Source organism: Acinetobacter sp. ANC 5045 (assembly GCF_004331005.1).
Lineage (GTDB): Bacteria > Pseudomonadota > Gammaproteobacteria > Pseudomonadales > Moraxellaceae > Acinetobacter > Acinetobacter towneri.
In genome coordinates this window covers 1-56,536 of the sequence record NZ_SJNS01000003.1, presented here as the reverse complement: position 1 = coordinate 56,536, position 56,536 = coordinate 1, and the positions used below count along the sequence as shown (strand labels likewise).

At 39.9% G+C, this 56,536-nt stretch carries 62 protein-coding genes and 1 pseudogene (1 of these 63 cut by a window edge); 33 read left to right on the top strand and 30 right to left on the bottom strand.

Annotation, left to right across the window (positions count from 1 at the left end):
- Positions 1–793 carry the 3' portion of a YheT family hydrolase gene (locus E0H79_RS04195; protein WP_026438425.1) on the top strand. 314 nt of this gene lie to the left of the window's left edge, so only the last 793 of its 1,107 coding nucleotides appear in the window; its start codon lies beyond the left edge, outside the window; the stop codon is at positions 791–793.
- Positions 794–990: 197 nt separating this feature from the next.
- Here E0H79_RS04195 and E0H79_RS04190 read toward each other — a convergent pair whose 3' ends face one another.
- Positions 991–1,410, bottom strand: coding sequence for a hypothetical protein (locus E0H79_RS04190; protein WP_004973341.1), 420 nt, complete (start codon positions 1,408–1,410; stop codon positions 991–993).
- 226 nt (positions 1,411–1,636) lie between these two features.
- On the opposite strand from E0H79_RS04190, the gene E0H79_RS04185 reads away from it, so the two are divergent.
- The 7 genes from E0H79_RS04185 to E0H79_RS04155 all read left to right on the top strand — a co-directional run bounded on the left by E0H79_RS04185 (position 1,637) and on the right by E0H79_RS04155 (position 8,998).
- Complete coding sequence (locus tag E0H79_RS04185) at positions 1,637–3,277, top strand: CTP synthase (RefSeq protein ID WP_131260889.1); 1,641 nt, start codon at positions 1,637–1,639, stop codon at positions 3,275–3,277.
- A 31-nt stretch (positions 3,278–3,308) separates the two neighbouring features.
- Positions 3,309–4,166, top strand: coding sequence for a 3-deoxy-8-phosphooctulonate synthase (gene kdsA, locus E0H79_RS04180; RefSeq protein WP_004973345.1), 858 nt, complete (start codon positions 3,309–3,311; stop codon positions 4,164–4,166).
- Between the two features lie 73 nt (positions 4,167–4,239).
- Positions 4,240–5,529, top strand: a complete 1,290-nt coding sequence (eno, locus tag E0H79_RS04175; protein WP_004973347.1) for a phosphopyruvate hydratase — start codon at positions 4,240–4,242, stop codon at positions 5,527–5,529.
- A gap of 13 nt (positions 5,530–5,542) precedes the next feature.
- Entirely contained in the window at positions 5,543–5,947 is a 405-nt protein-coding gene (locus E0H79_RS04170) for a septum formation initiator family protein (protein ID WP_004973349.1), read from the top strand.
- Positions 5,904–6,635 carry a 2-C-methyl-D-erythritol 4-phosphate cytidylyltransferase gene (gene ispD, locus E0H79_RS04165; RefSeq protein WP_131260888.1) on the top strand — a complete coding sequence of 244 codons (732 nt, stop codon included), beginning with the start codon at positions 5,904–5,906 and terminating at the stop codon, positions 6,633–6,635. The genes E0H79_RS04170 and ispD overlap by 44 nt, the downstream gene beginning before the upstream one ends.
- Before the next feature lie 128 nt (positions 6,636–6,763).
- Complete coding sequence (gene rodA / locus E0H79_RS04160) at positions 6,764–7,900, top strand: rod shape-determining protein RodA (protein WP_131260886.1); 1,137 nt, start codon at positions 6,764–6,766, stop codon at positions 7,898–7,900.
- A gap of 189 nt (positions 7,901–8,089) precedes the next feature.
- Positions 8,090–8,998, top strand: coding sequence for an AEC family transporter (locus E0H79_RS04155; RefSeq protein WP_131260885.1), 909 nt, complete (start codon positions 8,090–8,092; stop codon positions 8,996–8,998).
- A 28-nt stretch (positions 8,999–9,026) separates the two neighbouring features.
- Here E0H79_RS04155 and E0H79_RS04150 read toward each other — a convergent pair whose 3' ends face one another.
- Positions 9,027–9,677 carry a hypothetical protein gene (locus tag E0H79_RS04150; protein WP_131260884.1) on the bottom strand — a complete coding sequence of 217 codons (651 nt, stop codon included), beginning with the start codon at positions 9,675–9,677 and terminating at the stop codon, positions 9,027–9,029.
- 98 nt (positions 9,678–9,775) lie between these two features.
- Between E0H79_RS04150 and ispF the strand changes: the two genes are divergently transcribed.
- Positions 9,776–10,264: a 2-C-methyl-D-erythritol 2,4-cyclodiphosphate synthase gene (ispF, locus tag E0H79_RS04145; protein WP_004973369.1), complete on the top strand. Its 489-nt coding sequence runs from the start codon at positions 9,776–9,778 to the stop codon at positions 10,262–10,264.
- Positions 10,265–10,298: 34 nt separating this feature from the next.
- Here ispF and E0H79_RS04140 read toward each other — a convergent pair whose 3' ends face one another.
- From E0H79_RS04140 to E0H79_RS04130, 3 genes are all read right to left on the bottom strand, one after another.
- Positions 10,299–10,820, bottom strand: coding sequence for a protein tyrosine phosphatase family protein (locus tag E0H79_RS04140; protein ID WP_131260883.1), 522 nt, complete (start codon positions 10,818–10,820; stop codon positions 10,299–10,301).
- A gap of 61 nt (positions 10,821–10,881) precedes the next feature.
- Positions 10,882–11,973, bottom strand: a complete 1,092-nt coding sequence (locus tag E0H79_RS04135; RefSeq protein ID WP_042068745.1) for a 3-deoxy-7-phosphoheptulonate synthase — start codon at positions 11,971–11,973, stop codon at positions 10,882–10,884.
- 170 nt (positions 11,974–12,143) lie between these two features.
- Positions 12,144–13,031 carry a sulfite exporter TauE/SafE family protein gene (locus E0H79_RS04130; protein ID WP_104852074.1) on the bottom strand — a complete coding sequence of 296 codons (888 nt, stop codon included), beginning with the start codon at positions 13,029–13,031 and terminating at the stop codon, positions 12,144–12,146.
- Positions 13,032–13,257: 226 nt separating this feature from the next.
- Here E0H79_RS04130 and lpxB point away from each other — a divergent pair, with 226 nt between their 5' ends.
- Complete coding sequence (lpxB, locus tag E0H79_RS04125; RefSeq protein ID WP_131260882.1) at positions 13,258–14,433, top strand: lipid-A-disaccharide synthase; 1,176 nt, start codon at positions 13,258–13,260, stop codon at positions 14,431–14,433.
- Between the two features lie 5 nt (positions 14,434–14,438).
- Here the strand turns inward: lpxB and E0H79_RS04120 are convergent, their stop codons facing one another.
- Positions 14,439–15,392 carry an AraC family transcriptional regulator gene (locus E0H79_RS04120; RefSeq protein WP_096900855.1) on the bottom strand — a complete coding sequence of 318 codons (954 nt, stop codon included), beginning with the start codon at positions 15,390–15,392 and terminating at the stop codon, positions 14,439–14,441.
- A gap of 196 nt (positions 15,393–15,588) precedes the next feature.
- Here E0H79_RS04120 and E0H79_RS04115 point away from each other — a divergent pair, with 196 nt between their 5' ends.
- The 3 genes from E0H79_RS04115 to E0H79_RS04105 all read left to right on the top strand — a co-directional run bounded on the left by E0H79_RS04115 (position 15,589) and on the right by E0H79_RS04105 (position 17,524).
- Positions 15,589–16,764 (top strand): alkane 1-monooxygenase, encoded by a 1,176-nt coding sequence (locus E0H79_RS04115; RefSeq protein ID WP_416224535.1) that lies wholly within the window; start codon positions 15,589–15,591, stop codon positions 16,762–16,764.
- A gap of 176 nt (positions 16,765–16,940) precedes the next feature.
- On the top strand, positions 16,941–17,189 hold the full coding sequence (locus E0H79_RS04110) for an AbrB/MazE/SpoVT family DNA-binding domain-containing protein (RefSeq protein ID WP_004973383.1): 249 nt from the start codon (positions 16,941–16,943) through the stop codon (positions 17,187–17,189).
- Positions 17,189–17,524: a type II toxin-antitoxin system PemK/MazF family toxin gene (locus tag E0H79_RS04105; RefSeq protein ID WP_096900853.1), complete on the top strand. Its 336-nt coding sequence runs from the start codon at positions 17,189–17,191 to the stop codon at positions 17,522–17,524. The genes E0H79_RS04110 and E0H79_RS04105 overlap by 1 nt, the downstream gene beginning before the upstream one ends.
- Positions 17,525–17,613: 89 nt before the next feature.
- Here the strand turns inward: E0H79_RS04105 and E0H79_RS04100 are convergent, their stop codons facing one another.
- From E0H79_RS04100 to E0H79_RS04085, 4 genes are all read right to left on the bottom strand, one after another.
- Positions 17,614–18,813: an acyl-CoA dehydrogenase family protein gene (locus E0H79_RS04100; protein ID WP_004973386.1), complete on the bottom strand. Its 1,200-nt coding sequence runs from the start codon at positions 18,811–18,813 to the stop codon at positions 17,614–17,616.
- A 51-nt stretch (positions 18,814–18,864) separates the two neighbouring features.
- Positions 18,865–20,175 carry an acyl-CoA dehydrogenase family protein gene (locus E0H79_RS04095; RefSeq protein ID WP_004973388.1) on the bottom strand — a complete coding sequence of 437 codons (1,311 nt, stop codon included), beginning with the start codon at positions 20,173–20,175 and terminating at the stop codon, positions 18,865–18,867.
- A gap of 269 nt (positions 20,176–20,444) precedes the next feature.
- Complete coding sequence (locus E0H79_RS04090; RefSeq protein WP_004973390.1) at positions 20,445–21,818, bottom strand: ABC1 kinase family protein; 1,374 nt, start codon at positions 21,816–21,818, stop codon at positions 20,445–20,447.
- A 143-nt stretch (positions 21,819–21,961) separates the two neighbouring features.
- The gene (locus tag E0H79_RS04085; RefSeq protein WP_096900850.1) at positions 21,962–22,267 is read right to left on the bottom strand and encodes a hypothetical protein; all 306 of its coding nucleotides are present in this window, start codon (positions 22,265–22,267) and stop codon (positions 21,962–21,964) included.
- Between the two features lie 230 nt (positions 22,268–22,497).
- On the opposite strand from E0H79_RS04085, the gene E0H79_RS04080 reads away from it, so the two are divergent.
- From E0H79_RS04080 to aroC, 3 genes are all read left to right on the top strand, one after another.
- The gene (locus tag E0H79_RS04080; RefSeq protein WP_004973395.1) at positions 22,498–22,878 is read left to right on the top strand and encodes a DUF1311 domain-containing protein; all 381 of its coding nucleotides are present in this window, start codon (positions 22,498–22,500) and stop codon (positions 22,876–22,878) included.
- 106 nt (positions 22,879–22,984) lie between these two features.
- Entirely contained in the window at positions 22,985–23,995 is a 1,011-nt protein-coding gene (gene prmB / locus E0H79_RS04075) for a 50S ribosomal protein L3 N(5)-glutamine methyltransferase (RefSeq protein ID WP_004973398.1), read from the top strand.
- Positions 23,996–24,008: 13 nt separating this feature from the next.
- The gene (gene aroC, locus E0H79_RS04070) at positions 24,009–25,103 is read left to right on the top strand and encodes a chorismate synthase (RefSeq protein ID WP_004973401.1); all 1,095 of its coding nucleotides are present in this window, start codon (positions 24,009–24,011) and stop codon (positions 25,101–25,103) included.
- A 253-nt stretch (positions 25,104–25,356) separates the two neighbouring features.
- On the opposite strand, the gene E0H79_RS04065 is transcribed toward aroC, so the two are convergent.
- The 8 genes from E0H79_RS04065 to E0H79_RS04030 form a co-directional block, all read right to left on the bottom strand.
- Complete coding sequence (locus E0H79_RS04065) at positions 25,357–25,656, bottom strand: cyd operon YbgE family protein (protein ID WP_004973403.1); 300 nt, start codon at positions 25,654–25,656, stop codon at positions 25,357–25,359.
- 4 nt (positions 25,657–25,660) lie between these two features.
- On the bottom strand, positions 25,661–25,762 hold the full coding sequence (gene cydX / locus E0H79_RS04060) for a cytochrome bd-I oxidase subunit CydX (RefSeq protein ID WP_004860610.1): 102 nt from the start codon (positions 25,760–25,762) through the stop codon (positions 25,661–25,663).
- A gap of 24 nt (positions 25,763–25,786) precedes the next feature.
- Positions 25,787–26,932, bottom strand: a complete 1,146-nt coding sequence (cydB, locus tag E0H79_RS04055) for a cytochrome d ubiquinol oxidase subunit II (protein WP_131260880.1) — start codon at positions 26,930–26,932, stop codon at positions 25,787–25,789.
- Between the two features lie 2 nt (positions 26,933–26,934).
- Positions 26,935–28,515, bottom strand: a complete 1,581-nt coding sequence (locus E0H79_RS04050) for a cytochrome ubiquinol oxidase subunit I (RefSeq protein WP_096900849.1) — start codon at positions 28,513–28,515, stop codon at positions 26,935–26,937.
- Positions 28,515–28,706, bottom strand: a complete 192-nt coding sequence (cydP, locus tag E0H79_RS04045; RefSeq protein ID WP_004973408.1) for a cytochrome oxidase putative small subunit CydP — start codon at positions 28,704–28,706, stop codon at positions 28,515–28,517. The genes E0H79_RS04050 and cydP overlap by 1 nt, the downstream gene beginning before the upstream one ends.
- Positions 28,707–29,259: 553 nt before the next feature.
- Complete coding sequence (locus E0H79_RS04040) at positions 29,260–29,868, bottom strand: OB-fold-containig protein (RefSeq protein WP_096900848.1); 609 nt, start codon at positions 29,866–29,868, stop codon at positions 29,260–29,262.
- A 152-nt stretch (positions 29,869–30,020) separates the two neighbouring features.
- A complete protein-coding gene (locus E0H79_RS04035; RefSeq protein WP_171287411.1) occupies positions 30,021–30,332 on the bottom strand; it encodes a Rieske (2Fe-2S) protein in 312 nt (103 codons plus the stop codon).
- Between the two features lie 14 nt (positions 30,333–30,346).
- Complete coding sequence (locus tag E0H79_RS04030; RefSeq protein ID WP_131260879.1) at positions 30,347–31,351, bottom strand: adenosine kinase; 1,005 nt, start codon at positions 31,349–31,351, stop codon at positions 30,347–30,349.
- A gap of 139 nt (positions 31,352–31,490) precedes the next feature.
- On the opposite strand from E0H79_RS04030, the gene E0H79_RS04025 reads away from it, so the two are divergent.
- From E0H79_RS04025 to E0H79_RS04015, 3 genes are all read left to right on the top strand, one after another.
- Positions 31,491–31,940: a GNAT family N-acetyltransferase gene (locus E0H79_RS04025; RefSeq protein WP_131260878.1), complete on the top strand. Its 450-nt coding sequence runs from the start codon at positions 31,491–31,493 to the stop codon at positions 31,938–31,940.
- Positions 31,941–32,090: 150 nt separating this feature from the next.
- On the top strand, positions 32,091–35,030 hold the full coding sequence (locus E0H79_RS04020) for an insulinase family protein (protein ID WP_131260877.1): 2,940 nt from the start codon (positions 32,091–32,093) through the stop codon (positions 35,028–35,030).
- 34 nt (positions 35,031–35,064) lie between these two features.
- Positions 35,065–36,213: a phospholipase A gene (locus E0H79_RS04015; RefSeq protein WP_131260876.1), complete on the top strand. Its 1,149-nt coding sequence runs from the start codon at positions 35,065–35,067 to the stop codon at positions 36,211–36,213.
- A gap of 96 nt (positions 36,214–36,309) precedes the next feature.
- On the opposite strand, the gene E0H79_RS04010 is transcribed toward E0H79_RS04015, so the two are convergent.
- From E0H79_RS04010 to ilvA, 3 genes are all read right to left on the bottom strand, one after another.
- On the bottom strand, positions 36,310–37,650 hold the full coding sequence (locus E0H79_RS04010) for a TrkH family potassium uptake protein (protein WP_131260875.1): 1,341 nt from the start codon (positions 37,648–37,650) through the stop codon (positions 36,310–36,312).
- Positions 37,647–38,303, bottom strand: a complete 657-nt coding sequence (locus tag E0H79_RS04005; protein WP_004973425.1) for a potassium channel family protein — start codon at positions 38,301–38,303, stop codon at positions 37,647–37,649. Before E0H79_RS04005 ends, E0H79_RS04010 begins: the two co-directional genes overlap by 4 nt.
- A gap of 129 nt (positions 38,304–38,432) precedes the next feature.
- Entirely contained in the window at positions 38,433–39,971 is a 1,539-nt protein-coding gene (gene ilvA, locus E0H79_RS04000; protein WP_019837302.1) for a threonine ammonia-lyase, biosynthetic, read from the bottom strand.
- 106 nt (positions 39,972–40,077) lie between these two features.
- Between ilvA and rpiA the strand changes: the two genes are divergently transcribed.
- The 7 genes from rpiA (at position 40,078) to E0H79_RS03965 (ending at position 46,807) form a co-directional block, all read left to right on the top strand.
- Complete coding sequence (gene rpiA / locus E0H79_RS03995) at positions 40,078–40,749, top strand: ribose-5-phosphate isomerase RpiA (protein WP_004973429.1); 672 nt, start codon at positions 40,078–40,080, stop codon at positions 40,747–40,749.
- 90 nt (positions 40,750–40,839) lie between these two features.
- A complete protein-coding gene (locus E0H79_RS03990) occupies positions 40,840–41,520 on the top strand; it encodes a M48 family metallopeptidase (protein WP_004973431.1) in 681 nt (226 codons plus the stop codon).
- Between the two features lie 187 nt (positions 41,521–41,707).
- Positions 41,708–42,763, top strand: coding sequence for an N-acetyl-gamma-glutamyl-phosphate reductase (argC, locus tag E0H79_RS03985; protein WP_171458206.1), 1,056 nt, complete (start codon positions 41,708–41,710; stop codon positions 42,761–42,763).
- Between the two features lie 79 nt (positions 42,764–42,842).
- Positions 42,843–43,616, top strand: a complete 774-nt coding sequence (locus tag E0H79_RS03980; protein ID WP_096901621.1) for a DUF6776 family protein — start codon at positions 42,843–42,845, stop codon at positions 43,614–43,616.
- 19 nt (positions 43,617–43,635) lie between these two features.
- A complete protein-coding gene (clpS, locus tag E0H79_RS03975; RefSeq protein ID WP_004973438.1) occupies positions 43,636–44,052 on the top strand; it encodes an ATP-dependent Clp protease adapter ClpS in 417 nt (138 codons plus the stop codon).
- Positions 44,053–44,061: 9 nt separating this feature from the next.
- A complete protein-coding gene (gene clpA, locus E0H79_RS03970; RefSeq protein WP_004973441.1) occupies positions 44,062–46,338 on the top strand; it encodes an ATP-dependent Clp protease ATP-binding subunit ClpA in 2,277 nt (758 codons plus the stop codon).
- A gap of 115 nt (positions 46,339–46,453) precedes the next feature.
- Positions 46,454–46,807, top strand: a complete 354-nt coding sequence (locus tag E0H79_RS03965; protein ID WP_004973443.1) for a YnfA family protein — start codon at positions 46,454–46,456, stop codon at positions 46,805–46,807.
- A 75-nt stretch (positions 46,808–46,882) separates the two neighbouring features.
- Here the strand turns inward: E0H79_RS03965 and E0H79_RS03960 are convergent, their stop codons facing one another.
- From E0H79_RS03960 to E0H79_RS03950, 3 genes are all read right to left on the bottom strand, one after another.
- Entirely contained in the window at positions 46,883–47,371 is a 489-nt protein-coding gene (locus E0H79_RS03960; RefSeq protein ID WP_004973445.1) for a hypothetical protein, read from the bottom strand.
- A gap of 148 nt (positions 47,372–47,519) precedes the next feature.
- On the bottom strand, positions 47,520–48,440 hold the full coding sequence (gene argF, locus E0H79_RS03955; protein ID WP_004973455.1) for an ornithine carbamoyltransferase: 921 nt from the start codon (positions 48,438–48,440) through the stop codon (positions 47,520–47,522).
- Positions 48,441–48,552: 112 nt separating this feature from the next.
- On the bottom strand, positions 48,553–49,203 hold the full coding sequence (locus tag E0H79_RS03950; RefSeq protein WP_096901590.1) for a TetR/AcrR family transcriptional regulator: 651 nt from the start codon (positions 49,201–49,203) through the stop codon (positions 48,553–48,555).
- Positions 49,204–49,540: 337 nt separating this feature from the next.
- On the opposite strand from E0H79_RS03950, the gene prpB reads away from it, so the two are divergent.
- The 4 genes from prpB (at position 49,541) to E0H79_RS03930 (ending at position 52,367) form a co-directional block, all read left to right on the top strand.
- On the top strand, positions 49,541–50,425 hold the full coding sequence (gene prpB / locus E0H79_RS03945) for a methylisocitrate lyase (protein ID WP_004973459.1): 885 nt from the start codon (positions 49,541–49,543) through the stop codon (positions 50,423–50,425).
- Between the two features lie 4 nt (positions 50,426–50,429).
- On the top strand, positions 50,430–51,566 hold the full coding sequence (prpC, locus tag E0H79_RS03940; RefSeq protein WP_004973461.1) for a 2-methylcitrate synthase: 1,137 nt from the start codon (positions 50,430–50,432) through the stop codon (positions 51,564–51,566).
- Positions 51,567–51,864: 298 nt separating this feature from the next.
- Positions 51,865–52,086 carry a TA system antitoxin ParD family protein gene (locus E0H79_RS03935; RefSeq protein WP_004973462.1) on the top strand — a complete coding sequence of 74 codons (222 nt, stop codon included), beginning with the start codon at positions 51,865–51,867 and terminating at the stop codon, positions 52,084–52,086.
- A gap of 5 nt (positions 52,087–52,091) precedes the next feature.
- On the top strand, positions 52,092–52,367 hold the full coding sequence (locus E0H79_RS03930) for a type II toxin-antitoxin system RelE/ParE family toxin (RefSeq protein ID WP_004973465.1): 276 nt from the start codon (positions 52,092–52,094) through the stop codon (positions 52,365–52,367).
- 7 nt (positions 52,368–52,374) lie between these two features.
- Here E0H79_RS03930 and E0H79_RS03925 read toward each other — a convergent pair whose 3' ends face one another.
- Complete coding sequence (locus E0H79_RS03925) at positions 52,375–52,869, bottom strand: CinA family protein (RefSeq protein ID WP_096901591.1); 495 nt, start codon at positions 52,867–52,869, stop codon at positions 52,375–52,377.
- A gap of 212 nt (positions 52,870–53,081) precedes the next feature.
- Between E0H79_RS03925 and E0H79_RS03920 the strand changes: the two genes are divergently transcribed.
- Together E0H79_RS03920 and E0H79_RS15215 are read left to right on the top strand one after the other, a co-directional pair.
- Entirely contained in the window at positions 53,082–53,312 is a 231-nt protein-coding gene (locus E0H79_RS03920; RefSeq protein ID WP_026438431.1) for a hypothetical protein, read from the top strand.
- A 531-nt stretch (positions 53,313–53,843) separates the two neighbouring features.
- The gene (locus E0H79_RS15215) at positions 53,844–54,005 is read left to right on the top strand and encodes a hypothetical protein (RefSeq protein ID WP_004973471.1); all 162 of its coding nucleotides are present in this window, start codon (positions 53,844–53,846) and stop codon (positions 54,003–54,005) included.
- Positions 54,006–54,494: 489 nt separating this feature from the next.
- Here the strand turns inward: E0H79_RS15215 and E0H79_RS15210 are convergent, their stop codons facing one another.
- The 4 genes from E0H79_RS15210 to E0H79_RS03905 are packed head-to-tail and all read right to left on the bottom strand — an operon-like array spanning position 54,495 to position 55,900.
- Positions 54,495–54,632 carry a hypothetical protein gene (locus tag E0H79_RS15210; RefSeq protein WP_158660382.1) on the bottom strand — a complete coding sequence of 46 codons (138 nt, stop codon included), beginning with the start codon at positions 54,630–54,632 and terminating at the stop codon, positions 54,495–54,497.
- A 43-nt stretch (positions 54,633–54,675) separates the two neighbouring features.
- Positions 54,676–55,125 carry a hypothetical protein gene (locus E0H79_RS03915; RefSeq protein WP_096901592.1) on the bottom strand — a complete coding sequence of 150 codons (450 nt, stop codon included), beginning with the start codon at positions 55,123–55,125 and terminating at the stop codon, positions 54,676–54,678.
- A complete protein-coding gene (locus E0H79_RS03910; RefSeq protein WP_131260874.1) occupies positions 55,122–55,541 on the bottom strand; it encodes a hypothetical protein in 420 nt (139 codons plus the stop codon). The genes E0H79_RS03915 and E0H79_RS03910 overlap by 4 nt, the downstream gene beginning before the upstream one ends.
- Positions 55,542–55,546: 5 nt before the next feature.
- Positions 55,547–55,900, bottom strand: coding sequence for a hypothetical protein (locus E0H79_RS03905; RefSeq protein ID WP_004973479.1), 354 nt, complete (start codon positions 55,898–55,900; stop codon positions 55,547–55,549).
- A 265-nt stretch (positions 55,901–56,165) separates the two neighbouring features.
- Between E0H79_RS03905 and E0H79_RS03900 the strand changes: the two genes are divergently transcribed.
- The gene (locus tag E0H79_RS03900; RefSeq protein WP_228258768.1) at positions 56,166–56,408 is read left to right on the top strand and encodes a DUF4298 domain-containing protein; all 243 of its coding nucleotides are present in this window, start codon (positions 56,166–56,168) and stop codon (positions 56,406–56,408) included.
- Here E0H79_RS03900 and E0H79_RS03895 read toward each other — a convergent pair.
- Positions 56,405–56,536: pseudogene (locus tag E0H79_RS03895) on the bottom strand (transposase); the annotation flags it as partial. The gene E0H79_RS03900 and the pseudogene E0H79_RS03895 sit on opposite strands and share 4 nt — an antisense overlap.

The window sequence follows — 56,536 nt, the reverse complement described above, 5'->3', positions numbered from 1 at the left end:
CACAATTGTTTTAATGCATACCATTACAGGTTCTTTGGAAAGTATGCGTGAGTTGGTGCGCGATTTACATCAACAGACACAGTGGCGTATTGCCTTATGTTTACGTCGTGGGCATGGCAATTTACCTATGCCTGTACCACAAATGAATCTGTTTGGTTCGACGCATGATTTGCGTGAACAAATAGTGTTTATTCAGCAACAATTTCCACAATCTGAATTATATGCTGTTGGTTCTTCCGCAGGGACAGGATTATTGGTGCGCTATTTGGGCGAAGAAGGCGAGCAAACCCCAATTAAAGCCGCGTTTGCACTGTGCCCAGGATATAACACTGAACTAGGCTTTCAGCATGTGCATCCTTTTTACAGTAAAGTGATGACCAAAAAATTATTCCAGTTTTTTATTCAGCCCCATCAGGACATTTGGCAAAACGTAAAATCTTTATCGCAAGTGTTAAGTGCGACTACATTGGCAGAGTTTGAAAAGGCGTATTTTGAATTGGCGGGTTTTGAAGATTATGACAGCTACACACAAGCCATTAACCCAATTTATGTGTTTGAGAATGTCAAAATTCCGCTTATGGTTTTAAATGCAGAAGATGACCCAGTGTGCCACATCAAAAACTTTGATCCTTATAAAGAAACCATACGGAAAATGCCAAATATTATGGTAGTGACGACCCGTAAAGGCAGTCATTGTGGTTTTTATGAAGGTGTCGGTTTTACTAAATCTTGGGCATCGCGTTTAATTTCTAATTATTTTAAAGTGCAATCGCAGTTGCTGCAGGCAAGTTAAAGTGAAGCGCACAAACCTATATAGAAATAGGTAGCTGTATTGCAAATGTATTCACGAGTTATCTCAGCGAAGACTCATCCAAATGAATAAAAAACCCAGTACACAATGACTGGGTTTTTTAACGTCAATTCAAATCTAAGATAAGAACTTACACCTTAAAACTGACTTTAACTTAAAGCTTAGTTTTAAGTGAGCACTTAGTTCTCAAGTGCTGGGGTTGCAGCAGCAATCGCAGCGGCAACAGCATCATCTTCAGATTGAGCACCTGTGTTATTGCTTGGACGTGCTTGAGTTGGTTTATCTTCTGCTACAGGAGCTGCCGCTTTCGGCGCAGGCGCAGGTGCAGCAGCAGGTTGTGCAGGTGTTTCACGACGGATTTCAGTTGTGGTGTTCGCTGTTTCAGTGCGCTCCACTTCTACCTGTGCAGGCGCTTCTGGTTCAGCATCTTGAATGTTTTCAACAGGTTCTAGTGGTTCAAATTGAGCAGTTTCAGTAGTTTGTTCAGTTTGAACCTCTACTTGTTCTTGCTCATCTTGCTTTGGCTGTTCTTTTTTTACACATGCAGTTAATAACAACGCCGTTGCAATTGCACCACAAATTAAAAGTTTCTTATTCATAATTGCACAAAATAAAAGATCGGATAGACGGACGTATTATAGCAATAAAATGACAGATGAAAATCCTCTCAAGAAGTTCTAATTTTTTATAGGAAATGCTGATAGAATAACCAATTGTTTATTGTTCTATGAATTGATGCGGAATGACTTTGCTTTATTGGTGCAGAGTAAAGTAAAATTGCGCAACATTGCAGGCCGATTTAGGCTCGATTGTACGAGAAACCCAATGACCCATTTTATTTTCGTGACTGGTGGTGTAGTTTCATCACTAGGTAAAGGTATTTCAGCTGCTTCAGTTGCTGCACTTTTAGAAGCCCGTGGTTTAAAAGTAACCATGGTCAAAATGGATCCATACATTAATGTCGATCCAGGGACAATGAGTCCTTTCCAACATGGTGAAGTTTTTGTCACAGAGGATGGTGCCGAAACTGACTTAGATTTGGGTTATTACGAACGTTTCTTGCGTCGTGCGAAAATGACCAAGTTAAATAACTTTACATCTGGTCGCGTGTATCAAGACGTTCTAAATAAAGAGCGCCGTGGTGATTACTTGGGCGGTACAGTTCAGGTGATTCCACACATTACCGATAATATTAAAGAACGTGTACTTCGCGCAGGCGAAGGCTATGATGTCGCAATCGTAGAAATTGGCGGTACAGTAGGTGACATTGAATCTCTCCCATTCATGGAATCTGTACGTCAATTGATGGTGGAATTAGGGCATAAGCGTACCATGCTCATGCACTTAACTTTATTGCCATATATCAAGTCTGCGGCAGAGTTAAAAACCAAGCCAACTCAACACTCAGTTAAAGAATTGTTATCTATCGGTATTCAGCCAGATATTCTCATCTGCCGTACTGAACACGATGTTGATGCAGACACTACCCGTAAAATTGCGTTATTTACCAACGTAGAAGCACGCGCGGTTGTGGTATGTAAAGATGCTAAAACCATCTACCAAATTCCACGTACATTCTATGAACAAGACGTTGATGATTTAATTTGTGAGCGTTTTGGCTTCAATGATCTTCCAGAAGCAGATTTATCTGATTGGGATAACGTAGTTGATGCATTATTGAACCCTGAATACAGCGTTCGTGTGGCGATGGTGGGTAAATATGTTGAACTACCAGATGCCTATAAATCTGTAAACGAAGCATTATTACATGCGGGTATTCAAAACCGTGTCAAAGTTGAAATTGACTATGTCAATGCAGAAGAGCTTGAAAGCCAAGACGTTAATACCGTACTTAAAGATGCCGATGCAATTTTAGTCCCAGGCGGCTTTGGTGAGCGCGGTACTGAAGGCAAAATGCAAGCCATCAAATATGCACGTGAAAACGGTGTTCCATTCTTGGGAATCTGTTTGGGTATGCAGTTGGCTGTGATTGAATATGCACGTAATGTGGCAGGTATCGCCGATGCAAGTTCAACAGAGTTTAACCGTTCGACTAAATCACCACTTATTGGTTTGATTACTGAATGGTTAGATGAGCGCGGCGAAGTTCAACAGCGTTCTGTCGATTCTGACTTGGGCGGCACTATGCGTTTAGGTGCACAAAAATCTGAATTGGTTGAAGGTACGAAAACCCGTGAAGTGTATGGTTCTGCAGAAATTGTAGAGCGCCATCGCCATCGCTATGAAATGAATAACCGTTATATTCCTGTGCTTGAAGAAGCGGGTCTTAAAATTTCGGGTTATTCACCAATTCAGCACTTGGTTGAAACGGTTGAAATTCCGCAACATCCTTGGTTTATTGCGGTACAATTCCACCCAGAATTTACCAGCTCGCCACGTGATGGACATCCATTGTTTGCTGGCTTTATTGGTGCAGCAAAACAACAGCATCAAAAAACCAAATAAGATGGCTTTAGGGATAAACTAGGAAGTTGAAATGTCACAATTAAAACCACAAGAAATTGTACGTTTGGGTGATATACAAATGGCGAATCATTTGCCATTTGTATTGTTTGGCGGCATGAATGTACTTGAGTCTAAAGACCTTGCATTTGAAATTGCTGAAACTTATGTGGATATTTGTACACGCTTAAATATTCCGTATGTATTCAAAGCCAGTTTTGACAAAGCCAACCGTTCTAGCCTGAACTCATTTCGTGGTCCAGGTTTAGAAAAAGGCATTGAATGGCTAGCTGACATTAAAAAGCATTTTAATGTGCCAATTATTACCGATGTACATGAGCCGTATCAGGCTGCGCCTGTGGCAGAAGTGGCAGACATTATTCAGCTTCCTGCGTTTTTAAGTCGCCAAACCGATTTGGTTGAAGCGATGGCAAAAACTCAAGCCATTATCAACATCAAAAAAGCACAATTCCTTGCGCCGCACGAAATGCGTCATATTTTGCATAAGTGTTTAGAAGCAGGGAATGACAAATTGATTCTTTGTGAGCGTGGTTCAGCATTTGGTTACAACAACTTGGTTGTCGATATGCTGGGCTTTGACATCATGAAAGAAATGAATGTACCTGTGTTCTTTGATGTAACCCATGCTTTGCAAACTCCGGGTGGTCGTGCAGATTCGGCAGGTGGTCGTCGTGCACAAATTACCACCTTGGCACGTGCAGGTATGGCAACTGGCTTGGCAGGTTTATTCCTAGAAGCACATCCTGAACCAGAGCAGGCAAAGTGTGATGGCCCATGTGCATTGCGTCTATCACAACTTGAGCCGTTCTTGGCACAGCTTAAAGAATTGGATACCTTGGTAAAAGGTTTCCAAAAGCTAGATACACACTAAATTAGATCCATATTAAATTATAGACTCATTGATGCCTAAAGCATCACGTTATTAATCAACTGAGGAATTGTTCATGAGCCAAATCGTTGACATTCGTGCACGTGAAATTTTGGACTCTCGTGGTAACCCAACCATCGAAGCAGACGTAATCTTAGCATCTGGCGTAGTTGGCCGTGCATGTGCACCATCAGGTGCTTCAACTGGTTCTCGTGAAGCTCTAGAACTTCGTGATGGCGATAAAGCACGTTACTTGGGTAAAGGCGTTAAAACTGCGGTAAATAACGTCAATACTTTAATTCGTGATGCTTTACTTGGTAAGTCTGTGTTTGAACAAAAAGACATCGACAACACCATGATTGCGCTTGATGGTACTGAAAACAAAGAAAAATTAGGTGCTAACGCAACTTTAGCCGTGTCTTTGGCTGCTGCGCGCGCTGCTGCTGATGAAAAGAAAATTCCTCTTTTCCAATACATCGCAGACCTTCGTAACAACAGCATTTTAACCATGCCTGTACCAATGATGAACATCTTAAATGGTGGTTCACACGCAGACAACAACGTTGATATTCAAGAGTTCATGATTGAGCCAGTGGGCTTTACTTCATTCTCTGAAGCATTACGTGCTGGTGCAGAAATTTTCCACTCATTAAAATCTGTATTGAATCAAAAAGGTTTAAACACAGCAGTGGGTGATGAAGGTGGTTTTGCGCCAAACTTACGTTCTAACGAAGAAGCAATCACAGTTATTCTTGAAGCTATTGAGAAGACTGGCTACAAAGCGGGTTCTGACATCATGTTGGCGCTTGACTGTGCATCTTCAGAATTCTACAAAAATGGTCAGTACATTCTTGCAGGTGAAGGCAACAAAGCATTCACAAGCAACCAATTCTCTGACTATTTAGCTGGTCTTGTAAATCAATATCCAATTATCTCAATTGAAGATGGTTTAGATGAGTCTGATTGGGAAGGTTGGTCTTACCTCACTTCGATCTTAGGTGACAAGATTCAATTGGTCGGTGATGACTTGTTCGTTACTAACCCGAAAATCTTACAACGCGGTATCGATGAAAAAGTAGGTAACTCAATCCTGATCAAGTACAACCAAATTGGTACTTTGACTGAAACGCTTGATGCAATTTACCTTGCGAAAGCCAATGGTTACACAACTGTTATTTCACACCGTTCAGGTGAAACTGAAGATTCTACAATTGCGGATCTTGCAGTAGGTACAGCAGCAGGTCAAATCAAGACTGGTTCACTGTGCCGTTCTGACCGTGTAGCAAAATATAACCAATTACTTCGTATTGAAGAATTGACGAATGCTGCATATCGCGGTAAAGCTGAGTTCAAAGGTTTGAACTAAGCGAAATCAGTAGATGTCATTATTAAATGTATTTGACTCCAAAGCGAGTAAAGCATTGTTGGGCCTTGCGATCTTTTTGATCGCAGGGTTTCAATATTTACACTGGTTTGGTGAAGGTGGTTATCGTGACCATGCTGCACTGACAGAAAAAATCCAACAACAAATAGAATTAAATACAGAGCTGAAGGAGCGCAATCGTGTACTTGCAGCAGAAGTTTATGATTTAAAAAATGGGGTAGAAGCCATTGAAGAGCATGCCCGTTTAGATTTAGGCTTAATTAAGCCACATGAAACCTTTGTGCAAATGAGCACCATCAGCACACAATATAAACCAATTTATATTCAACCGAATTCCACAGTAGATTTACGCACCAATGAATCACAACAACTTGCAGCAGCAACCGCCCCGACACCCTAAACTTTGGTCGGTTATTCCCGCAGCGGGTTCTGGTAGTCGTTTTTCTAGAACTGAACTTAAACAATATCAGTATATTCAAGATCAAACAGTCTTAGCGCACAGCATCGCACGTTTAAATCACTTGCCTTTAGCGGGTTATGTTTTGGCGATTGGTCAAGCAGATGATGTAGCGCAAAACCTAAACTTGGCACAAAAAGAAAAAGCACATTTTTGCGTAGGTGGTGCAGAGCGAGTGGATTCAGTCTTAAATGCACTGCATTATTTATCTGAAATCGCCCATGCAGATGACTGGGTTTTGGTGCATGATGCAGCGCGTCCTTGTGTGACAGCTGCTTGCCTTGAACAGTTGTATCAGACTGCACTGGCAACAGATCAAAGTGCAATTTTGGCTATTCCAGTGCGTGATACTTTAAAAAAGGTAAGCCAAGGCACAAAAATTGAAACCACGGTAAGCCGTGATCAACTCTGGCAAGCGCAAACTCCGCAAATTGCAAAACTTGATGTGCTTAAAACAGCCATTGAATCTGCATTAAAACAGCAATTGACGATTACCGATGAGGCCAGTGCTTTAGAAGCAGCAGGGCAAATTGTAAATGTAGTGCAAGGTCGTTCAGATAATATTAAAATTACCTATCCTGATGATTTAGAGTTGGCGCGTTTAATTTTAGCCTCACAACAACGTGGATGATAAAAATCTAGTGTGATAAACATTGAGTTAAACTCGAATCTTTAACGATTAAGCTTTAATGATTCACTCTGTGCCGCTTTACTTCTATAATTGTCCATCCTGTCTATTTTAAATTATTTTCGAGTCGCATGAACCCATCGCAGCAGTATCGTTTTTTACGTCACTCATTACGTGATGGTAGAAGCATTAAAAATGATTCCTCACGCTGGACTAAATTACATTTAGATCCATGGTTGCTGTGTTTTCTGATTTTAAATGCGATTCTAGGTTTAATGGTGGTATATAGTGCCACCGCGCAAGATATGGGGATGGTGCTGCGTCAAGCGACCAGTTTTGGTATTGGCTTTATCGCCATGATTATTTTGGCGCAAATTCCACCTAAGGTATATCAAGCTGCCAGTCCATATTTTTATATCTTTGCAGTGATCATGCTAGCTTTGGTTCTGGTCATTGGTGAAACCCGTATGGGGGCAAAACGTTGGATCAGCTTGCCAGGTATTGGCAGTATGCAGCCCAGTGAATTTATGAAATTTGCCATGCCATTGATGATGGCATGGTACTTTTCGCGTCGTGCATTCCCGCCTAAATTTATCCACATCATTGTCGCTTTGGTGATTATGATGATTCCTTTTGTCTTGGTGGCATTGCAACCCGACTTAAACATTGGTTTGATTATTCCTGGGGTGTTTGCACTTTTTTTAAGTGGCATGTCATGGCGATTAATCTTAGGAGCTATCACCGCACTGGCTGTTGTAGCACCATTGCTTTGGATGTTCTTTTTCCAGGAATACCAAAAGAAAAGAGTCTTGACCTTGTTTGATCCTGAATCTGATGCTTTGGGGGCGGGCTGGAATATTATTCAATCCAAAATTGCCATTGGGTCAGGCGGCTTTACAGGTAAAGGTTATTTAGGGGGAACGCAATCGCATTTGGGTTATCTGCCTGAACATCATACTGACTTTATTATGTCGACTTATGCCGAAGAGTTTGGCTTTATTGGCGTATTTTTACTGTTCAGTTTGTTTGCTGCCATTATTTTACGTTGTTTGATGATTGGGATGAATTGTTTCCATAATTTCGGGCGTTTGTATGCAGGCACAGTCGGTCTTACTTTCTTTTTCTTTGTGTTTTTAAACTCTGGGATGGTGAGTGGTATTTTACCTGTAACCGGTGACCCATTACCGCTCATGAGTTATGGTGGAACGGCAGTCATTTCCATGCTGGCGAGTATGGGGATTGTGATGTCTATCCATACCCATCGCTAATGCTGAATCTATCTGGAAGATGATGTAAGTGTAAGTTGCTATCATCATCTTTATCATGTCTGCGATTTTAAAATAGCCTAAGCAAATAGGATAAACACAAAACAATCTCTATAATATCCAATAAATTTACTTTACTTATTAAGGAATAATTCAAAAACAACAACGTAGCAGTAACACACAGAGCACCCCATGACCCATTTAATTTTTATTGCACTTTTCCCTTTGATTGCCTTAATTGCAATGGGTTATCTCCTTAAGCAATCACGTATGCTGGATGAGCCATTTTGGAAGGGTGCAGAAAAGTTAAATTACTATATTTTATTTCCTAGCATGCTGTTTTTAAACCTCGCCACAGCAAATATTGAAGCGAAATCAATCACACAGATTTTGTTGGTCGTGGGGCTTGTTGTGGCTTTAGTAAGTTGTTTGTTATATGCATTGCGCGGCTATTTTAAAACCCCCGCAGTCCGTTTTGGGGTGTATATGCAAAGCATGGTACGTTTCAATACTTATATTGGTTTGGCTTTGGTCGCAGCATTGTTTCAGGTGCAGGGCATGGCGCTGTTCGCGATTATTTTGGTGTTCTGCATCCCATTGGTGAATGTGTTATCAGTGTTGGCTTTAAGCGATACTAAGGCTTTACAGGCGAAGCAAATCCTGTGGTTATTGATGAAAAATCCATTAATTTTGGGTTGTATTCTTGGTGGTCTATTTAATTTAGCAGGTCTGACCTTGTGGGAAGGTGCAGAGCATTTTATTCGTCAAATGGCCCTTTGCAGTTTGCCTTTGGGATTAATGTGTGTGGGAGCAGCATTGCAATTTAATGGCTTGCAACGCGATGTGTTTGCATTGGCATTAAACGTATTTGGGCGTTTGTTATTTATGCCAGCTTTGGCATGGCTAATTTGTCTAAGTCTAAATACTCCCGTGTTGGAGTCACAAATTTTAGTCTTGTTTTTTGCTTTACCTACTGCATCGGCAGCTTATGTACTTACACAAGTTTTAGGGGGAGATAGTCGTTTAATGGCAACAATTATTAGCCTGCAAACCGTATTTGCCGCTTTAACTTTGCCAATTGTGTTGTGGTTACTCATTTAATTTGTTTAATAAAATCTATTATTAAGGATTAATCGTATAAACGATAGATACCCGCAAAGCGTTCACAACCTTTTTGTTTGGTTTGAATTTTTAAGATCGCTTTCGAGTATTCAAAGTCGTAACTACAATCATGCTCATTGTCGATGATTTTGTTTTTTTGCTCAGGCGTTGTATAGGCTAAAAAGGCGATGCTTTGGGTTTCAAGACGGTTATTTGGATTACGATAAGCAATCCCTTCAATTTTAATGCTGTTTTTATTGAGCTGATGAATTTGTAAATGTACGGGCTGCGCAGCAAATTGACCATTTTCATATTTTAAATAATGTTGAGTCATGCTTTGATTCATAGAAGTGAAAAAATTCAGTTGATCAATTCTGAAATCAAATTGCTGAGTGTAACAATTCAAGCTTTTGCATTGCTGTAAGCGCTGTATCCACAATTGCTGGGTGTCTTCTAACAAGCGAATAGGCGCATCACTCATCAAATAAGCTGTTAAATGTTGATCACTTAATTTTTCGCGTAATTCTGAGAAATTCTCCGTGCACACCTGCGCCAACTTTTTATTGGATGTAGACGTACAATCGATCCCTTGTGCATAAGAGAAAGATGAATATAAACAGCCAAATAACAGCAGTGTACTTAAGTTTTTGATAAGATGAATCTCAGATTTCAACAGCATGATCGCTTATACTTTCACTATGTTGCGCTAGGTCTAATATAGCGAAATCGAAAGTATGAATACAAGATTTCAATGATTTATTTCTACAGGAGTTGAACATGGTTGCACAGATTCGTATTGGACAAGGATTAGATGTTCATGCCTTTGAAGCGGGAGATTTTGTGACGCTTGCAGGTGTTCAAATTCCTCATACACAAGGTTTAAAAGCACACTCAGATGGTGATGTAGTGCTGCATGCACTATGCGATGCATTATTAGGTGCTTTGGCGCTGGGGGATATTGGGCAGCATTTTCCAGATACCGATCCAAATTATAAAGGTGCAGATAGTCGGGTATTGCTTAAACAGGTTTATCAACTCATTTTAGACCGTGGCTATAAACTGAATAACGCCGATATTACTGTGGCGTGCGAACGTCCTAAACTTGCACCGCATACGCTAGAAATGCGCCAAAGTGTCGCTGATGTATTGGATGTAGAGGTCACACAAATCAGTATCAAAGCGACAACCACTGAAAAATTAGGTTTTACTGGGCGTCAGGAAGGTATTTTAGCAACAGCGATTGTATTGATTTCTCATACAAAATAATCGCGTTAGAATTTTATCTATACAATCTGCTGAATTAAGAAAGTTCAGCAGATTCTAAAGCTTGTTGTAAATCTTGCGTGGCTTTACGACCTTGTAATTGCAAAGAAACGGCGTGAATTAAGCCTGTCCAAGTTTCATTGGGTTTCCAGATATCATGTAAAAAGTCTTGAGCCGTTGCAATATCCACATCCATAAAATATTGACGATGCAAATACATTAAACTACTGACGTGGTTGTTATTGCTGCAATGTACCCACACCATTTGGCTTTCTAATAAATGATTGACCAAATCGAGCAATAATAAACATTGATCAGAGGATGGTGTTTCCCATGAAATTGGCAGTTGAATATAGTTTAGTCCAACATCCAGACAAATTTTGTCTTCATGGGGAAGGGCGTGTTCCGCATCACTTTCAGCCAAATTAATGACAGTGCCAATACCATATTCTTTAATTTGTTTTAATTCTTCAGCCGTAGGCTGACCTGAAGAAAACAAACGCTCATGAATGAACTGGAAATTTTTAATTTGGCTAAGTTGGGTTTCAATGTCATTCATGCGCGCAGAATTTCCTATGCTACAAATAGAAACGCCATCATGAAGATGGCGTTTTTAAATCTTAACGATTCACTAAAACGTCTTTTAATGCTTCATGCATTTCAAGCAATGCTTTTTCAGTGGTATCCCAGTCGATACAACCGTCAGTCACAGACTTACCATACTCTAAATCGCATAAGTTTTCAGGAATATCTTGACGACCACCTTTCAGGTGACTTTCGACCATAATCCCAACAATAGACTTATTGCCATCTAAAATTTGCTCAGTGATATTTTTTAATACCAATGGCTGTAAGAATGGGTCTTTGTTTGAGTTAGCATGGCTGGTGTCAATCATGATTTTGGTGCTGACTTTGGCTTTGTTTAATGCATTTTCAGCATCTGCAACAGAGCCTGCATCGTAGTTAGGCTTGCCATTACCACCACGTAAAACCACGTGTGCATACGGGTTACCGCTAGTACGAATTACTGAAACCTGACCTTGATCATTAAGACCCAAGAAGCTGTGACCGTGTTTTACCGACTGCATGGCATTGGTAGCAACTGTTAAGCCGCCATCTGTACCATTTTTAAAGCCGACTGGAGAAGAAAGACCAGATGACATTTCACGGTGCGTTTGGCTTTCTGTAGTGCGTGCACCAATTGCAGACCAAGAAATTAAATCTTGATAATACTGCGGAGAGTTTGGATCAAGTGCTTCAGTCGCACATGGCAAACCTTTTTCATTTAACTCAAGTAAAAGTTTACGACCAAGACGCAAGCCTTTTTCAATGTTAAAAGAGTCATTCATGTCTGGATCGTTAATTAAGCCTTTCCAGCCCACTGTAGTACGTGGTTTTTCAAAATAAACACGCATCACAATATAAAGAGAATCTTTTACTTTTTCGCTTAATACTTTTAAACGATCTGCATATTCATGTGCAGCAGCAGGGTCATGAATAGAACATGGACCAATCACCACAAATAGACGCTTGTCTTTACCATCTAAAATATTGCGGATTGTTTCACGACCACGAAGAACGGTTTGATAAGCATTTTCAGTCAAAGGTAACTCAGTTTTTAATTCTGCAGGAGTCACGAGTGGCTGAATACTTTCAATATTCACGTCATCGATGTCTGATTGTGTAAGAGGATTAGACTGTAAAGTATTCATTGCCGTCACTGGTTTGATCATACAAAAGATTGTTTAATAGTCTGAATATAACATGAATTTCACTGTATTTTGTTATAAAAAGATGAATACTTCTTTAAAAAATAAGTGATGAATCGGGTAGATAAATTAAACGGTCTGTTTTAGCAAAATCCTGTCAGATAAAGCATTCATTATTGGCTGGCTTGTGCCTCAGAAACTGCTGTTGCAGTTTCTGGTGTGCTGATAGGTTTTGATTTCACAGGATTGACCATAAAGTTAATCCCGATAATAAATAAGGTAATACCTAAAACTTTACGAATCACTTTTTCAGGTAAACGTGAACTGACTAAAGTTCCCACCACAATTGCAGGAATCGAGCCAACCAACAACCAAACCAATAGGTGAAAGTCGACATTGCCTGAACTCATGTGACCTAAGCCTGCAACTAGGGTAAGTAAGACGGCATGCACGACATCTGAACCGATAATACGAATCATCGGTAGATTCGGGAACATCAGCACCAATGCCATGATGCCAAAAGCACCTGCACCCACTGAAGAAAGTGTGACAAATACACCCAGTACAACTCCCATAATTACAATGAGGGCACGCTTATCAGCAGCCTGTAGTTTGACCTTTTCAAGGTCTTGGGTCATATCGGGCAATTCTTGTTTACGGTATTTATTAAAAAACGTTTCAATTTGACTGCGAAACACAATTGAGATGCCAGTTAAGGTCAACATAAAGCCCAGTACCACGGTCAGTACCATTTTGTAATGGGTAGATTGGCTTAAATAATTCTCTAAAACCCAGTGGGTCGCAAATGAAGCAGGGATACTGCCCACCGCAAGCCAAATGACAATGGGCCATACAATATTCATTTTTTTGGCATGAACCAATGAACCGCAGAACTTTGAAATAGCGGCATAAAGTAGGTCTGTTCCAATTGCGATATGCGGTTCAATTTTAAACAAGCTGATCAGAATGGGAGTCATCAGTGAACCGCCACCTACGCCAGTCACACCCACGCAGAAGCCGACCAATACACCTGCCAAAATAAACTCTAAAGGACCAACCATGAAGATATGCCGAAGTCAAAAATCGTGAATATATTATGACTTTTGGCAATAAGCTGTTGTCTTGATTAATGATTTACTTATTCTTAAAACAGATATAGTCAATGTGGAAAATCAGTGCAAAAGATCGCAGATTCAAGCCACGGCTTACTTTCTGTTTCTTACAAAATACAGTGGCTATGCTAAAATGCGAAAATTCATATCCATTAAAATTTAGAGGACAAAACGCTTGCAAAATCGGAAACTTAAAATAGGTATCGTTGTGGGAGAAGTATCGGGTGATACTTTAGGGGCACAACTCATGCGACGTTTTCGTGAGCAAGGCATTGATGCAGAGTTTGAAGGCATTGGTGGCCCGCAAATGATTGCGGAAGGTTTTAAAAGTTATTATCCGATGGATATTCTATCGGTAATGGGCATTGTTGAAGTACTGAAAGATTTGAAAAAACTCTTTGCAGTTCGGGATGGTTTGGTCGAAAAGTGGAGCCAACATCCTGTTGATGTCTTTGTTGGGGTTGATGCACCCGATTTTAATTTACGTCTTGCCAAAAGTTTAAAACAGAAAAACTTGCCAATTAAAACCGTGCAATATGTTAGTCCTTCGGTATGGGCATGGCGACAAGGTCGAGTGCATGGCATTAAAGCCAGTATAGATTTGGTGCTGTGTTTATTTCCGTTTGAAAAAGCCTTTTTTAAAAAATGGGATGTGCCTGCAGCCTTTGTCGGACATCCTTTGGCGAGTCAATTGCCGTTGGAAAATCCAATTGCTGCAGCAAAGCTCGAATTGGGTTTAGACCAACAGCAACAATATATTGCACTCTTGCCCGGTAGCCGACGTGGTGAAATTGAGCGTTTAGGGCCGTTAGTTTTAGATGCGGCTTATATTTTGACGCAAAAATATCCGCAGTTTAAGTTTCTAATTCCTGCAATTAATGATGCACGTAAACAACAAGTTGAAGCGTTATTACAGTCTTATCCGAGTGCATTACAAGACAAAGTGCAATTGATAGAAAATCGTGGCACAGAATCTAAAATTGGACGTCAGGTGATGAATGCGTCCGATATAATTGCACTAGCTTCAGGCACGGCGACGCTAGAAGCAATGCTATTACATCGTCCAATGGTTACGTTTTATAAGCTGAATCGGATCACGTATTGGATTGCGAAACTGTTGGTGAAAATTCCTTATTATTCATTGCCAAATATTATTGCAGGTAAAAAGGTGATTCAGGAGTTAATTCAGGAGGATGCAACACCTGAGCGTTTAGCAGTAGAAATTGAAAAGTTAATTGATATCGAAACAGCACAAATTCAGGTGATGCAGCATATCACTATGCATAAGCAATTATTGTCCGATAACAGCGAAGACCCTGCACAAGCAATTTTGGCGATTTTAGATCGTTAAACTGTTCATTTCGTGATTGCATTGTTGTTTTGAAACTGCTGCCGATACTGGCTAGGTGTTAGCTCGAATTGCTTTTTAAAAGTTTGGCTAAAGGCGGTTTCGGAAGAATAACCGACACGATGGGCAATTTGTTGAATCGACAATTGTCCTTGCTGTAAATAATGCGATGCCAAGCGTAGCCGATGTTGTTGTAAGTATGCCAAAGGCGGCTCACCAATCACCTGATTAAACAAATTGGCAAATTTAGAACGTGACATGCAACATTGTTCTGCCAAACTTTCTACCGTCCATGCTTTTTCGGGTTGACCATGAATAGCTGCGAGCGCATTGGAAAGTTCAGGATGTGCCAAAGCGCCGAGCCAGTTATTTGAGTCATCAAGCTGAAAAATATAATCACGCACACATTCAATCAGTAAAATACTGACCAAGTGATCTAATATTTTATCCCGTCCCGGTCGGATTTGATGACTTTCCACCGCTAAAAATTGCAAGCCAATTTGTAACCACTCGGGCGCTGTGCTGCACATGATATGCGGAATATGCAGATATTCGGGTAGGGCACTTAAAAGCGGTTTTGCCATGGTGGTGTCCATGTGGCATTGAATCACCAAAATAAATGCGTCTTCAGCTTGTGTGTGATTTATCGTGCCAAAATTTATTGACTGCTGTGACTGAATTTGAAATAAATCCGAAATATCAAAGTGTTCTGTCCAGTGAGTGTCTGCAGTTGCACTTGCGTAATGACTGCAACCCGATGGAATCAGGACAATATCACCTGCATCAATGTGAAGGTGTGTCTGTGCAGATAAATGGATATGCAGCGAGCCTTGTAGTACTACATAAGCCAGCATTGCCCCTTGGTCACGATATTGAAATGACCAATCTCCTTGAGGATTTAAATAGATATATTCTGATTGGTGCAGATGTATATCATCAAAAATTTTACTTAAAGCATCCATATTTTAAGCATAAATCATTATAAAAAATAAACCTGTGATTTCAGGACAATATAGCGCATTTTTGCGCCAAAGACTTTTGCATAGCTTTTTTGGACGTCTGCAACTGTTCATTCTCGTGTCTTTCCTCAAATATATAGGTAGAACAGCGTAGAAGGAAGAAAATAAGATGAACGCACCACTTCATTTGCTTAAAGAGATGGAACAGGATGTTTCTTATAAAAGCGCGGCTCAACTCGATAAAAAGCGTTATTTATGGTTGATCAGCCCATTTTTACCTGTATTGGGGATGGGGATTTTGGCGGGTTATCAATTCGCTCCGAAGCCTGCGAAAAAAGTTTTTGCTCTAGGTGGCCCTTTATTATTGCATGTGATTATTCCAACAATTGATACTTTAATTGGTCAAGATGCCAATAACCCAAGCAATGAAGATGTGAAACGACTTGAGGAAGATCGGTATTATTCGCGTTTGGTGAAAAGTTTTATTCCTTTGCAATATGCCGCCAATATTTATGCAGCTTATTTGGTTGGACGGCCACAAACCTCGTTAGTCGATAAAATTTTTCTGGGTATTTCCATGGGGATGGTGAATGGTATTGCTGTCAATACTGCGCATGAACTCAGCCATAAATCTTCAAAAATAGATCACTTACTGTCACATTTGGCTTTAGCACCAACAGGATATAACCATTTTCGGGTTGAGCATCCGTATGGGCATCATAAACGTGCTGCGACACCTGAAGACCCTGCATCTTCACGTATGGGAGAAACATTTTATGAGTTTTGGCCCCGCACGGTAAAAGGTTCGTTTAAGTCTGCACTGCAAATTGAAACTCAGCGTTTAAAACGTAAAGGCAAAAGTTTTTGGTCGAAAGACAATGAATTATTACAAGGCTGGGGCATGAGTGCGGCATTTCATGCTGCATTGTTGGCGCGTTTTGGTACTGGGATCATTCCGTATTTGGCGACACAGGCTTTTTATGGCATTAGCCTGTTTGAAATAATTAATTATATAGAACATTATGGCTTGCTTAGACAAAAAGATGCGCATGGCAAATATGAGCGCACTATGCCTGAACACAGCTGGAATAATAACAATATTGTGACCAATTTGTTTTTGTATCAATTACAACGTCATTCCGATCATCATGCTTATCCAACCCGACCATTTCAGGCTTTGCGACATTTTGATGAAGCGCCTGAATTACCAAGCGGTTATGCCAGCATGTTGCTGCCTGCCATGATTCCACCTTTGTGGTTTAAAATTATGGATAAACGTGTATTTGAACATTATCAAGGCAATTTAAACAAAGCCAATATTCAGCCTAAACGCCGTGCACGAATTTTTAAGAAATTTGGTGTGGTGGATAATTGATTGAATTATTAAGATTATTTTTTAATATTCATTTTGATATTTCTTTTGTATATATCTTTCAAAGGAAAGATTGAGATGTATACCAGATGTCTATTTTCACTCATCTTACTATGAATTGACTTCATCTCATTTTGGCGCATAATAAAGTTATATATTTATATAATATTGAGGTGGGTATGATTCATACAAACTTGAGAAAAGTAGGTGGTTCGGTCATGCTTGCCGTACCGCCTACATTATTAAAAAGTTTAGGTTTAGATGCGGGAAAGGAAGTTTCTCTGAGCATTGTGAATGGTAAGTTAGTGGTCGAACCTAAAGCGAAGCCATCTTATAAATTGGCTGACTTGCTGCAAGAGCATCAAGCTTTAGCATTAGAGCAAGATGCGTGGCATGATGTAAAAGCAGTTGGGCGAGAAGAAATCTAATGAATCAAGGCGATATTTATTTGATTTCATTAGATCCAACACTTGGACATGAACAACAAGGTAAGCGACCTGTATTTGTTATTTCACCTAAGTCATTTAATCTTATTACTAAAATGCCGATTGTTTTGCCTATTACTTCTGGTGGAAACTTTGCACGAAATATGGGTTTCGCTGTAGAGCTTATTGGTGGGAAAACTACAGGTATTGTGCGTTGTGATCAATCTAGAGCTTTAGATTTTGAAGCTAGACACGCGCGGTTTTTAGAATCCTCGCACGCAGATGTTTTGGATGAGGTTTTAGCAAGATATATCGCAATTTTTTCACCTGAAGATTAATTTATATCGAAAAAGACAGAAATTTATAGCAATATTTCTATGAAAATCTGTCTTTTATCTTACTTTACTATATGCCTTAAATCATAAAATCACTTGAGCTCACTCGAACTTTTACCTAATTCACGACGGGCAATAATCAATAGCTGAATCTGTTGCGTACCTTCAAAAATATCTAAAATTTTCGAATCACGTGCCCATTTTTCCAATAACTCATCTTCGTTATAACCCACCGATGCAGCTAACTCGACACACCTGAGCGTGATTTCATTACACACGCGACCAGCTTTGGCTTTGGAAATAGAAGCTTCGCGTGAGTTAGGCTGTTTATTGTCTGCCATCCATGCTGCTTTGAGCATCAATAAACGTGCGGCTTCCCATTCTGCTTCCATCCGATAAGTCTGTGCTGCGATATGTGAACACTGTAAATAGGGCGTGGCATAATTTGCATCTAATTGGTCTTTAAAAATTTCCTTAATCCGCTCTAAAGCGGCTTTGGCACAACCAACGGCCATAGCTGCCACCAAAGGGCGAGTGTTATCAAAGGTTTCCATCACACCTGCAAACCCTTTGGCAACATCAATTTCTGTATTGCCTAAAAGGTTGCTCGCAGGAACACGGCAATTTTCAAATCGAATTGTTGCTGTGTCCGAGGCTTTAATCCCTAATTTATGTTCTAAGCGTTCCACGGTCATGCCAGGTGTGCCCTTAGTCACAACAAAGGATTTGATCGCAGCACGTCCCAGTTTTTTGTCTAAGGTTGCCCACACAACAACGGCATCGGCGCGGTCACCAGAGGTCACAAAAATCTTTTCACCATTTAAAATATATTCATTGTCTACTTTGGTGGCAGTGGTACGAATAGCCGCAGAGTCAGAACCACAGTTGGGTTCGGTAATTGCCATGGCTGCCCAAACACCATTAAAGCGTTGTAATTGTTCTTCATTGGCCACCGCAGCAATCGCAGAATTACCTAAACCTTGGCGTGGCATACTGAGTAATAAACCTGTATCGCCATAACACATTTCGACAATACTCAGTGCGGTAGACATATTTACGCCATTTTTGTTACCTGTAGATGTGTCACCACGTTTGTTGACTGCTGCACCTGCATTCATGCCATCGCCCGCTTGGTTCATACCATCAACTAAGGCGGCAAGCATGTCTAATTCTTTCGGGTAGGCGTGTTCGGCTTTATCATATTTCCTTGAAATGGGACGTAATACATTTAAAGCAACTTCATGTGCCTGATCGACCAACATTTTGAATTTTTTTGGATTTTGTAAATTCATGGATGTATTCCTTATTTTTCTAGCTGGCTATCGTTTATTGATGGTGTGAGATTAGGCATGCAAGCCTGAATGCATAATTGCAGTTGCACGTAAATCACGATACCAACGCTCTACAGGATGTTCTTTGGTAAAGCCATGACCACCTAAAATTTGCACGCCATTGGTGGCAATTTGCATAGATTTTTCTGCACAGAGCAGACGTGCTAAATATGCTTCTCGATGAAAGTTTTTACCCGATTCGGCAAGACTCGCTGCATTCAGCAACAGCATGCGCATGGCTTCAATTTCAATGGCCATATCTGCAATCATAAAAGCCACACTTTGACGATGTGAAATTGGTTCGCCAAATGCAGTGCGCTCATTGGCATAGCGAATACAATAACTTTTCACTGCTTCACAGCAACCAACTGCCATGGCGCACCACATGAGATTGCCTAAATCTAAAAATGCGCTGTAATCGAAATCATCTGTGCCTAAACGCTCCGCAGGGGTTTGATTAAACTTTAAAGTCGCCGTTTCGCAGGCTTTTAAGCCCATTGCAGGCGCTGCTTTAAATTGAATAGAAGCATCACGTTGCACAATGAACACATCGGCTTGACCATTTAGCTCTGCACTAACCAAAAATAAATCTGCTGTTTCGGCCAAAATCACCAGCGTTTTTTCACCTGTAATTAGGTACTGTCCATTTTGCAAAGTCGCTTTGGTTTTTAGCTGATACGGATTAAACGCAGCAGTATTTTCCTGAATCGCAAAAGTGGCTTGAAGTGGCGTTGGATGGTTCGCGTCTGTTTCGGAAAACGCAGATAAATACTGATTTTGAACCTGTTCTGAACCCCAGCGAGTTATGGCATTCATTACGCCAAATGTGGAAAGTAATCCTGCGGTTAAGCCAAAGTCGCCACGTGCCAATTGTTCGGCAATTAAAATATGGCTGACAATATTTTGTTCAGTGGCAACACCGCCTAAAGCTTCGGGCAGAGCATAGGTGTTCAAACCTAAATCTGTGCTGTATTGCCATAATACTTGTGGGAATTTCGCATCATGATCTGCCTGATGTGCCAATGGATAGATCACTTCTGTAGCAAATTGCTGCATGGCATCGACCAGCATTTGCTGTTCTTCACTCAATGACAAATCAAATAAATCTTTGGATTGACGTGTCAGTCGTTGTTGCGGTAATTTTTGTGTGCTTTTAAAATTTTTTTGAGTGGTTTCAAAGGTTTTAAAACCTGCTTTGGCTGAGTGATATAGAGATTGTTCAACCCATTTGCGTAATTTGAATTGATCGAGCAGATCACTCGATGCCATTTTAGTGAGTAGCGCTAAGCCGAATCCTTGGGCTTTGTTTATCATTTGACTCATGATTGTGTTGTCCTACACAGAGAATGCTTGTTTTTTATGCTGACATGCAGACTATAAAAAAACTATGTCATTGCTGACATGCAGAATTGTCAAAGATAAACGGTAAAAATTTTCTTATAACTGGACTAATATGTGGATTTTTATAGATTATTAATTTTATAGAAATCTACGCTTTTAAAATAAATTGACCTAAATGACAATTGCATCGAGTGGGCAACAATCATTTAGGTCTATATAACAGCTTTGATCAAAGAAATAAAAGTTGGGACTTAAATAAACTTTTGAATCATTTTGCGGACATTGGTTTTCGCATCAATCACGGTCATAAAGGTGTAGGCACCAATAAATTTACGGCTAATAAACATAAATTCTTTAGGCGGCACACTAAAGTAACGCGAAGCCATCGATTTAGATGCTTGTTGCATGACACGGCTATGCAGCTGACTTTTTTTCCAGTCATAGCGCGATTGTTCATCCATCACGCCTGCAGGTAAATCGCGGTTATTGTCTAAGTGACTAAAGGCTTCGGTTGCCAATAGAAACACTTTTGCCATGTCAGGTTTAATGCTTTCAGGGATGCTGTCAAAAAACTCATAACCCGTCATGGCATTCACCATCATTTGTGGGTCGTGGTAATAACCCGCCTTGATCAAATTACGCGCCACAGTCAGCAAGTGTTGATCAAATTGACGAATAGCACCAAAGTCGAGCAGTACAATTTTATCGTGAATATCTTCACCATTACCTAAGCGAACTAAGTAGTTGCCAAAGTTCGGGTCAGTCTGCATTTCGCCCCATTCAAATACTTCACGCACAGCAATTTCTAAAGAGGCTTCGCCTAATTGGTTACGGCGTTCTTGAGGTAATGAGAGCATGACAGGGCTGTTAATCGGTACGCCACGTTCAAAGGTCATACACAGCACTTGGTCGCTACAGTATTCATCCACAATTTGCGGCACAATGTAGCGCGGATCATCTTTTAAACGGGCAGCAAAACGACGTGTCGTTTCCGCTTCAATTTGATAGTTGACTTCACGATGCATCATTTCACGCACTTCATCAAACCACTGATCAAATTCACGGGTTTGCGGCACCATGCGTGTCAATTTGAGCATATTTCTAAATAGGCTCATGTCTGAGTCAATCGCATCTGCTACGCCTGGATATTGGATTTTTAATACCAACTCCAAACCATCCGACTTGCGGGTCGCGCGGTGAACTTGAGCCAAAGAGGCTGTACCTAATGGCTCATGATCAATGGTGAGATCATCAAGTTTGGCACCTAACTGTGCCTGTAATTGCTGTTTAATTGCAGGCCATGCCAATGCGACAGTCTGGTTATTCAGCGTGTTGAGTGCTTGCGTAATTTCTTCAGGTAAAAAATGTTCGCCGTACAGCGCCATCATTTGCCCAATCTTCACGATAGAGCCTTTGAGTTTGCCAATTTCAGCCACCAAGTAATCGGCTTGTTCTTTCATGGCTTTTTTTCGTTTACGTTCTTTTTCTTCTTCGCTTGAAAACATAGAGGTGGCATTCGAGGCTGCCCATCGTGTTCCTGCAAGTAAAGATGCCTTTGCGATGGATAAGCGTCGATCCATAGAGGAAGTCTTGAGTTGTTTAAGCTTATCGTTCTGATCTGACATTAAAATCAATCCTTAAATCAGCAATACGCAGGAAAATTAGATTGTAACGGATATTAGCGCGTCTTAACGTATTAAAAAAGTTCAACTTGCTGAACGACGAGTTTCCTCGTGAAAAAAGTATGAAAAACGGCTTAAAAGTACTTTTACATCCGATATTGCACTTTGGTTTCGGCTTTTTTCATCAATTGCGCTTTGTTGTCTTGGATAAATTTGAGAATCATCAATTTTACAGAATCGTGTAAAAAACCATGCGCATATCCCTTAACAATAATCACGCTGGGCAAACTAAAAAATAGATATTTGGCATCATCTAATGACGCATTTTCAAAAATGCCGTTTTCAATCAAAATTTGCTGAAAAAATTGTTTTTCAATCAAGACTGCTTCGGAGTGGTTGTCGTTCCAATAGCTTTGGCGCATGGCCATCAAATTATTGTGTTTGTAGCTCATAAGGCTGAAAGTTTCATCTATAAAATGAGTAATTCAATTATTGGGATATTGTCACATTTTTCAATGATTGTTGTGCATTTATCATAGACTGAATCATAAAAAGCAGGGGATTGACTATATGCTTTTTAACCTGAATCTTGTAGCATCAATGCAGCAATTTGGGTTTTGTAAAATTATAAAATATTGAAAATTTACCGCGCTTTAAAAACAGACTGCGCTCAGGGGAAAATATGAAAGTTTGGATATTTACACTATTGGGGATGCTGACTTTGGGTACAGCTCAAGTTTGGGCGAATGGCGTTTCACAAGGCTATACGCAATGTATGAACAATAGTTATGGCAAAATTTCCCAATCGCAAAAATGTATTAAAACTGAGCAAAAAGCACAAACCAAACGACTCAAAAAACACTATAAAGCCTATGTAAAACGCAGCGCAGGCAATGCCAGTAATATTCAACAACAGCATCAACTTTGGGAAAACCGTGTAAAACAACGCTGTTATTTATCGACTCAAAGCGATTTTGCCGCATTACAACGTGCACAATGTGTTTTGCTGCAAACAGCAGAGCGCGCTGATTATTATCAAGGTCAGTTTGTGGGAATCAAATAAGTAAAACCATAGTAAATAAATTACTTGGAAACTGCTTAAACATTATAAAACCGAGCAAAACAAGGTATCATAAGGCGTTTTAAAATTTGACCTTGGAGCGCCTTAAGTGGATCGACCGACAATTAGCCCTGAACATTTGCAGGAAGCTGCTGAAAACCTATCAACCATTCGTGATTTTATTCGCTTTGGGGTTACAGCACTACGTCAATACGATGCACATTTAGGTCAAGGTACAGAAGATTATTTTGCAGAAAGTTCTGCATTGGTGTTACAAACTTTGTCTTTAGACTGGAATGCAGACGCTGAAATTTTAGATGCAAAATTATTGCCGAGCGAAGCAGCTGAATTTTTAAGCTTGCTCGAACGTCGTATCAATGAAAAAGTACCAACTTCTTACTTATTAAACTTGGCATATTTCTTCGGAAAACCATTTTATGTCGATGAGCGTGTTCTAATTCCACGTTCACCTATTGCCGAGCTAATTGAAAATCGTTTTGCGCCATATTGCCTAGATGAAGAAGGTCAAATGCGCGAAGCAGATAACAATTTACCAGCCAATGCTGCGCCTAAAACCCCACAACGTATTTTGGATATGTGCACGGGTTCAGGTTGTATTGCGATTGCTTTGGCTTATGCTTTTCCAGATGCTGAAGTCGATGCAACTGACATTTCAAAAGATGCTTTGGAAGTCGCACAAATTAACTGTGAACATCACAACAAACAATACCAAGTGGCGTTGCTTGAGTCTGATTTATTCGCCAAAATCCCAGCCGAAAATCAGTATGATTTAATCGTATCTAACCCGCCGTATGTTGATGCGGAAGATATGGCAGATTTACCTGAAGAATTCCATCATGAGCCAGAATTGGCATTGGCAGCAGGGCAAGACGGCTTAGATTTAGTCCGTAAAATGTTGGCGCAGGCGGCAGATTACTTAACTGAAGATGGTCTGATTGTGATTGAAGTAGGTAATTCTGAATGGGCGATGAAACAGAATTTCAACACGGTTGATTTGCACTGGTTAAAATTCCAAAAAGGTGGTTCAGGTATTTTTGCATTGACTGCAGCACAATGCCGTCAATATCGCGATTTATTTATTCAATCTGTTCAAGCATAAGGAGTCGTTGGACGTGGCAGGTAATAGTATAGGGCAACTTTTCCGTGTAACGACTTGTGGTGAATCTCATGGCGTAGGTCTGATGGCGATTGTCGATGGCGTGCCACCGGGGATTGAACTGTCTGCAGAAGATTTACAAAAAGATTTGGATCGCCGTAAACCGGGTACGTCTAAGTTTGCGACACAGCGTAAAGAACCCGATGAAGTTGAAATTATTTCAGGTGTCTTTGAAGGTAAAACCACTGGAACTTCAATTGGTTTACTGATTCGTAATACTGACCAAAAATCGAAAGACTACGGTAATATTGCACAGACTTTCCGCCCTGGGCATGCAGATTATACCTATACGCAAAAGTATGGTTTCCGCGATTATCGTGGTGGTGGACGTTCAAGCGCACGTGAAACAGCAATGCGCGTTGCAGCAGGTGCAATTGCAAAAAAATACCTGTTCGAAAAATTTGGAATTGTGATTCGTGGTCACGTCACTCAAATTGGTACAGAAAAAGCTGAAAAGCTAGATTGGAACGAAGTACCAAACAATCCATTTTTCTGTGGCGATGCCGATGCTGTACCACGTTTTGAAGCATTGGTAACGTCATTGCGTGAACAGGGTACAAGCTGTGGTGCAAAACTGGAAATTGTGGCTGAAAAAGTGCCTGTGGGTTGGGGCGAACCTGTTTTTGATCGTTTAGATGCCGATATTGCCCATGCCATGATGTCTATCAATGCTGTGAAAGGCGTTGAAATTGGAGATGGTTTTGCAGTGGCAGCGCAGTTTGGGCATGAAACCCGTGATGAACTGACCACTGACGGCTTTTTGGCGAACCATGCAGGCGGTATTTTAGGCGGTATTTCTAGTGGTCAAGATATTCGTGTTGCGATTGCTTTAAAACCAACAGCCAGTATTACCACGCCAGGCAAAACCATTAATTTAAACCGTGAAGATACAGACGTACTGACCAAAGGACGCCATGATCCTTGCGTAGGTGTGCGTGCAACGCCAATTGCAGAAGCTATGCTTGCGATTGTGTTGATGGATCATTTCATGCGTCATCGTGCGCAAAATGCCGATGTGGTTGCACCGTTTGCACCCATTGAGCCAAAATAACAATATGCTTTAAGCAAGACGTATTGTCATCGATAGTTATAAAAATATTGTTGAGAAAGAAGCCAAACCACAGCGTTTGGCTTTTTAATACCTGAATTTTGAGATTAGTTCATCTTTTAGATTGTAAGTTTCAAAATTTTATACGCTGTTTTATATGGTGAAGATGCAGAGGAATGATCTGCGGCTCCTAAATATTAAGCCAATAAAAAAGAGCGCATATTGCGCTCTTTTCAAGGAATTTATTTACACCTCATTAAAGAAACCAAGTGTAATAACCCCAAATCATCAATGGCCAAGCCACAAATGGGCTAAATAACCATTTCCAAAACCAAAAGCGTGGAATAAAACCAACACCGTGTACAAAGCCACCTGAAATACCAATCATAATAAACATCATGGCACGGTGGCTATATTCACCGTTGGCATCCAGCATTGCTGCTGGATGAAGAAGCAGTACAGCTGCGAGTGGGAATGCCAATAAACATGAAATAACCATCGCAATCTTGTTCGGTTTTTGAACTGTTGTTTCAGCGTTCACTGCAGTGTCTGTCATCTAATTATTCCTCGTCAAGGTCTTGATGAGATTCAATATACAGGGCACTCAAGACACCTGCAAAGCATGCCATCAGAATACCGAGAATCCATGCAAAGTACCACATAATTTATTCTCCTTAGACACAGCCTTAGTAAAGGCTGTGTGAATTCTCTTTAATGTGCTTGTTGGTGATAACGCCCCACATTTTGTAGTAACACCAAGTGGTGTATAGCAAAATAATTGGTACGAAGATACATGCCGCAATAGTCATTACAGTTAATGTGTTTTTACTTGATACCGCATCCCACATGGTCAAGCTTGCAACTGGGTTGAGGCTTGATGGCATTAAGAATGGGAACAATGCAAAACCTGCAGTTAAAATCGCACCGATCACCGCTAAAGATGAACCTGTGAAACTTAAACCAGCTTTGTTTTTACCTGCTGCAAGAATAATCAAAATACCGCCCAAGATGCCCATAATTGGTGCAATCATGGTAATAGGGTACGCTGAGTAGTTATTCATCCAGCCTGGGTTTGCATTGGTTAAAACTTCTTTAGCCAATGGGTTTGCTACGCCATTCGTGTCGTATGGAGTTACTAGGGTATAACCTTCGATACCACCGAAGTATAACCATGCGCCTGCACCTAAGAAACACACAAGGAACACAATACCCATGATTTGCGTTGCTTTTGCAGAGCGTGCACGTAAGTCACCATCGGTACGCAGCATTAACCATGCACCACCATGCGCACAAAGCATAGACAAGCTGACTAAACCACAAACTAAAGCAAATGGGTTTAATAATGCAAAGAAGCTGCCTGTATATGTTGAACGTACAGTTTCGTCTAGGGTAAATGGTACGCCAAGGAACATATTACCAAACGCAACACCGAATACTAATGCAGGAACTGCACCACCTACAGCCAAACCCCAGTCCCAAGATGTACGCCATTTGGTGTTTTCAAGTTTTGAACGGTAGTCAAAACCAACTGGGCGCAGGAATAGGGCAAACAGAACTAAGAGCAGTGCCCAATACATGCCTGAGAATGCTGTTGCATATACCATTGGCCAAGCAGCAAATAACGCACCACCCGCTGTAATGAACCAAACTTGGTTACCATCCCAGTGCGGTGCAATCGTGTTGATCGCAGCACGACGTTCTTCGTCAGTTTTACCTACAAATGGCATGATCGCCATTGAGCCCATGTCGAAGCCATCGGTGAGGGCAAAGCCAATGAGTAATACACCCACTAACACCCACCAAATGATTTTGAGTAATTCATATTCGATCATGCTTAAGCCTCCTCATTGGCTTTTTTCGCAGCTTCAATTTTCTCGAAGTGGTATTTACCAGTATGAAGCGAGCTTGGGCCTAGACGTGAGAATTTGATCATCAAGTACATTTCAATAATCAGCAAAACGGTATAGAACGCTGCCAATGCAATGATTGAGCCCCATACGTCGCCAGTGCTGAGTGAAGATGCAGACAAGTGTGTTGGAAGTACTTCACCAATTGTCCATGGTTGACGACCAACTTCTGCTACATACCAACCTGTTTGCGCTGCAATCCAAGGTAATGGTAATGAGAATAACGCAAATTTTAATAACCAAGGTTTGCTTTCTGCGTTGCGTTTAGCCACTGCAAAAGTTGCAAGTGCGAATAACAACAGCATTAAGAAACCAGAAGCTACCATGGCACGGAATGCCCAGAACAAACTTGGTACGTGTGGAATAGTATCCGCAGCAGCCATTTTAATTTGTTCGTCAGTCGCATCTACTACGTTTGGCGTGTATTTTTTCAACAATAAACCATAACCCAAATCGGTTTGAGTTTGCTCAAATGCAGCTTTAAGTTCAGGAGATTGGTCGCCCGCACGTAATTGCTCAAGTTGTTGATAAGCAACCATACCGTTACGAATACGAACTTCGTGGTTTGCGATCAGGTCTTTAATACCAGTCACTTCTTCGGTGATAGAACGCGTTGCAATAATCCCCATGACATAAGGAATTTTAACTGCGTAATCTGTCGTTTGCGTTTCTTCGTTTGGAATACCAAATAAAGTGAACGCTGCAGGAGCAGGGTGAGTATCCCATTCTGCTTCAATTGCTGCGAGTTTGGTTTTTTGAACATCACCTAATTCATAACCTGATTCATCACCAAGTAGAATTACAGATAAAGTAGAAGCTAAACCGAAAATTGCTGCAATAGCGAATGAACGACGCGCAAATGGCAAGTCTTGCTTTTTCAATAAGTAATAACTTGAAATCGCTAAAACGAAAATAGCACCCGTTACATAACCTGCAGAAACAGTGTGTACGAATTTAACTTGCGCAACAGGGTTAAAAATTAACGCCCCGAAGTCAACCAATTCCATACGCATGGTTTCGTAGTTAAAGGTAGAACCCACTGGGTTCTGCATCCAGCCGTTGGCAACTAAAATCCAGAGAGCGGACATATTAGAACCAAGCGCAACCAGCCACGTTACACATAAGTGCTGCACTTTGGAGAGGCGATCCCATCCAAAGAAGAATAAACCAATGAAGGTCGATTCTAAGAAGAAGGCCATTAAACCTTCAATTGCGAGTGGTGCACCAAAGATATCACCCACGTAGTGTGAGTAATACGCCCAGTTTGTACCAAACTGGAACTCCATGGTTAAACCAGTGGTTACCCCTAAGGCAAAGTTAATACCGAAGAGTTTTCCCCAGAATTTGGTCATGTCTTTATAAATTTCTTTACCAGAAATCACATACGTGGTTTCCATAATGGCAAGAATAAAAGCCAGACCTAAAGTCAGTGGAACAAAAATAAAGTGATACATCGCGGTCATTGCGAATTGGAACCGCGAGAGATCGACCACGCTTTCAGAAATCATCAACGTGTCTCCTTGATTGAGGAAGGACTGCCAGCAATACGCTCAGCAACTTGTGAATCAAAATTTTGAGGAATAGTTGGGGCATCAAACCAAATATTTTTGATGACCATTAACAGCACGACCTTAATTATTAAAATGACCGTGAGTTCACGAACTACTTTTCTATTTAAATCTTTAGGAACTAAGCTCACTTTTATAAGCCTATTTTTTAAACTGTGTTTTATATTATTAAACAAAAACATACAAAAAAAAATAGCTGGCACAGTTAAAATGAAAATATATTGTTAACTTATTATAAATCAATAGTTTGTTTTTGGGTGTTGCAGAGAATAAATGGAGGAAAGTAATATTTTTTAAACTTGACAGAAACACTTGTAATTAATAATTCAAAATCTGACTAAAATACTTATATTTTAAAAAAGAAAATCAGACTAAATTGCTATGAATAAAAATCAATCTAAAAATAGCAATAAATTAGAGATATTATCAGCTAATAATTATTCTCATTCTTTTGTTAAAGTTTAATGACGATTCCGCATATTTTTTTATTTCCCTACAATGTAGTGGTGCTTTGTCTTTGGCTTAGTCTAGGGTAAACAGCATTTTTTCATAATGATTTTGTGTAAATATTGTTCAGATCACATGAAATGTATCGTTTATAAACAAACAGATTGTGTTGAGTTTGAGTGAAAAATTTTAACTTTCTTAGGTCAGCATGATTGGTTTTAAATCTTAAAAAATAACTTATTGATTGCTAAATAGGTTATTTGATGCCGAAATTTTTTTGGCAAGATAGTGAGATCTTTTTTTGCGCACAATAATAATTTGAGCTTGAAATTCAAGTTCACCAAATTCAGGTTCAACCTGCACATAATGCAGTTGCCCAAACTCATCACGTACACGTGCTTGTGCAGAAAAACCAGGACGGGCATTACCACTGGAAATTGTGGCTAAACGTCCGAGTAAATCGACTTGGCGCACGCTATATTTGGGCTTAATCACTTGGTCTAAACAGTGAATCATGAAGACTGTAAAAAAGATGGCAATAATAAACGCTGGAATAATAATGTAATAAGCAGGAACGAAATGTTGTTGTTGTGAGTAAATCAAAAACTGTAAAAAATATCCTGCAACACTGAAATTCATCAGTAAAAAAACAAAAATCAGTACTTTAGAAAATTTAACATCTAAAAGTGGCGATTCTGTAATTCGTTGTGAAAATGCACGTTTGAGCAACTGACTTGGGCGAAAATTAAAGTAATAACCAATCGTTTCGACAGTGCTGAGTAGCAATAAAACAACTAGGCTGAGATGAAAGGGCATTAAGTTCAAATCAGATAAAAACTCATGCATGCGCTAAACTCACGTGTTGAAATATTTATAGGTGATGTTATTAGATGCAGATCATTGATCTAACTCTGCTTAGAGAGCATAGATAAATGATCTGGTTTTGTATAGAGCTAAGATTTGGAACTTTTCGCTTCTTTCTGAAAGTTGCAAAAAAGTTAGTCGTTGATCAAGTAAATCCCACCATCTGAATGAACGCTGATCTCAACTTTCTCAAGTGATTGACCTAAACATGGGCCAGAAATACATTCACCTGTTTCAACTAAAAATAAAGCACCATGCGTTGAGCATTCAATATATTCTTGGTCACGGTCTAAGAATTGGTTTTCTAAAAATTCTAATTCCACTTGTAGGTGTGGGCAGACGTTTTGGTAAGCGTAATACATGCCATCACGTTGGGTGATAAAAATTGTGTCACCATTTGGCGTTTCGTAGGCACGTGCTTCACGCTCAGGAATGTCTTCCATCATACAAATTTTATTCATTATGCAGATTCCTTTTGAATGCTATGCAAAAGTTTAGCGTAATCTTCTACCGCAAGACGAGGGCCGAATTGAGAAACCACTTCACTTGAAATCAGAATGGCAAGTTGAGCTGCAGTTTGGAAACCTAAGCCTGCATTGAGTGCATACAGGAATGAACCTGCAAAGGCATCACCCGCACCGTTGGCATCAACAGCAGTGACTTGACGACCTGGTACAGAAAAAGCGTTGTTGCCATCATAAATTAGGGCACCTTGTGCGCTCAATGTAATGACAATGTATTTGCTTTTTTGTTTTAGTTGTTCTAATGCCGCTTCAGCCGTTTCCGTTCCTGTGTACATCATGGCTTCTTGCTGGTTACAGAAGATCAAATCCACACCATCATCTAGTAACTCATCCAAACCTTCACGCGCATATTGCACCATGGCTGGGTCAGATAAGGTCAGTGCAATTTTCACCTGATTGGCTTGAGCAATTTCACGTGCTTGTTTCACTGCGGCACGTGCGGTATCACTCGTCGATAAATAGCCTTCAATATAGAGCCATTTTGCAGTTTTGAGCGGTTCAAAATCAATTTGTGCAGCAGAAAGTTCTGCGGTAATACCTAAATAGGTGTGCATGGTGCGTTCAGAATCATCACTGACCAAAACCATACAAGTGCCTGTAACACCCTCACTGACTGATTTTGTTGTAGTGTGAATACCTGCTTCATTAAGACCTTTGAGGTAAATATCACCCAATTCATCATTTCCAACGCGACATGCATAGAATGCTTGTCCGCCCAAAGCGCTGAATGCTACTGTTGTATTTGCTGCAGAACCGCCTGAAGCTTGGCCTTTATGTCTTTGCGTTTTAATTAAGTTGTTGTATAAATTTGCTTGTGTTTCACCATCGGTTAATTGCATAGTACCTTTTTGCAAGCTATGTTGAATGAGGAAGTCATCCGAGACTTGAAATTCTTGGTCAATTAATGCATTACCAATTGCAAAAAGATCAACAGTTGCCATGTCTTTAAATCACAGTCAAAATTAAAAACGCTAAGTTTACACCAATGCTCAGGATTGCTGTAGTTTCATGAATAAAATTCATTTGAATGAATGATATTGATGGAAAATAGGGGTTTAGCAGAGTTATCAGGAAGGTTAGATGAACATCGAAATTAAAGAAGCACAGGAATTACCAGCGCAAATACAGACTTTGGCAAAACATGCTGCTCAGGAAGGCTTTGATTTTGTCCATCGTTTAATTGAAGAATGGGAAAGTGGCAAAAACCGCTTTGATCAGCCTGGTGAATTCTTACTGTTTGTTTATGATGGCGAACAATTGGTTGCTTGCGGTGGCTTAAACCAACAGTGGAATGAGCAAGACATTGAAAGTCGCATCGGGCGGGTTCGTCGTTTCTATGTTTTACCAAATTACCGTAAACATGGTGTGGGTAAGCAACTATTGCAACATTTAGAGAAAAAAGCACGTGCCAATTTCTCTGCGCTGTGCCTGAATACAGATACTAAATCTGCAGCACATTTCTATCAAAAACAAAATTATGTGTATGTTGAGAATCATCCAAACTATAGTTATTTTAAATACCTGATTTAGTTTTTTGCAGTAGCAAAACCCGACTTGTGCTGCACTTTGTTGATACTTTGCATATTTCAATCAATTTAGTCGGGTTTTCAACGTGAATTATCTAAAGAACTAAAGCTATAATGGCTTTAGTTTTTTATTTGCTTATTTTTAGGAGATCACATGACTGTAGATGTCACTGAAACCATTTCCCAGACTGTACATCCTGCGTTTCAGTTGGTACGTCAACACCATGTTGAAGCCTTAGACATTTTAGTGTCTGAATATAAACATAAAGTTACAGGTGCGGTGCATTATCATTTGGCGACAGATCATGATGAAAATGTATTTTTAGTCGCATTTCGCACTCAGCCGATGGACTCCAAAGGTGAGGCACATATTTTAGAACATACTGCGTTGTGTGGTTCTGAAAAATTCCCTGTCCGTGACCCGTTCTTTTTAATGATTCGTCGTTCATTGAATACTTTTATGAACGCATTTACCGCGGCAGATTGGACGGCTTATCCATTTGCAACACAAAACAAAAAAGATTTCCAAAACCTGCTTGCGGTGTATATGGATGCGGCTTTTGCCGCCAATTTAAATCCTCTCGATTTTGCTCAGGAAGGTATTCGTATTGAGCTGGAAAATGGTGAGCCTGTATATAAAGGCGTGGTTTTTAATGAAATGAAGGGGGCAATGAGCTCGCCATCTGATCAGTTGTATCATCAGTTGGCTTATCATTTATTCCCTGAAACCACCTATCACTACAACTCAGGTGGCGACCCGAAAGATATTCCAGATTTAAGCTATCAGGAGTTGGTCGATTTTTATAAGTCGCATTATCATCCAAGTAATGCGGTATTTATGACGTTTGGCAATACGCCCGCATACGATTTACAGGAACAGTTTGAACAATTGGCCTTGGCGAAATTTGAGCAGGGGCAAACGCTGTATTCTAAGCCAGAACGTCGTCTTGCCGCGCCTGTTGCAGTTACAGAAACTTATGCTGTTGATGCAGAAGAGCTGAAGGATAAAACTTATCATGTTTTGGCGTGGTTATTGCCTGAAGCCAGCGATATTAAATTGCGTTTGGGGATGCGTTTAGTTGAAGGTGTTTTGCTTGAAAACTCTGCTGCACCATTACGCCACTATTTAGAAACTTGGGCGCATGCACAATCGACAGGCCCGTTGATGGGTGTGGATGACTCCAACTTTGAAATGACATTCTTCTGTGGTGTGCAAGGTTCAAACCCAGAACATGCAGCCGAATTTCAGGCAGGTGTATTAAAGGTTTTACAAGGCGTTGCTGCAAAACCTGTAGATACCGCTTTAGTCGATGCAATTTTACATCAGATTGAATTGCATCAGCGTGAAATTAACGGTGATGGTATGCCTTATGGTTTGAGTTTGATTTTAAATGGCTTGAGCAGTGCCATTCACCACAATGACCCAATTCAAGTTTGGGATGTGGATTCTGCAATTGAACAGGTTAAAGAAGAACTGAAAGACCCAATGTGGTTATCGCAATTAATTCAGACACATTTAATTGATAACCCACACCGTGTGCAAATGACTTTGGTACCGGATGCAGAAAAATCGGCCAAAGATACTGCACTTGAAAAAGCACGTTTGGCTGAAATTGGCGCACAACTCACAGATGAGCAAAAAGCAGAAATCGTCGCGCAAACGGAAGCTTTAAAAGTCCGTCAAGATACGCCAGATGATTTGAATTTATTGCCAAAAGTTGGTTTGGAAGATGTGCCTGCAGCTTTGCATATTGTGCAGGGTGAGTTGCGTGAAATTATCAGTAACCGCATTGATTATCCTTTAAATTTATATCATGCAGGAACCAATGGAATTTACTATCAGCAAGTATTGATTCAAATTCCTGATGAAATTGTTCAATCGCCATATTTTAATTTGCTGTCTATTTTGATGGGCGAAGTGGGTGCAGGTGAATACGACTATTTAGAATTACAACAGCTACAAACCGCAGTCAGCGGTGGTTTGGGCATGGGCGCATCTTTACGCTCTAAAGTCGATGACAAAAATCAGATCAGTGCATGGCTCACTTTAACCACTAAGTCTTTGGTGAATAATCTTGAAGCCATCCGCTTGCTGAAACTGGCATTTGAGCAATTACGTTTCGATGAAAAAGACCGTATTATCGAGCTATTACAACAACGTAAAACCCGTTGGCAGTCGCGTTTGTCGGGTTCGGGGCATAGTTATGCCATGCAAATTGCAGGACGTCATCACAGTGCTTTGGCACAGCGCGATTACAACAACACAGGTTTGGGCGCATTAAATTGGTTGGCAGACTTGGTTGCTAAAATTGAAAAAGATGCAGCGGAATACGAGAAATTGATTGCTGAGTTGCAATTGATTCACCATAAATTACTGCAAGCACCTAAGCAATTTTTGTTAGTATGTGAAGAACATCAAACCGATCGTTTGGTCGAAGAAGTTCAAGAAGTTTGGGATAAACTTATTGTTGCAGAAAATCCTGCTGCTTTAACTCAAGTTCCTGTAGATCATTCAACGCAAGATCAGGCATGGTTGATTCAAGCCAATGTGCAATTCTGTGCGGCTGCGTATCCTGCGGTGGAAGTGTCGCATCCTGATGCTGCACCTTTGATGGTATTGGCTGCATATTTGCGCAATGGTTTCTTACACAGCGCAATCCGTGAAAAAGGCGGTGCTTACGGTGGCGGTGCAAGCTACGATGGCAATGCATGTTCATTCCGTTTTTACAGTTATCGTGATCCACGCTTGGCAGAAACTTTCGCAGACTTTGAAGCGAGTATTGATTGGTTATTTAATGCAGAGCAATTGCCGCATCAACTAGAAGAAGCGATTTTAGGTTTAATTGCTAGTATGGATAAACCAGGTTCGCCTGCAGGTGAAGCGATTACTGCATGTTATGCATTATTGCACGCGCGTACACCCTCATTCCGCACAGTATTACGTGAGCGTTTATTGGCGGTGACTTTAGACGATTTAAAACGTGTTGCGGAGCAATATTTGCGTCAGCAGCAAGCATCTAAAGCCGTAGTCGCACCTGTGTCAAAACGTGAAGCATTGCTCGAACTTGGTTTTGAAATTAAACAAGTGAACTGATACGTGAAATAACAACGAAAACTTAGGGGGATTTATGAGCGCGTTCAAACTGTTTGAACGCACAGGACTGTCGCTGAGTGTTGCCGCACTCAGCACTGTGTTTGTGGCGAAAACCTATGCACAAGACCCAGCTAGCTTAGTTGCACCTGCAACACCTGAAGCCTGTGTGGCTTTAGAGTCAAATGCTGATCGTTTGGTGTGTTACGATGCTCTGTTTAAAATTCCTGAAGCAGAAAAAACAGCGCTGATTAGCGAACGTCAAGCCGCTCAGGCACTTGCTCCTGCACCTGAAACTGTGAAAGAAAAAATTGCAGTGGGTGTGAGTAATTTATTTTCATTTGATGTACCAAAGCTTGATCCGAATGTATCTTTACTGGATAAGCGCTGGGAGCTTTCACCCGATAGCAAATTAGGCACATGGAATTTACGTGCTTATCAACCTGTGTATTTGATGCCTACTTTTTGGACGTCCGATAAAAATGAACGTCCACAAAGCTTGAATGAGCAAAATACCGTTCCCGTGGGTAAGGAGCAAAACCTGACCTCAATGGAAACCAAATTTCAGCTGTCTTTAAAAACCAAAGCGGTAGAAAATCTGTTGGGTGATAACGGTGATGTGTGGCTAGGTTATACCCAGTCATCACGTTGGCAGGTTTATAATGGTGATGAGTCACGTCCATTTCGTGAAACCAATTATGAGCCTGAAGCCAGTTTGATGTTCCGCACCAACTATACACTTATGGGGCTGCATGGTCGTTTATTGGGTGTGACGTTGAACCATCAATCCAATGGTCGTTCTGATCCATTATCACGCAGTTGGAATCGGGTGATTTTTAATTTAGGTTTTGAAAAAGACAATTTTGCCTTGATGTTACGTCCGTGGTATCGCATTGAAGAAGACCGCGCTGATGACAACAACCCAGATATTAAAAATTATATCGGGCGTGGCGATATGTTGGCATTTTATCGCTGGAAAGAGCATGACTTTTCTTTGATGCTTCGTCATAGCTTAAAAGGCGGTGATGACGCGCACGGTGCAGCACAGTTTGACTGGGTTTTCCCAATCAGTGGAAAATTACGCGGTCATTTCCAGTTGTTTGATGGTTATGGCGAAAGCCTGATTGATTATAACCACCGCGCCACCTATGTTGGTTTGGGTGTGTCTTTAATGAATTGGTTTTAAGTAGATTAAGATTGATTTCTCATTATTGCTCGCTGAATATAAAACGCCAATCTTGAAGATTGGCGTTTGTTTTTGAAGTCGGATCGTATCCAGCTTTTATCCAACTTGAATATCTGCGGTTGGATGTTTAAGTCGGCTTTTTTGTGGTGTGGCGATTAAATAAGCCAAAGTCAGCGGCCCTAAACGACCTGCAAACATCAACAACATTAAAATAATTAAGCTGGCAGGTTGTAATTCACCTGTAACACCACGGGATAAACCCACCGTGCACGCTGCAGATACAGCCTCAAACAACAGGTCTAAAAAATTCAGTTTCGGTTCAAGGGCAAGTAAGCTAAACAAACCGAGGCAAATTAACATACCTGTGATGCTGATCACCGCCAAAGCTTTAAAGGTGGTACGTTCAGGTACAGCATGATTAAACACACGCACCTCATCTGAACGTCTTAAAAAACTGATCACACTTAAAATGACAATAATAAATGTGCCAACTTTAATACCGCCTGCGGTACTGAGCGAACCACCACCAATAAACATCAGAAGCATGGTGAGCAAGGTCGAGCTATTTTGCATACTTGCGACATCTAGACTATTAAAGCCTGATGAGCGAGGAACGGTAGCGTGAAACCATGCATTGAGGGCTTGATCGCCAATACTCATGGCTGCAAGGGTATGTGGATTATTGGCTTCAATCGCCCAAATCAGCAGAAAGGCCACAAAGTTTAAACCAGCAATGGTCGATAAAATCAGCTTGCTATTGGGTGAGAGTTTTTTCCAGCGTTTGGCACGTTTAATATCCATGAGTACCACAAAACCAATACCGCCAATGATATACAGCATACTAATAGTTAAGGTAATCAGGTATTGATCTGCAAAACTCATTAAGCTATTGGGAAATAATGAAAATCCACCATTGTTAAAGGCTGAAACACTATAGAAAGCCGCATAGAAAAATGCATCGCTAAATGGATAATCCTGCATCCATGCCAAGGTTAAAATAACCGTGCCAATCCCTTCAAAAAACAATGAGTAGAGCAACACGCTTTTAATGGTCATCGACACTTTAGACAGGTTGGTTTGCCCAATGGTGTCTTGCGCCATGATTTGTTGTTTTAAACCAATTTTGGATGACAAACTTAAAACCGCTAAAATCGCAAAAGTCATAAAACCTAAGCCACCACATTGTAACAACAACATAATGACCATTTGCCCAAATACGGTATAAGCATCGCCAATATTCACTACAGACAATCCAGTGATCGTCACTGCAGATGTAGCAGTAAATAAGGCATTAATCCAACTCATCTCGCCATGATGGGAAATGGGCAGTTTCAGCAAGATTGTGCCAATGCTAATAAAGCTTAAAAAGCCCAGTGCCAAAAGACTGGGTGGGCTTAAATTGACAGTTTTGATTTGTTGTTTCGCTGTTTTTTTCATTCTGACTTAAATTGTTTAGATAAGCGTTTTAATGGTTCAAGTTGTCCTTCAACCACCAAAATATCATCTGTTTGTAGCATTAAATTGGATTCAAGCGTATAGAAAATCGTTTCGGCACGTTTAAACAGTAAAAGTTTAACTTCGGGTGCATGTGACATCAGACTATGAATGCGCGTGCCATGCAAGTTGTCTTTAATTTTTACTTTTACAATATAGTGGTTGTCGTTTAGGCTCATATAACGACTCACCATCGGATAACTCAGCGATTGCGCGATGCGAACGCCCATATCTTCTTCAGGGTGAATAATTTTACTTACGCCCAAATGGGTCAAAATCATGGTATGCGCTTTACTTTTGGCTTTAACGTAAATTTTAGAAATACCCAAATTCTTTAAATTTAAGACACACAAAATACTGGCTTCAATATCTTCACCAATGGCGACCACCACTGCATCACAATTTTGAATATTCAGTTCTTCCAAAACGTGTTCATCGGTTGCATCGGCAATCACCGCATGGGTAATTTGATCGGCAATGTTTTCTACAAACTTTTTATTGCTATCAATCCCAATGACATCATGGTTGAGTTTGACCAATTGTGTCGCCACAGTTGCACCAAAGCTACCTAAACCAATGACAGCAAATTGTGCCATAGCATCATCCTGAAAAATTATATTATTCTTCCAATATTCTAAAATATTTTAGGGCTCTATACTGTAGCAATATGACTAAAAAACCGCTGAAATCAGCGGTTTTTTGCACTTATTGAGATGTGTGATCGGTTATTTTAAGAAACGCTGATAACCCAAGTTATTAGTAATCTCTTGGTATGGATAAGTGATCTTTTCCAAAGTTTCAATTAAACCATCTGGGTTCTGTTTGGCATCCGAAGCTTCTAAACCGACCAATACACGACCTTCCGCTGCACCGTGGTTACGGTAATGGAACAGGGTGATGTTATGGGTTGGGCCTAAGCGCTCCAAGAAAGTCAGTAATGCACCCGGACGCTCTGGAAATTCCACACGGAATAGACGTTCATTTTCAATATCGGCATGACCACCGACCAAATAACGAATGTGTAGTTTTGCTACTTCATCATCCGACAAATCATCAACATCGTACTGGGTTTTGAGTAACTCATAAATATCGTGGCGTTCTTTTTCACCAGATTTTAAGCTGATGCCGACAAAGACTTGTGCAGCAGTAGCATCGCTGGCGCGGTAGTTAAACTCGGTGATATTACGACCTTGCAGCGCACGGCAGAAGTTAAGGAACGCACCTTTTTCTTCTGGAATGGTCACGGCAAAAATTGCTTCTTTATGTTCACCGAGTTCAGTACGTTCCGCAATATAGCGTAAACGGTCAAAGTTCATGTTTGCGCCACAGACAATTGACACAATATTTTTATTTTGCAATTGGTGTTGCTCGACATATTTTTTGATGCCTGCCAAAGCCATTGCACCTGAAGGTTCTACAATGCTGCGGTTTTCATCAAAGGTGTCTTTAATTGCCGCACAGATTTCATCGGTATTCACCAAAACTACATCGCGCTCAACAATTGGGCCTGATTGATCTGATTTTTGTAGTTGTAAAACTTCAAACGGTTTCTCACCAATTTGTGCGACAGCAGTACCATCGGCAAATAAACCCACTTGCGGCAAAATAACCCGTTCATTGGCTTCAAAAGCCGCTTTTAAGCAAGCCGATTCATCATATTCTACAGGAATGACTTTGACATGCGGTGCGACATCGCCCAAGTAGGCTGCAACACCTGCAATTAAACCGCCACCACCAACAGCAACGAAAACATATTCGACATCGCGCCATTGACGCAAAATTTCGTTGGCAATCGTACCTTGACCTGCCATGACCAATTCATCGTCATACGGTGGAATAAAAGTCATGCCTTCATCTTGGGCACGTTGAATTGCATATTTGTTGGCAACATCAAATGAGTCACCATGTAATACCACTTCGCCACCCAAGCGTTTTACCGCTTGTACTTTAATATCTGGCGTGGTTTTAGGCATAACGATAATGGCGCGAATGCCCAGTTTTTGCCCAGACAATGCTACACCTTGCGCATGGTTGCCTGCAGAGGCAGTAATTACACCACGTTCAAGTTGGTCTTTGGGTAATTGGCTAATACGGTTATACGCACCACGCAATTTAAAAGAGAATACAGGTTGTAAGTCTTCACGTTTAAAGCGAATGTTATTGTTCAGTTTTTCACTAATTCGTGGCGCTGCGTCGAGTGGGGTTTCGATTGCAACATCGTAGACCGTTGCTTGTAAAATTTGTCGAACCAAACGAGACAGCATGTTAATCTTCCATCTAACAGTTTAAAATAGGGGGTTATTGTAACAAACCCCTGCACATTTGCGCTGTAAAATCGGCAACAAATGTCAAAAATAGTTGAGTGAAGTCATGAGTCTGTATGCTACCCAAGATGAAAAGAAGCAAGCGGCTGCCAAAGCAGCATTAAAACATTTGCCTAAAGGCGGGATTTTGGGGGTAGGTACAGGCAGTACAGTGAATTTCCTGATTGATTTATTGCCTGAATTACAATTAGAAGCAGCTGTGGCAAGTTCTGAAGCGACTGCGGAGCGCTTAAAGAAACTTGGTATTGAAGTGGTCGATATGAACTCTGTGGGCAGTTTAGATGCTTATGTTGATGGTGCAGATGAAATTGACCGTCACATGCACATGATTAAAGGCGGCGGCGCAGCGTTGACCCGTGAAAAAATTGTGGCTTCTATTGCACGTAAGTTTATCTGTATTGTCGATGATTCAAAATGGGTAGAGCAATTAGGACGTGAGTTTCCATTGCCAATTGAGGTGATTCCAATGGCTCGTTCTGCGGTAGCACGTAAAATTGTGGCTTTAGGTGGCGATCCTGCTTACCGTGAAGGTGTGGTAACTGATAACGGTAACGTGATTTTAGATATTTATAATTTAAATATTTTAAATGCGTTGGAATTAGAAAAAACCTTGAATGATATTCCGGGTGTTGTGACCAATGGTATTTTTGCCATCAATAAAGCAGATATTGCAATTGTAGCGACCAATAACGGCATTGAAGAACGTACTGCGGTTTAATTCGTCTCCCAAGTCCCTTGTTTTTAATGGGGGCTTTTCTTCCTCCTTTATTAAAGGAGGGGTCGGGGAGGATTTAATAAAAGAACAACAATGACATTATCCGACTTACCTGAAATTCAAATCACACCACATGCAAAAGCAACACGTTTACGTTTGCGTGTCGAGCCGCATCAAATTCGCTTAACTGTACCGAAATATTGTACTCAGCGACAAATTCAGGATTTTTTGCAGCAATCTGAACAGTGGATGATTGAAACTTGGCATAAACAGCAGGCGCAGCAAGGACTTGTTCGGCGTGAATTGCCAAATCAGTTATCACTTTTTAATTTGGCTAAGCCTTTAAATATTCATTATCAAACACAAAAACACAGTTTTATTTTAGATTTAAAACAGCATTGCCTATGGGTTAGTGACCGCCAACCTGCGGCATATTTAAAAGCCTTTGTTATTGCTTATGCCAAACAAATGTTGCCGATATATTTGCAAACAGTCAGTCATGAAATTGCTTTGCCATTTAAACAGTGCGCAATTCGTCAACCGAAAACCCGTTGGGGCAGTTGCAGTACGCAACAGCATATTATGCTCAATAGCGCCTTGGTGTTGTTTCCTGAACAAATTGTGCGATATGTTGCTGTGCATGAGTTGGCGCATACACGACATTTTGATCATAGTCCTGCATTTTGGGTTGAAGTACAACGGCATGATGCGCACTATTTGCAGCATCGCAAGCAGTTAAAAACAACGTCTTTGCCTTGGTGGTGGTATCAATAAAAAAGCCAACACCCACATGATAAGACTACAATGCAAAGGTGTTGCACGTATTGACTACAATCCAAATCATCTTTTATAAAATCAACAGAATAAAGAAAAGCCCCAAAACCCTAGTAAAACAGTTTAGAAAACCAAAACTTCCTGTCATACTATAGCGTTAGCTTAAACATGCTTTTGAATTGAGGTAATGCACGTGATTTCAGTTGGTATTGTCGGTGGTACAGGTTATACAGGCGTTGAATTATTGCGTCTTTTGCTACGACACCCAAATGTAAAAGTAAATGTACTGACTTCACGTACAGAAGCGGGTCGCCGTGTAGATGATATGTTCCCAAGCCTGCGTGGGCACACAAACCTATGCTACTCAGATTTAAACATCGAAGAATTAAAACAGTGTGATGTGGTGTTCTTTGCTACACCGCATGGCGTTGCCATGCAACATGCTGCGGAACTTGTTGCAGCCAATACCAAAGTAGTCGATTTAGCAGCAGATTTCCGTTTGCAAGATTTAGCACAGTTTGAAAAATGGTATGGCATGCAACATGCTTGCCCAGACATTTTAAAAGATTCAGTTTATGGCTTGTCTGAACTCAACCGGGAACAAATTAAACACGCACAGGTGATTGGTAACCCAGGGTGTTATCCAACCACAGTGCAACTTGGTTTAGCGCCATTATTTAAACAAGCTGAAGCTTTAGTGAAACCTGAAAGTATTATTATTGATGCAAAATCGGGTGTATCTGGTGCAGGGCGTAAAGCCAGTTTGGGCATGATTTACTCTGAAAATGCCGACAACTTTAAGGCTTATGGCGTTGCGGGGCATCGTCATCATCCAGAAATTGTAGAAGCATTGGAAAATATTTCGGGTCAAAAAGATGTGTTTAATCACATTGTGTTTGTACCGCATTTAGTACCTATGATTCGCGGTATGCTCAGCACCATTTATGTAGATTTAACTGATGCAGGTGATGCAGCAGATTTACAAAGCCTGTATGAGCAGTTTTATGCCAATGAACAGTTTGTAGATGTCATGCCAGCCAACAGTTCACCAGAAACACGCTCAGTACGTGGCGCTAACCAGTTGCGTATCGCATTGTATAAGCCACAACCGAAAAAATTAGTACTTTTGGTGGCACAAGATAACTTGGTGAAAGGTGCAGCAGGGCAAGCAGTACAAAATATGAACCTCATGTTTGGTTTCGCAGAACATGCAGGACTTGAGGTGATTGGTTTATTACCATAAGAACACGTTTTTCAACTTCACACACATTTAGATTTCGATTTAAATGTGTGTTTTGAATGAATCAAAACAAGAGATGACGATGCATAACACCGATACAGAAACCACGTCACAGTCGAATTCAAGCATGACACCCTCATCTACACCGCCAGAAAAAAAGCCATTTCTTGAAAGCAATGCGCCTTTGGCAATTGGTGCTGCCATTTTAATTTTAGGTAGTGGCTTTTTGGGCTATTCAGTCGGGCATCGTCAGGGCTTAACTGTGGTTGGTTACGATGCCGATGCAGAACAACTGGTTGAAGTGGTGCAAGAACAAAAAACGCGTTTGGAAAGTCTGAATAAGAGCTTAAATGCTGCGGTTCAAGAACGCGATGTTGCGGTCAGTAACTCCAATGATTTGTATCAAGCTTTCACTCAAGCAACTGAAGATAAGCAACGTACTGAAGGCATGAGTGCGATTTATCGTGAAGTTTTGCGTCAACGTGGTGGTTTAAGCCTGACCGTGCAAAATCTTGGGGTGAAACCATTACCAGACAATGCTTATGAATATCAGGTCGATTTGGTACAAGTGAGTCCAAACAAGCGACGTGCAAGTGGTACGGTAGAACTGCGTTTAATTCAAGGCACAGAAGTGCTGGTTGTTCCGATGGAAGACAGCAATTTTAATTTTGATAATTATGAGCGTTTAACAGGGCGCTGGAGCATGCCTAAAGGCTTTAATCCAGACTTTATTGAAGTCCGTTTAAATGGCGCAACTCCTGTGATTAAACGCTTCAGTTGGAGCAAAGGCAAAGCCGTGGAGGCAGATTCTGCCTTTATTTCTGAAATTCCACAAGCAGAAGCTAGCGCTCAATAATGTGTGATATGTAAAACTTATGCGAACCCAAAAAAGATCCATCTGTTTAAATGAAATTAAAACCACTTTTCATCAATCTGGCTATGTCGATTGGCATTTAACCCCGCGTTTAAGTGTGGATGATGCAGGACATGAAGATGATGGTGATATTGCGGTACAAACTGCGCCGCCACAATTAAAACGCCCACCTTTATATGTTGTCGTTTTAATGAACGATGATTACACCCCAATGGACTTTGTAATTGAAATTTTACAACAATACTTTGCAATGAATCTTGACCAAGCGACTCAAGTAATGCTAACTGTACACTATGAAGGAAAAGGTGTCGCAGGGGTCTATCCGCGGGATATTGCGGAAACGAAAGCGAACCAAGTCAATAATTACGCTCGATCACAAGGTCATCCATTACTTTGTCAGATTGAGCCTAAAGATTAAGGGGGTTACATGCTCAGTCGTCAATTAGAAGTATCACTACGTTTGGCTGTTAGCATGGCTCGTCAAAAGAGACACGAGTTTCTAACGGTTGAACATTTATTATTGGCTTTATTAGACAATGATTCGGCAGTCAATGCACTCAAGGCGTGTGGTGCAGATGTTATTGTGCTGCGTAAAGAACTCGAAGAATATGTAGAACAACATACCCCTAAACTTGCTGAAAATAACGATCAGGCACCGCACCCGACCGAAAGTTTTGACCGCATTTTGCAGCGTGGTATTTTCCATGTGCAATCTAGCGGTGGTGACCGTACGGTTGAAGGCGCAGATATTTTAGTGGCAATGTACTCTGAACGTGATTCATTTGCCGTGTATCTACTCAAGCGTCATCAAATTAACCGTTTGACCTTAACGCAATACTTATCGCACGGTACACGTAAAGACGAAACGCAAGCGGAAGAAGAGGTTGAAGAATTAGATAGCGAAAGTTCAAGCTCTGCCAATGCTGGCCCGTTAGAGCTTTACACGCTAAATTTGAATACTGAAGCGCAAAAGGGTAAAACCGATCCGTTAATTGGGCGTGAAAAAGAAATTGAGCGTGCTGCACAAATTCTATGCCGTCGTCGTAAGAACAACCCATTGTTGGTGGGTGATCCAGGCGTGGGTAAAACCTCTATTGCCGAAGGTCTGGCGTGGCTGATTGTGAATGGTAAAGCGCCAAAACCACTCGAAAATGCCGAAGTATATAGTTTGGATATCGGTGCGTTGGTAGCGGGTACAAAATACCGTGGTGACTTTGAAAAGCGTTTAAAACAACTGTTAAATGCCTTGAAAAAGAAACCTGATGCCATTTTATTTATTGACGAAATCCACATGATTATTGGTGCAGGCTCAAGCATGGGCAGCACTATGGATGCATCAAATTTAATTAAACCTGCGTTGGCAAATGGTACTTTGCGTTGCATTGGCTCGACGACATTCCAAGAATATCGTCAGGTATTTGAAAAAGACCATGCACTTTCACGCCGTTTCCAAAAAATTGATGTGAATGAGCCTTCAATTTCAGAAACGATTGATATTTTACGTGGTTTAAAATCGAAATTTGAAGAATTTCACCATGTTAAATATGATGATAAAGCATTGGTGTCTGCGGTAGAGTTATCGGCCAAATTTATCAATGACCGTTTCTTGCCAGACAAAGCCATTGATGTGATTGATGAAGCAGGTGCGCAGCGCCGTTTAAGAGCTGAGCAAGATGATACTTTAATCACAGTAGAAAACATTGAAGATATCGTCTCTAAAATTGCACGTATTCCACCTAAAACCGTATCGAAAGATGACAAGACTGTACTTGAACATCTTGAGCGTGATTTAAAACGTGTGGTCTTTGGTCAAGATGAAGCTATTGAAGCGTTAGCATCAGCAATTAAACTGTCACGTGCTGGTTTAAAAACACCAGACAAACCAGTGGGTAGTTTTGTATTTGCTGGCCCGACAGGCGTTGGTAAAACCGAAGTTACCAAGCAGTTGGCAAAACTGTTGGGTGTGGAATTGGTTCGCTTTGATATGTCTGAGTACATGGAGCGCCATGCCGTTTCACGTTTAATTGGTGCACCTCCAGGCTATGTCGGTTTTGATCAGGGTGGCTTACTCACCGATGCGATTCATAAAAATCCGCATTGTGTGTTGTTGTTGGATGAAATTGAAAAAGCGCATCCTGATGTATTTAACCTATTGCTGCAAATTATGGATCATGGTTCATTGACCGATAATAATGGTCGTAAATCAGACTTCCGTAATGTGATTTTGGTTCTGACCACTAATATTGGTGCGGAAAGTATTTCCCGCGTGAGCATTGGTTTCATGGATCAAGACAACAGTAATGACAACCAAGAAGCGATGAAAAAAGCCTTCTCACCTGAGTTCCGTAACCGTTTGGATGGGGTCATTCAATTTAAAGCTTTACCTACTACAGTAATTGAAAATGTAGTGGATAAATTCTTGACTGAATTACAAGCGCAGTTGGATGATAAAAAAGTCATTCTTGAGGTTGATCAAGATGCGCGTGAATGGATGGCTGAGCATGGATATGATCGCTTAATGGGCGCACGTCCAATGCAACGTCTGATTCAGGAACACTTGAAAAAGCCATTGGCAGAAATGATTCTGTTTGGTGAACTTGCAGAACAGGGCGGTAATGTGGCTGTTTCTGTGAAGAAAGAGAACGGTAAGGCAGTCGGTTTGAAACTTGAAGTCTTTGAAGATCAAACGGCTGAACCAGCCTAATCAATCCTTATTTGAATTTTGAAAATAACCCATGTTGAACATGGGTTATTTTTTATGAATTCGCAGATGCGTGAACTTGAATCGTTACTGCTAAAAGAGAGACCACACAGGATTTATGGATTTTCAGATCACTAAAATTGCCAGCACAACGTTCTTGTTTTTTGTTACGGCAGTTATGGAAATATTAGGCTGTTATTTTCCTTATTTGATTTTAAATCAGGGGAAATCACAGTGGTTATGGCTGCCAACAATTTTAGCCTTAGCGGCTTTTGTGTGGTTATTGACTCTACATCCTGCGGCATCGGGGCGAATTTATGCGGCTTATGGTGGTATTTATATTTGTACAGCCTTGATTTGGTTAAAGTATGTAGATCAAGTCAATTTAACACGTTGGGATATGTTCGGTGGAATGATAGTAGTTTTAGGCGCATTGATCATTATTTTACAACCGCAAGGTTTAATACGTTAGGTTATATTTGGGTTTACGCATTAAACCTTAGGCATTAAATCTTAAAGCTGAGGTTGTTTTAGTTTTAAATACAGTTCAGTCTGCTTTAAATTGGCACTCGCTATTTGCCAATTGCACATTAAACTGGGTTTTTTCTGCACTGAGTTTTAAGTTCAATACATAGGGATTTACCCGTTGGAACTGATGCTCAAAAATAGATTCACAATTATGAATTAAGTTTTGTTTAATCATATTTTTGACATTGTTATAACCCGTACTTTCTACAAACTGCGTGAAGTCAGGTGAAATAATCATGCCACGAATATTGATTTGTTTGTCTGTCGCCGTACTTTGTTCAATCACTGTATTTTGATCGACCTGATAAGGCATAGTACGAGAATCTTCATCACTAATGACATCTAAAATTTCATTTAAAGCGACGATATTTTGAATTTTATAATCTGCACTTAGAATCTTTTGTTGGACTAAATATTGATCTAATTCACTGGCTTTGGCATAGAGTGAAGCACTCGCGATCAGTGTAGTAGTGCACAGCGTAATTGTGGCAAGTGTTTTATCAATCATATTGTTTATCTAGGCTCTTTTAGAAATTTTAGAAAAATAGACCATAACTCAAGATTATAGCGAGCCAAATAAAAAAACAGCACCTTTTGGTGCTGTTTGTAACAAAACTCATCAAAGTTTTGCGAATATTTAAGACGGGTTTTAAAGCTTAGTCTTTTTTAAGATTTTCATTCAATAAAAACTCAACCAATGCTTTTTGAGCATGTAAGCGATTTTCTGCTTCATCCCACACTACAGCATTTTTGTGATCGAGCATATTTTCAGAAATTTCTTCACCACGGTGCGCAGGTAAGCAGTGCATAAATAAACAATCAGGGTGTGCTAAATCCATCAAGCGTTCATTCACTTGATAGTCTGCAAACGCTTTTTCACGGATTTTTTGTTCTTCTTCCTGTCCCATGCTTGCCCATACATCGGTCACAATTAGGTCAGCATTCACTGCTGCATCTTCAGCAGAATCGACCAATTCTACGCAGTGTGCAAATTCAGACAGGAAACGCTGTTCTGGCTCATAACCTTTTGGTGTAGCAATTTTTAAATTAAAGCCCCACATGTGTGCTGCTTCAATATATGAGTTACACATATTGTTGCCATCACCAATCCACGCCACAGTTTTACCTTCAATTGAACCACGGTGTTCAACATAGGTTTGCATGTCTGCAAGGAGTTGGCATGGGTGATGATCGTCAGTTAAGGCATTGATCACAGGAACTTTAGAATAAGAAGCAAAGCGTTCTACAATGTCGTGACCAAAGGTACGAATCATCACAATATCAAGCATACTTGAAATGACGCGAGCAGAATCTTCAATTGGCTCACCGCGACCTAATTGCGTGTCACGTGATGATAAGAAGATTGCGCTACCACCAAACTGACTCATGCCAGCTTCAAACGATACACGGGTTCGGGTGCTGGATTTTTCAAAAATCATACCCATGACTTTGCCAGGAAAAGGCTGGAAAACTTCATTGTTATGCTGTTTACGCTTGAGCTCAATGGCGCGTTGCAAAATTTGATTCAGTTCTAAAGTCGATAAATCGCGTAATGTTAGAAAGTGACGTAGAGCCATTCGTTACTCCACAATAATTGCTGAATGAGAAAAAACAACAATTAGTTGTTGGTTGGTTAAGTGAAAAAGGGAATCGGCTAATATACTATAGGATGCAGAAATTGCAAAAAATCTAAGCTTTTTGATGAGCGTCTAGAAAGCGATCTACACAATAACTTACATAATTGGTTGTTTCTTGTTCTGTTTCTTGTTTTGGAATACCCATGATGATACGCCATTCAAAATTTCTTAAAATACCGAAATACAGTTGTGCAGAATAAATAGGCTGTTCACAGCAAATTAAACCTTGCTGACTGGCATGTTCCAATACTTTGGCAATACAAAGTTGCACATGCAAAGGGCCGCGCTCATGTATGTGTAAGGCAATATCAGGATTGCGCTGACTTTGCTCTAATACCAGACGCATAAAGGCTGCATTTTCTGGTTCCAAAATATGATGATAAAAATTCAATAAGGTTTGAATCAAATAACCACGTAAATTTGAATCAATTTGTTCAAAGGGAATGTGAATATCCTGAAAAAATTTATCACGGCGATAATCACAAATAGCTTTGAATAACCCTTCTTTATTGCCAAAGTATTTATAGATCGACGCTTTAGAACCGCCTGCGTGTTGCACAATATCATCTAAGGATACGGCATCGTAACCACGCTCTAAAAATAGCTCAGTTGCACTGACTAATAACGCTACACATCGCTCATGACCACGCTTGGTTGGTGGTATATCTTTACCTAAAGGAGCGAAATGGGCGAGTTCGTGCATATTGAGTAAAAAATCATCAATTAAATAGAAGGGAGATTGTCATTATAACAAATATATGTACAGCGTGCTGTGTCGAAGTGTACTTGCACATGGCATGATTTGAGCTGAAAAAGCCATATTTTTAGAAAATAGTTGAAATTTTGCTTATTTAGTGTACTAAAAAGCTGTGTTTATCAAAAATAAAGAATAACCAACATCACGAAAATTTATTGTGCAATAAATTTGAAAATTATTTGACTAAAGTTTTAGAGTATAGATTCTAAAAAGCCATGGCGTGATCTCGCATTCTCGATATACTCGAATCTCGAAAAATATAGTAAGAAAAGCGGAAAGGAAGATGACAGAACAAACATCTGCGGGCTTAAGATTCAGACAAGCCTTGGAAGTCGAAAAGCCATTACAAATTATCGGCACGGTAAATGCTTATGCTGCCATGATGGCAAAACAAGTGGGCTATAAAGCCATTTATTTATCTGGTGCAGGTGTTGCCAACTATTCTTACGGTTTACCTGACTTGGGCATGACCAGTTTAGACAACGTCTTGGAAGATGTACGTCGTATTACTGAGCGTGTTGATACACCATTATTGGTGGATATTGACACAGGTTGGGGCGGTGCATTCAATATTGCCCGCAGTATTAAACAAATGATTGCTGCGGGTGCTGCTGCAGTTCATATTGAAGATCAGGTTGCACAAAAGCGTTGTGGACATCGTCCAAACAAAGAAATTGTAACCCAGCAAGAAATGGTTGATCGTATTAAAGCGGCTGTTGATGCGAAAACCGATTCAAACTTTGTAGTCATGGCACGTACTGATGCCTTGCAAAAAGAAGGTTTACAGGCGGTTATTGACCGTGCTTGCGCATGTGTGGAAGCGGGTGCAGATGCAATTTTTGCAGAAGCTATGACTGATATTACCATGTATAAAACTGTATGTGATGCCGTAGGTGTACCTGTATTGGCAAACATTACCGAGTTTGGTGATACCCCTTATTACACCACTGAAGAATTGGCTGAGCAGGGCATTCGCATGGTGTTGTATCCACTTTCACCAACTCGTGCTATGCAAAAAGCAGCACTTGAAGTGATGCAATCCATTCGTAAAGATGGCACGCAAGTGAATGTCTTAGACAAAATGCAACAACGTAAAGAATTATACGAATTCCTTGATTATCATACTTTTGAAAATACATTAGACAAGCTGTTCAAACAGGAGAATTAAAAAAATGGCTGAAGGAAAAGTACTCACAGGCGCAGGATTGCGTGGACAAGTGGCAGGTAAAACCTCACTCTCAACTGTTGGTAAAAGTGGCGCAGGCTTAACTTACCGTGGTTATGATGTGCAAGACTTGGCAGAAAACTGTCAGTTTGAAGAAGTTGCATACTTGATTTTCTTTGGTGAATTGCCGACTTCAGAGCAATTGGCTGCCTATAAAGCAAAATTGAAATCTTTACGTGCATTGCCTCAAGCACTCAAAGAAGTGCTTGAGCGTATTCCTGCAGATTCACACCCAATGGATGTGATGCGTACAGGTGTTTCAATGCTAGGTAACTTAGAAACCGAACAGTCATTTGAACAGCAACAAGATGTAGCAGACCGCATCTTGGCGACTTTGCCAGCTATTATTTGCTACTGGTATCGTTATAGCCACGATGGCGTGCGTATTGAAGAAAATACGGATGATGATTCAATTGGCGCACAATTCCTGCATTTATTACGTGGTGAAAAACCAAATGAATTGCATGAACAAGTCATGAATGTGTCATTAATTTTGTATGCAGAGCATGAGTTCAACGCATCAACATTTACAGCACGTGTTTGCGCATCAACTTTGTCTGACATGCATTCATGTATTACAGGCGCGATTGGTTCATTACGTGGCCCATTACACGGTGGCGCGAATGAAGCAGCGATGGAAATGATTGAAAATTGGACATCGCCAGAAGAAGCTGAACGTGAAATGCTAGGCAAGTTGGAACGTAAAGAAAAGATCATGGGCTTTGGTCATGCGATTTATAAAGACAATGATCCACGTAACGGCATCATCAAAATCTGGTCTGAGCGTTTAGCGCAAGATGTAGGTGATACAGTACTTTATCCTGTATCGGTGCGTTGTGAAGAAGTGATGTGGCGTGAGAAGAAATTATTCTGTAATGCTGACTTCTTCCATGCGTCTGCGTATCACTTTATGGGTATTGCGACCAAACTATTTACACCAATCTTTGTGATGAGCCGTGTAACAGGTTGGGCAGCACACGTGATGGAACAGCGTGCAGATAACCGTATTATCCGCCCAAGTGCAGATTATACAGGCCCAGAATTGCGTAAAGTTGTACCAATTGCAGAGCGTTCGGCTGCTTAATTGGTTGTCTAAAAAGCTGTACCGTGCATGAACATCATGTGATGCAGCAGTTTAGGCTGAAGATAAGGTTTCATTGTTAAGCAATGGAACCTTATTTTTTTTGAGGTTTGGATGAGGGTAGTCAAAAATACAATGAGTAATTATTGAAGCGTTAGAGAATTAAAAAAGATCGGGCGTACGATAGCGCATTTTTAAATATTTGATCATAAAAGAAGGTTGTTGTATTTTGTTTCTTAAGGTTGTAAATGGTTGCATGATTGGCTAAAATTTATTCCATAATTAATATGAGGAAAAAGCAATGTCACATGTAGCAGTTAAAATCGACAGCGATATTGTTGAATCAGCAAAGATTTACGGGATGGCTGAAAGTAGAAGTGCAACTAAACAAATTGAGTACTGGGCTAAAATTGGAAAAATCGCACAAGACAATCCCGATTTAACTTTTCAAGATATAGCAGATTTGTTGCTTAGTATGGCGCATGTCAAAGCAGGGAATACAACACCATATAGCTTTGGTTGAGTTCAATGAATATACAACAAACTCCCTTATTTGAACGGACAGTGAAAAAACTAACCAAGCAGCAGAAAAAAGATGTTGATAATGCCGTAATAACCGTTTGGAATAATCCTGATATCGGAGAAGCTAAAGTGGGGGATTTAGCAGGAGTATTTGTTTATAAATTTAAAATGGACAAACAGCTTGTGCTACTGGCTTACTCTGTGAGTGATGACGAAATCATGACACTCTATCTTTTAAAATTGGGCAGTCATGAGAATTTTTATAGAGACTTAAAAAGATAGGTTTACTTCAGGGTGCAGTACAAGTGTTTGTATCTTGCATTAGATCAATCAGGTCTTGAGCGACTAACAGAGTGAGCTGTTCTAGTCGTTGTAATGGATTGCCATCTAAAAAATATTTGTACTGAAAAGTTTGCTGCTGATAATGAATGGCGATAAAAAATGTCCCTACAGGTTTTTCTGGTGTGGCACTGCCGCCTGGTTTCAGTAACCCTGTGCATGCCACAATAAAATCTGCATGTTGAAATAGTTTTTTGCCTTGAACTGCCATGGCTTGTGTGACTTCTGCGGATTCAGCGGTATAGGTGGCAATTAAGTCACTATTCACATGCAAAATCTCACGTTTAATGCTTGGGTCGTAACTGACTAATCCACCAAGTAAAATATTGGCACCGCTATTTTTATAAATAGAAAACTGACTACATAAGTAACCTGAGCTGGCACTTTCAATAAAAGCCACAGTCTGTTGGCGTTGTTCAAGTATGGCACAGCATTGTTTGAGCATGATAAATCTGCAAGTGAATAGAATAAGTTGCTCAAGTGTACTGAATTTTGTCGACTTGTGCGAAAAAACATCAAAAAGTGAAATGCTAAAATAAGAATGTTCACGATTTAACTGCCTATAAATACAGCAAAATTTACAATTATAGGTTTAATCGTGGCATGAACGGTGATACAAATAAAAGTAAAGCAAAAAGTAATAAAAAGGATGCTGTGATGAAAACAACGGTGAAATATATCGTTTTAAAAAGTTTGGACTATCAACTTGGTACATCATTATTTGAGGATGAAATTGATGCTGATGCACAATATTTTGACCAAATTCCAAGCATTATTGAATATCAAAACTTGCGCTTTAAAGTCGTGAGTAAAGAACAAAAGCGTTTACAACTGATTGAGGAAAATGAGGAGCATCAAACCATCATTGTCAGAGTTCTGGTGATTTAAAGTCATTTCAATCTAAATTAAACAGAGCTTCCATATAATAGTAGACTGGTTGAGCATCAGTGGAGCGTATCGAAGTTGGTGCTTTTTGGCCGCTAGATGAAAAAAATTGTATTTCACATCACAAGAAAAAATTGAAGAATTGATTAAAAGTGCTAACTACGTCACATATTTGTGTTGGTATTTTTGTAGATTAGCATTTTTCAAACGGGCTGTAATGGCTTAAATAAGCTTATGTTTTTTAGATCAATTTTTATTTAAACAGACTGATAATTGAGATAGAGAGAAAATTAATTAAAATATCTTAAAAATATAATCATGACAGATAGAACAAAATATAATTGAATTTTAACGTATTTTTTGAATGCGTGTTACATTTTGGTTTTTATTATATTGTTAAATAATAAAGTGTTTTTCTTAGATAAAATTAAAAAAAACAGTGTATTTTCTTTATTGGAATTGAGCATTTTTGTTATTGCTGTGTATAGTCCTTGCATCTCACAATAGTGAGGAAGTTTAAAGGGGCTAAATATAATGAATCATAATGCAATTATCATGATGACGCTGATCATTTTAGCTGTGGGATTTTCTCTAGGCATTTATGTGTATTTTGAACAAAAGAGAAAGCAAAATGAAGAAATTCAGCTGATCATTACAGAAGCAAGACAGGGTCTAGTAGAGTTAGATCGGAAATAATAATCTAGGTGTAAATCGTATACTTCGATGCGGATCCAATGGGATATGTTAAAGGTGAAAAATTGACTTAAAAAAGTAATTTTATGCCACTGTTTGTCGGTCAGATGACGATAAAATAAATGAACGAAACATAGCTGTAGTTTCTTAGTTTTCCCACATTCCCATGTGGGATTTTTTTTGTCTAAAATTTAGACTAGCGCAGTATTTATTAAGATAAGTCATTATTTTTATGTACAAAAGTGACCTTTATTATAAAGATCAAAATAAGGTGCATATTCCTGCATAAACCTACCACCTATTCCTATTCGTTCCCTACCACTCATTCCTATTCCAAGTCGGCCACTTAGGGTTTATTCAGTAATAGAATTACAAGAAGAATGAACCTCATAAAAAGTATTCAAATGCCAATATTGCACAACAGCGCTACTTATATCATTTAGCGATGAACTGATTTACGATTACGTTCGATGATCGATTAAAAAATCGAACTTACACAAAATAATTTACAGGCTCTAAAATACGTTTAGTACTTTTAGCAGTATCAATAACAATACCACCACCTTTCTTCGCAACCGTTACCATCCCTGTACTAATCGCTGCTGAAAGACCATTGAGTGCTGTTGTCATCTCCTAATTTTGGTGGGTATTTAGCCTTATCGACTACAGCCCCTTAATTAATTACTTCAAGAAAATCATCTATTAAATTGAGTAAATCTAGACTTTTACATTTAGAAAAAATTACCTTATTTACAATGTTATCTTTGTATTCAAAAAAATGATCTTCATATAAAAACCAAGTAAAATAAATAGTATTATTATTCCTTGCTGCCCTTTTACTGAAATCATCAAAGGTTTCTTCTAAAGTGATTCTGTAATTCTCAGATAATAAACCTTTAGGATAGAAAAATTTTTTACAATTTTCATCATTTATCACATTGCTATAATAGTAATTATCATTTAGTAAGTTTTTTAGTGAATTTATAAAGCTAGTCACATAAGTAGGAGAGTCTAAAGTTCCTAGATACTCCCCCTCAATACATAAACGCAATGGGATGAAATTACTATTCTGATAATTTCCATCAAACTCTATAAAAACTTGATCGTTTCCAATTCTATTCATTTGCTATCTACCATTTTTATCAAGTCAGAAGGGACATCAGAAATCTTGATATTTCGTTCCTTTCCTGAGGACGTAATACCTTTTGTCGAACCATTCCAATGGAAATTGCCATTACCATCATCTTGAAACCTATGATAAATGACCTTCCCATCTTTATTTTCAATTGCCCATCTATTTTTTGGATCACTATCAATTTTTACACTGTTTTCCCATAATTTTACATGATTGTCAGGAATTATTGCTTTAGTAGAGTTATAAGGCATATTTCCATCTTTCAAGTCATGATGTCCTGGATTTTCATAATATTGTGTTTCAACATTAATAACTTTATCTTTAGTTGATGGCTTGGTGCCTTCGACTATGTAATTACCAATAGTATTATTACTTTCGTCCTTATGTATGCCTAAAATCAGCAAAAAATCTATTTTTTAAATTCAGTAATATTAATAGGCTGATCTTTGACTAACTCAAGTACTCCTTCACCACCTTTAAAGTGAATAGATACACCATCATCATTGCTCAGTAAAATACCGCTACCAGATACAGCACGTTTTAAATGATAAACTGTGTCTGAATTATCTACCATTTCTGCAGTTTCAAAATTATCTGAAGATTTTAATTCAATGGTTAAGTCTTGTGGGCCATTAAAATAAATAACTTGTGTTTCTGCAGGTGCATTACTTTGTACTTTTTCTTGGCTCACTTCATTATTTAAATTTGAGTTACATCCCATTAAACCGAATGCAAGTAATGTTGCCCCTAAAATATATTTCATTTTTGTACCTTTTCTAAAAAATTGAAGCAAACTTATACTAATGACTTTAACTTTTGATAAAAAGATGGAATTACACTTTTATACTAAATTTTACTGAAAGTAATGAAGCTAAAGTTGACTAAATAAATCAGGAATTGTCTTCTTTAAAAATTAATGCAAAAAAATATAGCAATATATGTTTCTTTAAATAAAACCTACATACACTCACATTCCTTGATCTTGAATTATTGTACGCTCATGTCATCTTAATTTTTGAATTTCAGCTATGAGTAAAAATAAAATGTACGATGCTCAGGTTTTACAGCAACAATATGAGCAATGGCATGATTTACATCGACAGATGCGAGAAGCGCAGCAAAAATGGCAAGCTGCAGAAAAGCTCTGGCAAGAATTACAGGCCTATTATCAAAGTGAACAATGGCTTGAGGACTATGAAAATGCGCCTGAACTTAGCTGCCGCGAAGGGGAATATTCTATATTATCGCAAGATACGCTAAGCTGTCATTAAAAAGTAAACATGTATTCTTTTCCGAATTGGTTTGATACTCTCTCCACCCATTGCTCTATTTTATCAGCTGTCATGACTTGAAAATCTCGCCAATAATATTTCATCTGCTTCCATACCATCTCGATTCG

Coding starts and splice junctions, on each gene's coding strand:
- E0H79_RS04190 (WP_004973341.1), bottom strand. CDS start 1,410: ATGAATAAGAAACTTTTAATTTGTGGTGCAATTGCAACGGCGTTGTTA.
- E0H79_RS04185 (WP_131260889.1), top strand. CDS start 1,637: ATGACCCATTTTATTTTCGTGACTGGTGGTGTAGTTTCATCACTAGGT.
- kdsA (WP_004973345.1), top strand. CDS start 3,309: ATGTCACAATTAAAACCACAAGAAATTGTACGTTTGGGTGATATACAA.
- eno (WP_004973347.1), top strand. CDS start 4,240: ATGAGCCAAATCGTTGACATTCGTGCACGTGAAATTTTGGACTCTCGT.
- E0H79_RS04170 (WP_004973349.1), top strand. CDS start 5,543: ATGTCATTATTAAATGTATTTGACTCCAAAGCGAGTAAAGCATTGTTG.
- ispD (WP_131260888.1), top strand. CDS start 5,904: ATGAATCACAACAACTTGCAGCAGCAACCGCCCCGACACCCTAAACTT.
- rodA (WP_131260886.1), top strand. CDS start 6,764: ATGAACCCATCGCAGCAGTATCGTTTTTTACGTCACTCATTACGTGAT.
- E0H79_RS04155 (WP_131260885.1), top strand. CDS start 8,090: ATGACCCATTTAATTTTTATTGCACTTTTCCCTTTGATTGCCTTAATT.
- E0H79_RS04150 (WP_131260884.1), bottom strand. CDS start 9,677: ATGCTGTTGAAATCTGAGATTCATCTTATCAAAAACTTAAGTACACTG.
- ispF (WP_004973369.1), top strand. CDS start 9,776: ATGGTTGCACAGATTCGTATTGGACAAGGATTAGATGTTCATGCCTTT.
- E0H79_RS04140 (WP_131260883.1), bottom strand. CDS start 10,820: ATGAATGACATTGAAACCCAACTTAGCCAAATTAAAAATTTCCAGTTC.
- E0H79_RS04135 (WP_042068745.1), bottom strand. CDS start 11,973: ATGAATACTTTACAGTCTAATCCTCTTACACAATCAGACATCGATGAC.
- E0H79_RS04130 (WP_104852074.1), bottom strand. CDS start 13,031: ATGGTTGGTCCTTTAGAGTTTATTTTGGCAGGTGTATTGGTCGGCTTC.
- E0H79_RS04120 (WP_096900855.1), bottom strand. CDS start 15,392: ATGGATGCTTTAAGTAAAATTTTTGATGATATACATCTGCACCAATCA.
- E0H79_RS04115 (WP_416224535.1), top strand. CDS start 15,589: ATGGAACAGGATGTTTCTTATAAAAGCGCGGCTCAACTCGATAAAAAG.
- E0H79_RS04110 (WP_004973383.1), top strand. CDS start 16,941: ATGATTCATACAAACTTGAGAAAAGTAGGTGGTTCGGTCATGCTTGCC.
- E0H79_RS04105 (WP_096900853.1), top strand. CDS start 17,189: ATGAATCAAGGCGATATTTATTTGATTTCATTAGATCCAACACTTGGA.
- E0H79_RS04100 (WP_004973386.1), bottom strand. CDS start 18,813: ATGAATTTACAAAATCCAAAAAAATTCAAAATGTTGGTCGATCAGGCA.
- E0H79_RS04095 (WP_004973388.1), bottom strand. CDS start 20,175: ATGAGTCAAATGATAAACAAAGCCCAAGGATTCGGCTTAGCGCTACTC.
- E0H79_RS04090 (WP_004973390.1), bottom strand. CDS start 21,818: ATGTCAGATCAGAACGATAAGCTTAAACAACTCAAGACTTCCTCTATG.
- E0H79_RS04085 (WP_096900850.1), bottom strand. CDS start 22,267: ATGAGCTACAAACACAATAATTTGATGGCCATGCGCCAAAGCTATTGG.
- E0H79_RS04080 (WP_004973395.1), top strand. CDS start 22,498: ATGAAAGTTTGGATATTTACACTATTGGGGATGCTGACTTTGGGTACA.
- E0H79_RS04065 (WP_004973403.1), bottom strand. CDS start 25,656: ATGACAGACACTGCAGTGAACGCTGAAACAACAGTTCAAAAACCGAAC.
- cydX (WP_004860610.1), bottom strand. CDS start 25,762: ATGTGGTACTTTGCATGGATTCTCGGTATTCTGATGGCATGCTTTGCA.
- cydB (WP_131260880.1), bottom strand. CDS start 26,932: ATGATCGAATATGAATTACTCAAAATCATTTGGTGGGTGTTAGTGGGT.
- E0H79_RS04050 (WP_096900849.1), bottom strand. CDS start 28,515: ATGATTTCTGAAAGCGTGGTCGATCTCTCGCGGTTCCAATTCGCAATG.
- E0H79_RS04040 (WP_096900848.1), bottom strand. CDS start 29,868: ATGCATGAGTTTTTATCTGATTTGAACTTAATGCCCTTTCATCTCAGC.
- E0H79_RS04035 (WP_171287411.1), bottom strand. CDS start 30,332: ATGATGGAAGACATTCCTGAGCGTGAAGCACGTGCCTACGAAACGCCA.
- E0H79_RS04030 (WP_131260879.1), bottom strand. CDS start 31,351: ATGGCAACTGTTGATCTTTTTGCAATTGGTAATGCATTAATTGACCAA.
- E0H79_RS04025 (WP_131260878.1), top strand. CDS start 31,491: ATGAACATCGAAATTAAAGAAGCACAGGAATTACCAGCGCAAATACAG.
- E0H79_RS04020 (WP_131260877.1), top strand. CDS start 32,091: ATGACTGTAGATGTCACTGAAACCATTTCCCAGACTGTACATCCTGCG.
- E0H79_RS04015 (WP_131260876.1), top strand. CDS start 35,065: ATGAGCGCGTTCAAACTGTTTGAACGCACAGGACTGTCGCTGAGTGTT.
- E0H79_RS04010 (WP_131260875.1), bottom strand. CDS start 37,650: ATGAAAAAAACAGCGAAACAACAAATCAAAACTGTCAATTTAAGCCCA.
- E0H79_RS04005 (WP_004973425.1), bottom strand. CDS start 38,303: ATGGCACAATTTGCTGTCATTGGTTTAGGTAGCTTTGGTGCAACTGTG.
- ilvA (WP_019837302.1), bottom strand. CDS start 39,971: ATGCTGTCTCGTTTGGTTCGACAAATTTTACAAGCAACGGTCTACGAT.
- rpiA (WP_004973429.1), top strand. CDS start 40,078: ATGAGTCTGTATGCTACCCAAGATGAAAAGAAGCAAGCGGCTGCCAAA.
- E0H79_RS03990 (WP_004973431.1), top strand. CDS start 40,840: ATGACATTATCCGACTTACCTGAAATTCAAATCACACCACATGCAAAA.
- argC (WP_171458206.1), top strand. CDS start 41,708: ATGCACGTGATTTCAGTTGGTATTGTCGGTGGTACAGGTTATACAGGC.
- E0H79_RS03980 (WP_096901621.1), top strand. CDS start 42,843: ATGCATAACACCGATACAGAAACCACGTCACAGTCGAATTCAAGCATG.
- clpS (WP_004973438.1), top strand. CDS start 43,636: ATGCGAACCCAAAAAAGATCCATCTGTTTAAATGAAATTAAAACCACT.
- clpA (WP_004973441.1), top strand. CDS start 44,062: ATGCTCAGTCGTCAATTAGAAGTATCACTACGTTTGGCTGTTAGCATG.
- E0H79_RS03965 (WP_004973443.1), top strand. CDS start 46,454: ATGGATTTTCAGATCACTAAAATTGCCAGCACAACGTTCTTGTTTTTT.
- E0H79_RS03960 (WP_004973445.1), bottom strand. CDS start 47,371: ATGATTGATAAAACACTTGCCACAATTACGCTGTGCACTACTACACTG.
- argF (WP_004973455.1), bottom strand. CDS start 48,440: ATGGCTCTACGTCACTTTCTAACATTACGCGATTTATCGACTTTAGAA.
- E0H79_RS03950 (WP_096901590.1), bottom strand. CDS start 49,203: ATGCACGAACTCGCCCATTTCGCTCCTTTAGGTAAAGATATACCACCA.
- prpB (WP_004973459.1), top strand. CDS start 49,541: ATGACAGAACAAACATCTGCGGGCTTAAGATTCAGACAAGCCTTGGAA.
- prpC (WP_004973461.1), top strand. CDS start 50,430: ATGGCTGAAGGAAAAGTACTCACAGGCGCAGGATTGCGTGGACAAGTG.
- E0H79_RS03935 (WP_004973462.1), top strand. CDS start 51,865: ATGTCACATGTAGCAGTTAAAATCGACAGCGATATTGTTGAATCAGCA.
- E0H79_RS03930 (WP_004973465.1), top strand. CDS start 52,092: ATGAATATACAACAAACTCCCTTATTTGAACGGACAGTGAAAAAACTA.
- E0H79_RS03925 (WP_096901591.1), bottom strand. CDS start 52,869: ATGCTCAAACAATGCTGTGCCATACTTGAACAACGCCAACAGACTGTG.
- E0H79_RS03920 (WP_026438431.1), top strand. CDS start 53,082: ATGAAAACAACGGTGAAATATATCGTTTTAAAAAGTTTGGACTATCAA.
- E0H79_RS15215 (WP_004973471.1), top strand. CDS start 53,844: ATGAATCATAATGCAATTATCATGATGACGCTGATCATTTTAGCTGTG.
- E0H79_RS15210 (WP_158660382.1), bottom strand. CDS start 54,632: ATGACAACAGCACTCAATGGTCTTTCAGCAGCGATTAGTACAGGGATG.
- E0H79_RS03915 (WP_096901592.1), bottom strand. CDS start 55,125: ATGAATAGAATTGGAAACGATCAAGTTTTTATAGAGTTTGATGGAAAT.
- E0H79_RS03905 (WP_004973479.1), bottom strand. CDS start 55,900: ATGAAATATATTTTAGGGGCAACATTACTTGCATTCGGTTTAATGGGA.
- E0H79_RS03900 (WP_228258768.1), top strand. CDS start 56,166: ATGAGTAAAAATAAAATGTACGATGCTCAGGTTTTACAGCAACAATAT.